Source organism: Bacteroidia bacterium (genome assembly GCA_033391075.1).
Classification (GTDB): Bacteria; Bacteroidota; Bacteroidia; order J057; family J057; genus JAWPMV01.
Map to the genome: position 1 here is coordinate 1 of JAWPMV010000001.1, position 57,671 is coordinate 57,671.

The 57,671-nt window shown below is 43.1% G+C and carries 45 protein-coding genes (1 of these 45 running past the window's edge); 19 read left to right on the forward strand and 26 right to left on the reverse strand.

The features are described 5' to 3' along the window. Nucleotides 1–217 precede the first annotated feature (217 nt). The 3 genes from R8P61_00005 to R8P61_00015 all read left to right on the forward strand — a co-directional run bounded on the left by R8P61_00005 (nt 218) and on the right by R8P61_00015 (nt 3,097). Nucleotides 218–1,003, forward strand: a complete 786-nt coding sequence (locus tag R8P61_00005) for a hypothetical protein (protein ID MDW3645425.1) — start codon at nt 218–220, stop codon at nt 1,001–1,003. 91 nt (nt 1,004–1,094) lie between these two features. Next, nucleotides 1,095–1,661, forward strand: coding sequence for a hypothetical protein (locus tag R8P61_00010; GenBank protein ID MDW3645426.1), 567 nt, complete (start codon nt 1,095–1,097; stop codon nt 1,659–1,661). A 14-nt stretch (nt 1,662–1,675) separates the two neighbouring features. Continuing rightward, entirely contained in the window at nt 1,676–3,097 is a 1,422-nt protein-coding gene (locus tag R8P61_00015; protein MDW3645427.1) for a C1 family peptidase, read from the forward strand. A 12-nt stretch (nt 3,098–3,109) separates the two neighbouring features. Here R8P61_00015 and R8P61_00020 read toward each other — a convergent pair whose 3' ends face one another. Both R8P61_00020 and R8P61_00025 read right to left on the reverse strand, forming a co-directional pair. Then, the gene (locus R8P61_00020; protein ID MDW3645428.1) at nt 3,110–3,865 is read right to left on the reverse strand and encodes a response regulator; all 756 of its coding nucleotides are present in this window, start codon (nt 3,863–3,865) and stop codon (nt 3,110–3,112) included. Between the two features lie 65 nt (nt 3,866–3,930). Then, nucleotides 3,931–5,796 (reverse strand): sensor histidine kinase, encoded by a 1,866-nt coding sequence (locus R8P61_00025; GenBank protein ID MDW3645429.1) that lies wholly within the window; start codon nt 5,794–5,796, stop codon nt 3,931–3,933. Nucleotides 5,797–6,024: 228 nt separating this feature from the next. Here R8P61_00025 and R8P61_00030 point away from each other — a divergent pair, with 228 nt between their 5' ends. From R8P61_00030 to R8P61_00040, 3 genes are all read left to right on the forward strand, one after another. After that, nucleotides 6,025–7,023 carry a DUF2306 domain-containing protein gene (locus tag R8P61_00030; protein ID MDW3645430.1) on the forward strand — a complete coding sequence of 333 codons (999 nt, stop codon included), beginning with the start codon at nt 6,025–6,027 and terminating at the stop codon, nt 7,021–7,023. Between the two features lie 314 nt (nt 7,024–7,337). Then, on the forward strand, nt 7,338–10,793 hold the full coding sequence (locus tag R8P61_00035) for a hypothetical protein (protein MDW3645431.1): 3,456 nt from the start codon (nt 7,338–7,340) through the stop codon (nt 10,791–10,793). A gap of 183 nt (nt 10,794–10,976) precedes the next feature. Beyond that, nucleotides 10,977–11,930, forward strand: a complete 954-nt coding sequence (locus R8P61_00040) for a hypothetical protein (GenBank protein ID MDW3645432.1) — start codon at nt 10,977–10,979, stop codon at nt 11,928–11,930. 76 nt (nt 11,931–12,006) lie between these two features. Here R8P61_00040 and R8P61_00045 read toward each other — a convergent pair whose 3' ends face one another. The 5 genes from R8P61_00045 to R8P61_00065 all read right to left on the reverse strand — a co-directional run bounded on the left by R8P61_00045 (nt 12,007) and on the right by R8P61_00065 (nt 19,617). Further along, entirely contained in the window at nt 12,007–12,381 is a 375-nt protein-coding gene (locus R8P61_00045; GenBank protein MDW3645433.1) for a heavy metal-binding domain-containing protein, read from the reverse strand. Nucleotides 12,382–12,412: 31 nt separating this feature from the next. Next, nucleotides 12,413–14,161: an efflux RND transporter periplasmic adaptor subunit gene (locus tag R8P61_00050; protein ID MDW3645434.1), complete on the reverse strand. Its 1,749-nt coding sequence runs from the start codon at nt 14,159–14,161 to the stop codon at nt 12,413–12,415. Between the two features lie 8 nt (nt 14,162–14,169). Then, nucleotides 14,170–15,423 carry a TolC family protein gene (locus R8P61_00055; GenBank protein ID MDW3645435.1) on the reverse strand — a complete coding sequence of 418 codons (1,254 nt, stop codon included), beginning with the start codon at nt 15,421–15,423 and terminating at the stop codon, nt 14,170–14,172. Then, nucleotides 15,416–19,084 (reverse strand): efflux RND transporter permease subunit, encoded by a 3,669-nt coding sequence (locus R8P61_00060; protein ID MDW3645436.1) that lies wholly within the window; start codon nt 19,082–19,084, stop codon nt 15,416–15,418. The genes R8P61_00055 and R8P61_00060 overlap by 8 nt, the downstream gene beginning before the upstream one ends. Nucleotides 19,085–19,191: 107 nt before the next feature. Then, a complete protein-coding gene (locus R8P61_00065) occupies nt 19,192–19,617 on the reverse strand; it encodes a hypothetical protein (protein MDW3645437.1) in 426 nt (141 codons plus the stop codon). Nucleotides 19,618–20,361: 744 nt separating this feature from the next. Here R8P61_00065 and R8P61_00070 point away from each other — a divergent pair. Continuing rightward, complete coding sequence (locus R8P61_00070) at nt 20,362–21,105, forward strand: hypothetical protein (GenBank protein ID MDW3645438.1); 744 nt, start codon at nt 20,362–20,364, stop codon at nt 21,103–21,105. Here R8P61_00070 and R8P61_00075 read toward each other — a convergent pair. Then, nucleotides 21,099–22,640, reverse strand: coding sequence for a sulfatase-like hydrolase/transferase (locus R8P61_00075; GenBank protein MDW3645439.1), 1,542 nt, complete (start codon nt 22,638–22,640; stop codon nt 21,099–21,101). The genes R8P61_00070 and R8P61_00075 overlap by 7 nt on opposite strands. 155 nt (nt 22,641–22,795) lie before the next feature. Here R8P61_00075 and R8P61_00080 point away from each other — a divergent pair, with 155 nt between their 5' ends. Then, a complete protein-coding gene (locus tag R8P61_00080; protein ID MDW3645440.1) occupies nt 22,796–23,944 on the forward strand; it encodes a PQQ-dependent sugar dehydrogenase in 1,149 nt (382 codons plus the stop codon). A gap of 35 nt (nt 23,945–23,979) precedes the next feature. Beyond that, nucleotides 23,980–24,420, forward strand: coding sequence for an SRPBCC domain-containing protein (locus R8P61_00085; GenBank protein MDW3645441.1), 441 nt, complete (start codon nt 23,980–23,982; stop codon nt 24,418–24,420). Nucleotides 24,421–24,573: 153 nt separating this feature from the next. On the opposite strand, the gene R8P61_00090 is transcribed toward R8P61_00085, so the two are convergent. After that, nucleotides 24,574–25,494 carry a LysR substrate-binding domain-containing protein gene (locus R8P61_00090; protein MDW3645442.1) on the reverse strand — a complete coding sequence of 307 codons (921 nt, stop codon included), beginning with the start codon at nt 25,492–25,494 and terminating at the stop codon, nt 24,574–24,576. Nucleotides 25,495–25,595: 101 nt separating this feature from the next. Here R8P61_00090 and R8P61_00095 point away from each other — a divergent pair, with 101 nt between their 5' ends. The 3 genes from R8P61_00095 (at nt 25,596) to R8P61_00105 (ending at nt 26,766) form a co-directional block, all read left to right on the forward strand. Beyond that, complete coding sequence (locus R8P61_00095) at nt 25,596–26,072, forward strand: Dps family protein (protein ID MDW3645443.1); 477 nt, start codon at nt 25,596–25,598, stop codon at nt 26,070–26,072. Nucleotides 26,073–26,147: 75 nt separating this feature from the next. After that, nucleotides 26,148–26,609 (forward strand): ankyrin repeat domain-containing protein, encoded by a 462-nt coding sequence (locus R8P61_00100; GenBank protein ID MDW3645444.1) that lies wholly within the window; start codon nt 26,148–26,150, stop codon nt 26,607–26,609. Between the two features lies 1 nt (nt 26,610). Further along, entirely contained in the window at nt 26,611–26,766 is a 156-nt protein-coding gene (locus R8P61_00105; GenBank protein ID MDW3645445.1) for a hypothetical protein, read from the forward strand. Between the two features lie 176 nt (nt 26,767–26,942). On the opposite strand, the gene R8P61_00110 is transcribed toward R8P61_00105, so the two are convergent. Further along, on the reverse strand, nt 26,943–27,635 hold the full coding sequence (locus tag R8P61_00110) for a TIGR04283 family arsenosugar biosynthesis glycosyltransferase (GenBank protein ID MDW3645446.1): 693 nt from the start codon (nt 27,633–27,635) through the stop codon (nt 26,943–26,945). 137 nt (nt 27,636–27,772) lie between these two features. On the opposite strand from R8P61_00110, the gene R8P61_00115 reads away from it, so the two are divergent. Both R8P61_00115 and R8P61_00120 read left to right on the forward strand, forming a co-directional pair. Beyond that, complete coding sequence (locus R8P61_00115) at nt 27,773–28,888, forward strand: energy transducer TonB (protein MDW3645447.1); 1,116 nt, start codon at nt 27,773–27,775, stop codon at nt 28,886–28,888. A 95-nt stretch (nt 28,889–28,983) separates the two neighbouring features. Further along, a complete protein-coding gene (locus R8P61_00120) occupies nt 28,984–30,099 on the forward strand; it encodes an energy transducer TonB (GenBank protein ID MDW3645448.1) in 1,116 nt (371 codons plus the stop codon). On the opposite strand, the gene R8P61_00125 is transcribed toward R8P61_00120, so the two are convergent. Then, nucleotides 30,096–30,680: a tRNA-(ms[2]io[6]A)-hydroxylase gene (locus tag R8P61_00125; GenBank protein ID MDW3645449.1), complete on the reverse strand. Its 585-nt coding sequence runs from the start codon at nt 30,678–30,680 to the stop codon at nt 30,096–30,098. The genes R8P61_00120 and R8P61_00125 overlap by 4 nt on opposite strands. 284 nt (nt 30,681–30,964) lie before the next feature. Between R8P61_00125 and R8P61_00130 the strand changes: the two genes are divergently transcribed. The 4 genes from R8P61_00130 to R8P61_00145 all read left to right on the forward strand — a co-directional run bounded on the left by R8P61_00130 (nt 30,965) and on the right by R8P61_00145 (nt 37,370). Next, a complete protein-coding gene (locus tag R8P61_00130) occupies nt 30,965–31,834 on the forward strand; it encodes an RNA polymerase sigma factor (GenBank protein ID MDW3645450.1) in 870 nt (289 codons plus the stop codon). Between the two features lie 157 nt (nt 31,835–31,991). Next, complete coding sequence (locus R8P61_00135; GenBank protein MDW3645451.1) at nt 31,992–32,597, forward strand: SRPBCC family protein; 606 nt, start codon at nt 31,992–31,994, stop codon at nt 32,595–32,597. Between the two features lie 231 nt (nt 32,598–32,828). Continuing rightward, nucleotides 32,829–36,527, forward strand: coding sequence for a methionine synthase (metH, locus tag R8P61_00140; GenBank protein MDW3645452.1), 3,699 nt, complete (start codon nt 32,829–32,831; stop codon nt 36,525–36,527). Nucleotides 36,528–36,722: 195 nt separating this feature from the next. After that, complete coding sequence (locus tag R8P61_00145; GenBank protein ID MDW3645453.1) at nt 36,723–37,370, forward strand: outer membrane beta-barrel protein; 648 nt, start codon at nt 36,723–36,725, stop codon at nt 37,368–37,370. Between the two features lie 498 nt (nt 37,371–37,868). On the opposite strand, the gene R8P61_00150 is transcribed toward R8P61_00145, so the two are convergent. The 13 genes from R8P61_00150 to R8P61_00210 all read right to left on the reverse strand — a co-directional run bounded on the left by R8P61_00150 (nt 37,869) and on the right by R8P61_00210 (nt 53,726). After that, nucleotides 37,869–40,874 (reverse strand): AAA family ATPase, encoded by a 3,006-nt coding sequence (locus tag R8P61_00150; GenBank protein MDW3645454.1) that lies wholly within the window; start codon nt 40,872–40,874, stop codon nt 37,869–37,871. 5 nt (nt 40,875–40,879) lie between these two features. After that, on the reverse strand, nt 40,880–42,028 hold the full coding sequence (locus tag R8P61_00155) for a hypothetical protein (GenBank protein ID MDW3645455.1): 1,149 nt from the start codon (nt 42,026–42,028) through the stop codon (nt 40,880–40,882). Beyond that, nucleotides 42,028–43,146, reverse strand: coding sequence for a trypsin-like peptidase domain-containing protein (locus R8P61_00160; protein MDW3645456.1), 1,119 nt, complete (start codon nt 43,144–43,146; stop codon nt 42,028–42,030). Before R8P61_00160 ends, R8P61_00155 begins: the two co-directional genes overlap by 1 nt. A gap of 265 nt (nt 43,147–43,411) precedes the next feature. Continuing rightward, nucleotides 43,412–44,149 carry an SDR family NAD(P)-dependent oxidoreductase gene (locus tag R8P61_00165; protein MDW3645457.1) on the reverse strand — a complete coding sequence of 246 codons (738 nt, stop codon included), beginning with the start codon at nt 44,147–44,149 and terminating at the stop codon, nt 43,412–43,414. 203 nt (nt 44,150–44,352) lie between these two features. Further along, a complete protein-coding gene (locus tag R8P61_00170) occupies nt 44,353–44,928 on the reverse strand; it encodes a Crp/Fnr family transcriptional regulator (protein ID MDW3645458.1) in 576 nt (191 codons plus the stop codon). 10 nt (nt 44,929–44,938) lie between these two features. Continuing rightward, nucleotides 44,939–46,222, reverse strand: a complete 1,284-nt coding sequence (locus R8P61_00175; protein MDW3645459.1) for a glycosyltransferase — start codon at nt 46,220–46,222, stop codon at nt 44,939–44,941. 60 nt (nt 46,223–46,282) lie between these two features. Beyond that, nucleotides 46,283–47,755, reverse strand: coding sequence for a sulfatase-like hydrolase/transferase (locus tag R8P61_00180; GenBank protein ID MDW3645460.1), 1,473 nt, complete (start codon nt 47,753–47,755; stop codon nt 46,283–46,285). After that, nucleotides 47,752–48,297, reverse strand: coding sequence for a DinB family protein (locus R8P61_00185; GenBank protein ID MDW3645461.1), 546 nt, complete (start codon nt 48,295–48,297; stop codon nt 47,752–47,754). Before R8P61_00185 ends, R8P61_00180 begins: the two co-directional genes overlap by 4 nt. Nucleotides 48,298–48,755: 458 nt before the next feature. Then, a complete protein-coding gene (locus R8P61_00190; GenBank protein MDW3645462.1) occupies nt 48,756–49,937 on the reverse strand; it encodes a hypothetical protein in 1,182 nt (393 codons plus the stop codon). Between the two features lie 74 nt (nt 49,938–50,011). Then, on the reverse strand, nt 50,012–50,776 hold the full coding sequence (locus R8P61_00195) for a collagenase (GenBank protein MDW3645463.1): 765 nt from the start codon (nt 50,774–50,776) through the stop codon (nt 50,012–50,014). A gap of 50 nt (nt 50,777–50,826) precedes the next feature. Beyond that, nucleotides 50,827–52,323, reverse strand: a complete 1,497-nt coding sequence (locus R8P61_00200) for a TlpA disulfide reductase family protein (protein MDW3645464.1) — start codon at nt 52,321–52,323, stop codon at nt 50,827–50,829. A gap of 50 nt (nt 52,324–52,373) precedes the next feature. Next, nucleotides 52,374–52,781: a hypothetical protein gene (locus tag R8P61_00205; protein ID MDW3645465.1), complete on the reverse strand. Its 408-nt coding sequence runs from the start codon at nt 52,779–52,781 to the stop codon at nt 52,374–52,376. A gap of 63 nt (nt 52,782–52,844) precedes the next feature. Continuing rightward, on the reverse strand, nt 52,845–53,726 hold the full coding sequence (locus tag R8P61_00210; protein MDW3645466.1) for a DUF2911 domain-containing protein: 882 nt from the start codon (nt 53,724–53,726) through the stop codon (nt 52,845–52,847). A gap of 261 nt (nt 53,727–53,987) precedes the next feature. On the opposite strand from R8P61_00210, the gene R8P61_00215 reads away from it, so the two are divergent. Continuing rightward, nucleotides 53,988–55,517 carry a SulP family inorganic anion transporter gene (locus R8P61_00215; protein MDW3645467.1) on the forward strand — a complete coding sequence of 510 codons (1,530 nt, stop codon included), beginning with the start codon at nt 53,988–53,990 and terminating at the stop codon, nt 55,515–55,517. Nucleotides 55,518–55,538: 21 nt separating this feature from the next. Here R8P61_00215 and R8P61_00220 read toward each other — a convergent pair whose 3' ends face one another. Both R8P61_00220 and R8P61_00225 read right to left on the reverse strand, forming a co-directional pair. Continuing rightward, nucleotides 55,539–56,747, reverse strand: coding sequence for an alpha/beta hydrolase-fold protein (locus R8P61_00220; protein ID MDW3645468.1), 1,209 nt, complete (start codon nt 56,745–56,747; stop codon nt 55,539–55,541). Between the two features lie 94 nt (nt 56,748–56,841). Continuing rightward, nucleotides 56,842–57,671: the 3' portion of an alkene reductase gene (locus R8P61_00225; protein ID MDW3645469.1), read on the reverse strand. 259 nt of this gene lie beyond the right edge of the window; 830 of the gene's 1,089 nt are visible here — the last part of the coding sequence; its start codon lies beyond the right edge, outside the window — the gene reads right to left on this strand; the stop codon is at nt 56,842–56,844.

The window sequence follows — 57,671 nt, forward strand, 5'->3', positions numbered from 1 at the left end:
TAAATGAACTCTGGTTGTACCTGCAGGAACGGGTTCCGGCTTTGGTATCCAGTGTAAAAAAGAAGGCGCAACATCCCAGCCTGAAAAAAAATGACCTGGGGGATGTAGCCATTTATTATGTGAATTAAGGCTCAAAAGCCCATTTCATCCATTTAAAAACAAGATAACATCTAATAAAATGAAAGCTTTATTTTCTTCAATCCTATTCACTGTGCTTATGTTCAGCTTTACCCAAGCACAGGTTTCTGAAATTTCAGCCAAGCTGAATGAGACCCAGGATAAATTCATCATCACCTACAAACTCGAAAAGGGAAAAACCGGATTCTGGAATGTACAATTGATCGCCTTTATAGACGGGGTTCAGATTGATCCCAGCCGTTCGGCTCTCTTTGGAGACGTAGGTCAGCAAATCCGCTATGGTAAGAATAAGCGCATTGTTTGGGATGCTTATATCGACGTAGAAAGCATAGACGGAGAAGTTCGTTTTGAAATCAGTGCAAAGCTTCCTCCCATGGCAGCGCCTCCTACTCCCAAGATGGATTATATAAGTGGCGGTGTATTGGCTGCGGGTGGAGTCGGTCTATTGGCGGCTAACCTTCCCAACGCATTGAAGAAAGGGAATATTGATCTAAGTGCAACTCCTTCCAACGATCCCATTTCATACTACTATACCTTCTGTGATCCCAGCTCCTCAGCATTTGATGCAGAACAGGTCATTGTAGAACAAACGGGACAAAATTCGCTCTGTGATCAGCACCTGGAAACTGCCAACTCCAAATACAAATCTGCTACAACGGGAGTAGGAATAGGAGGAGCGCTAATAGTTATAGGTGGTATTCTGATTTTGACAAAACCCATCCATAAATACATTCAGATGCCTAAATACCTCAAGGCAAATGGGCTTTCTTTCGAGCCAACGGTGGATTTCAATTCCTACTATGCAGGGCAAACTCCCCAGGTAAATGTAGGACTGAGTTTGACCTATACCCTGGGGCGTAAGTAAGTCTTGCTCCAACAGTTAATGACGAATGCTTTGATCTGCCACTATGTATCATTCCATAAGCTCAATCGCTTATTCCTTAACAAAATTTAACATGAAACAGATACTTTTTTTCAGCATACTTCTGGGCCTTTTCAGCTTTCAAAGCCAGGCCCAGGGCCCCCTCAACAAGATTACCGAGTCTCGCTTCATGCAGGAACTGGATTCGATCAAGATACGTGCAGAAAAGTCCGTGAGAGACTTCAAAGCCATTCAGCATTTGTATACCGAAGAAGATGTAAAGCTGGTCTCTGACTCTTATGACGCTTCTGCTGGCCTGTTTAACAATATGCTGCTCATCGTCAAAGAGGACTTACTCGATAAGAAAAAGCGAAAATTTATTCGGGAATATCCGGAAGATTATTCCAAGCAAATGATGGCCGATCTCTACCAGGCCAAGATCTTCTACGAAACCAATTATATGGCAGATGTCACCATGGTGACTAACGGACAGGTAACTGGTTTTGCCTGGTTAGGAACGGCGATCATGGTATTTGAATTGGCGAAAGAGGGATGGGCTGTTTTGCAGCAAGTGAAAGAAGGCTGGGACGACCTGAAAGAAAGTGCCATAGACAATAGATTGATTGAAAGATATAGGTTCAGACTTTGGGAAGAATTGTAATAGCATCTTTTCGTATGAAAACGTGTGTTTCACTTTTATTACTTTTCTTCCCGAGTCTGGTTATTTGCCAGGGCCTGATTATGGACGACGATCGTTACGACGAAGTCCCGATTCAGTCTGCCTACAATGACGGAAGTAAATCTGAGGAAAATGCCCTTAGTGGGAAATCAACCTACAGCCTAAAAGCCTATTGCCCGAAGGTAGAAGATCAGGGTAAGATTGCCACTTGTGTGGGTTGGGCAGTTGGTTATGCAGCTCTTTCCATCCAACAAGCCGTGAAAAATGAATGGAAGGGGCAGCAGGATGTCATAACTGAAAATGCCTTTTCCTCCATGTTCATCTTCAATCAAATCAAGATAACAGATTGCAACAATGGGTCCTTCATTGATTCAGCGATGTCTTTGTTGCAAAGGAAGGGAAACATCAGATCTGCTGACTTTGATACAGATAAATCGGATTGTTTGCGTATGCCTTCCAATCGGCAAATGGAAGAAGCCGCGGAGCATAAGATTGTGGATTATATGGCTTTGTTTCGCCGAAATGCTCCTGACAGGATCAAGATCAACAAAGTCAAATTGAGCTTACTCGAAAATAAACCGGTAATCTTTGGACTCATGGCTCCCAAAAGCTTTTCTGCCTCATCTATGGCTGGCAAAGCTATGTGGTTTCCCTCGCCGGGTGAAAGAGGTATCTTCGGCCATGCCCTAACGGTAATTGGATACGACGATGCACAGGGAGCTTTCGAGGTCATGAATAGTTGGGGGGAAGCCTGGGGAGAAGGAGGCTTTACCTGGATTCGCTACCAGGATTTTGCCAAATATGCCAGCTATGCCTTTCAGATGAGTTTGGATGAAAAAATAGAGAAGCAAAAAGTCTATAGCGGTAAATGCGCAATTCGGCAATTTGTGACTTTAATGAGTGATGGAGAGGCGGTTTTTAAAGATGTTTCGCTTGCTTTGAATGCCCGAAGAAAAGTGTATCAGCCCAAGAATCAGGCAGAAGGCATTTTGCGTGGGAAAGTCTTTCAGCTCATCATATCCCAGGTAAGTGCAGGCATGTATTTATATGCTTTTGGAATGGAAGCAGATGGCGAAATGAAAAGCTATTTCCCCAAGGAAAATGAAAGCCCGAAAATCACTGTTCCGGAAGTAGAACTGTTTATTCCCGGACCTGAATCGGGCATACAGTTTACGAAAGTCGGCAGGGAATACCTCATTCTACTTTTTTCTACCAAACCTATAGAAAATATAGAGGAAAAGCTGGCAGCAATCAGAGCAAAAGGAGGAAGCCTGGTACAAAGAATTTATGACGTATTTGGAGAAGCGGTCATACCTCAGGATTATATGGGATATTCTCAACGCTATATGCAGTTTCAAAATGAAATGCCTGAAGGAGAAATTATTCCTATGGTGCTGGAATTGAATATCAGTAAATAGAGCTTTTGAAGCCTAAATCAGTTTCAGGCGTTTCAGTAAATCCTTTTTATAACTGGGGCCTACCGGAATCTTATGAGATCCAACGGTCACTATATCCTCATGTAAGCCATCGATTTCTGTAATGTTGATGATGAAAGATCGATGCGTACGGATAAAGTCTTTAGAATTTAGCTTGCTTTCGAAGGTTTTGAGTGGAAAACTCATGAGGTATTCATTCTCCTGGGTAAAGACTTTGCAATAGCTTCGGTCAGCCTCTGCATAAAGGATATCTTTAATGAAGATCCGGATCATCTGATCCTTCTGCCTAACAAATATGCGATCCTCCAGGAGGTAGCTGTCATCTGCGTCTGAAAAAGAAACTTCCGTTTTTTCGGGAATCTGTTCTTCCTGATTACTCATCCTCAAAATGGCCAACTCAATTGCCCTTTCCAGGTCCAAACGCTTAAAAGGTTTAGAGATAAATGCATGAGGGCGGGTCGTTTTTGCACGATCGTAAGTTAATCTATCGGAATTTGCAGTCAGGAAGATGATCCCGATATTTTCTTCTCTTTGTTGGATTTCCTTAACTGTTTGTATCCCATCCAGTTCTCCTTTTAAATTGATATCTACCAGCATGATATCAATGTTATGGTCTTGTACTTGTTCTATCGCTTCTTCTCCGGAAGGAACTATATCAACCACTTCATAGCCCATTTTGCTTAGATTGAGGGAAATATCTGAGGCGATGATCATATCATCTTCCAGAATCAATATTTGAGGTCTCTGCATATAAAACGCTTCTTTTGGAGAAATGATTTAACATCAATGCTCCGTTTAGATAGATCTTGAATTACTTAGGCAACTTTGAATTGAATTTCAGTACTTATTCCTGCTTCACTACTGATATCCATTTTTGCTTGCATTTGTCTAACCAAAAGTTTTACCAGCTGACTTCCAAAGCCGGATCTGTTTTCCTGAGGGTCGAGGCCAACTCCATTATCGGATACTTTGAAATTGATAACTTTCCCTTCCTGTTTTTCCAGGCTGATCTGTATTTTACCCGACCTATTGTCCGGGAATGCATATTTCAGGGAATTGGTCAATAATTCATTGGCGATCAAGCCCAGAGGAATAGCCGTATCAACATCCATTTCAACTTCTTCTACCTGGTAGTCAATTTCTATTTGTTGAGTATCTATATTGAAGGTGTCAATAATGGTTTCACTTAGAACTTGCAGGTATTCCTTAATTTCAATGGCAGCCAGGTTCTCACCCTGGTATAATTTCTGATGGATCAATGCCATCGATCCTACTCTGCTTTGGCTATTTTTTACTGCTTCCTGTATTTGCGTATCCTCGATATGACTGGATTGCAAGCTCAATAAACTGGAAATGGTCTGTAGGTTATTTTTTACTCTATGGTGAATCTCTTTTAACAGGAGTTCATTGGTTGCATTGGTTTTTTGCAATTGGGTGTTAAGGCGATTCTGGCGACGGTAGGCCCATACACTCAGGAGAATCAATCCCGCCAATATCCCTATGACCAGAATCCCGTAAACTCGCTCTCGACTTTGCTGTTCAATGATTTGCTCCTTTTTCTCGGTATCGTATTTGATCTGCAATTCCGCTTTCAAGGATGCATAACGTTTACCCGCAAGGGAATCATTTAAGGTTCTGGATTCATGGGCAAAAGAGAGGGCATTCTGGTAATCCCCCAAATTCTCATAACAGGTAGAAACGTGGCTGTATATCTCCACAAAACGCTTGTCTATTCCATCCCTCCGATGTGCATGCGCAATAAAATCTTCGTAATAAGGGAGTGCCTCTTCGTATTTATTCTGAGCATAGAGTACATCTGCGATGCTTTCTTTAAATCCATCAGCATCTCTTACATCCTCGACCTGAGTTTTACATATTTCCCATCCCAATAGGGCATCCTCTAGCGCACGATCATATTGGCCATTGGCTCGAAGTGCTTCTGCACGCCAGGAATACGCACGCATCAACATGGTAGGGATTTCTTCTGAATAGGCCTCCATGAGCGCAACCGATTTCTCTCCATGCTCAAGGGCTTTTTCCAGATTTCCCAACTGAATATGGGGTTGAACCGAATGAAAATAGGCCATAGCGAGGTCGGTGGTATCTTGCAACTCCAGCAATAATTCAAGCGCCTTTTCTGAATTTGATACAGAAAGTTCATACTCTTCCAAAGATCGATTGAGCCCCGCAAGGCTATAATATGAATTAGCAATCCCTGCCTTATCGCCCATTTTTTCGCTTACCTCAAGGCTTTTCATGGTGTATTCCTGAGCAATCTGCGGATTTTCAGCCATATAGCTCGAAGCCAGATTACGGTAAGTCTTCGCTATTCGAGCAAGTTCATCGGTTTTGAGGAGTTGTTCTAAGGCTTTCAGATCATGATAGATCATCGAATCATTTCTCGCTGGCATTTCTTTTTTTAGATGCCAATAGGCCAAATTATCATGTGCCTCAGCTATTTGAAGTGGACTGCCCTCTTTATAGGTCCGCTGCAATAGTTTCTGTGAAGCCTCAAAAAGCTCTTCATAATTGTGGGTCTCATATAAATTTACAATCTCACCAAAGAGTTGTGAAGTGATACTATCTATTGAGATTGTATCGGAGGGAGGAGTTTGAGGAAATACTCGAAGATTAACTCCAAAAATGAACAATAGAGAGAGGAGAAATAGGGGGATTCTCATGACAAGGCTTTATCTGTAAACGAAAGAATAGATAAATGATTTCAATATATCGTAATATTTTTGTTGAATTTAATACTAGTTTTATCTATTTCATACATGGGTTTTCTCATACTTTGAAAAGCACTTGCATGCAATTCCCCTGAAAATGAATTTCATCCTACCTTCCCGCAATATGATTTAAAAAGATAAATAGATATTTTATCTGCTCACTCATTTTCATCCCAACCCATGCTCCCCAACATTGACCCCAATTGGATTATCGTAGACGGCTTTCCGTTGATTTTTAGCCTCCTCTCCTGGACGATGCTCCTGCTTTTGGGTGTATGGATGTGGTTGAGAAAAAAACAGGAAGAACTACAGACGGGTGAGAAAGAAACAAGCAGCTTGAGCAAAGCTGCTTTAAACCGGAAACAAAATCAGATTTACAAAAGAGCAGGAACGATCTTACTGGTTTTGGGTGCTCTTGGGGGATTTCTCCCTTCTATCCTAAAGCTCCTGACGACTGGACATGTATGGTCAGTCAATGAACAAGGGCCCCATCCATCAGTAGATGCTTCTTTATATTTCCATATTCCCCTGGCGGTGATATGGGTGAGTCTTGCCGCTGTCCAACTCTGGTCCGGACAAGTGGCAAAGAGACGAAAAATTCATAGAAGAGTGGGCTATTTGGCAGCAGGAGCAGGCATCCTTGGAATTGGCATTGTCGGCGCCTGGATCTGGCCTTTGCTCAATGATTTTTCGCAAGGCCTTGAAAGTCCTACAGCCGGCGCAGGAATCTATACCATTCTGCTCGGTTTCGGGGTCATTATAAACGGAAGCCTGACGATTTATCATGCCAAAAAGCAAAACCTTCAGCTTCATAAGGATTTCGCCTTGATGACTTTATTCTGGACCCTGGAACCCGGCATTCATCGATTGTATATGTGGCTGATGAGACTCATCTGCTGGGATTGCTGGTCTCCCGAAAATACCCAGGATATGGGCATCGCTATTGCCAAATTACCTGCAAATATCAGCCTCATTTTTTGGGCCCTGCTTATGGCCTATTTCGCCCGAAGACTCAACAAAGTCATTCTCTTCAATATCCTGGGGCAATATATGCTCTGGATACTGGGAAGCTTTGCACTAATCAGCCTGTATCAGGGAACAGAAATTGCCTGGGGCATGGTCCTGATCTCTCTATTGATTGCTTTTGCAGTGGGAAAATTGTCTCAAAATTCCCAATGATTTGCCAGCCGTAGGCCTAAACAATTGGGCTATTCTTTCAATTCATCTAAGGAAGTAAATTTCCCGGGCTCTGCCTTGCTGGCACGAGGCCTTTACTACAAAACTACTCAGTTCCCCTTTTTGCCTATAAATTAGCTACACATAGAAAAGTAAAAGCCCCTTAAGTTTCTCATATAGCTTAATTTAGTATAAATATGCATCCGTCAATACTACACGCGATTTCTTAGTGAATACTCATATATGTTTTTTTCTATTTATTGGGATGCACTAACTTATGACTCGCGCTAACTCAACAGCAAAATATCATTAGAAAAATGACAAAACCCCCAATCTTTCATGGCTTAAATCCAGACCAGGCACTGGAAGCTCAGGTAGATGGTTCCTTCGTAAAAATTGGAGGCGAGGATTACTATAAAATTTCCCATTTCGACAAGATGCGCCCCTTCTTTATGAGCATCGTTAGCTCCGGAGATTTGTGGATGTTTGTCTCAAGTAAAGGAGGACTGACGGCAGGTCGAAAAAATCCTCAATTCGCACTTTTCCCTTACTATACTGATGATAAAATTCATGATTCAGGAGAACTGACTGGGAGTAAGTCCATATTTTTTATTCATAAGGAAGGGAGAAAGTATCTCTGGGAACCTTTTTCTGTAAGAGGAGAAGGAATATATAAGGTGCAAAGAAATATCTATAAGCATACCTATGGCAATAAGTTGATTTTTGAAGAAATCAATGAAAGCTTACAAGTATCCTTTCGCTATGCCTGGGAAAGCAGTGAGAAATTTGGCTGGGTAAGAAGAGCTGTTCTCAAAAACCTGAGTCAGGAAGAGCAAAAAATAGAGCTGCTGGACGGTATGCAAAACCTCCTGCCTTATGGAGTAAATCTGGATATGCAGACGGAATTGAGTACCCTGGTAGATGCCTACAAGAAAAATGAATTGGATGCAGGAAGTGGAATGGGCATTTATTCGCTTAGCTCTATCCTGGTAGATAAACCCGAACCCAGTGAGTCCTTAAAAGCAACTAGTGTTTGGTCCATGGGATTGACGGATAGCCAGCATCTCCTTTCCTCTGTCCAATTGGATGATTTTCGAAAAGGAAGGACACTCAGAGAAGAAAAAGATGTGCGGGCCGAAAGAGGCGCTTATTTTTTGCATAGCCAACTCGATTTAAAAGGAGGTGAAGCCAAAGAATGGTATATGGTTGCCGAGCTAAACCAGAGCCATGCTGATTTGACGACATTGATTGGCCGACTAAAGAAAGAAGATTCACTTCTGACGGAATTGAAGCAAGACATTGCAAATGGAACAGAAAAGCTGGCCCTGATTGTAGCTAATGCTGATGCTTTTCAGCAAACCGCAGATCAGCTATCAATGACTCGACATTTCTCCAATGTGCTTTTCAATGTGATGCGGGGAGGAATTTTTGACCAGGGCTATCAAATTTCTCGTTCAGATGTTGGAGAATTTATCCAAAAGTGGAACCAGAAAGTCTATGATCGATCCAAAGCTTTGCTGGATACGTTGGATGAAAAAACTTCAATAGGACAACTTAAGCAACTGGCAGAGGAAAGTGGAGATCCTCAATTCATTCGCATGGCTAATGAATATTTGCCTCTGACCTTTAGTAGAAGACATGGAGATCCCAGTAGACCCTGGAATTTTTTCTCCATTGAAACCCAGGACGAACATGGATCTCCGATTCTCAATTTTCAGGGAAACTGGAGAGATATTTTTCAAAATTGGGAGGCCCTTTGTGTTTCCTATCCGGAATACACAGAGAGTATCATTTACAAATTCCTCAATGCATCTACCGCAGATGGATACAATCCCTATCGAATTACCCGTGATGGTATAGACTGGGAAGTGATTGATCCGCATGATCCCTGGTCCTTTATTGGCTACTGGGGAGATCATCAGATCATATATCTTCTGAAATTGATGGAGCTTTCGAAAAAGCATCATCCAGACGTATTGGAAAATTCCCTGCAGAAAGAAATTTTTGTCTACGCCAATGTGCCTTATAAGATCAAAGCTTTTGAGCAACTTCTGGCTGACCCACGGGATACAATCATTTTTGATGAAGCCCTGCACTCAAAGATAGATGAGCTCCAAAAGGAAATAGGAGCGGATGGGAAGTTGATTCTGGGAGCAAATGCAGAACCCTTTTGTGTAAATCTGGCAGAAAAATTATTGCTCACCGCTTTGACCAAACTTAGCAACTTCGTTCCCGAAGGAGGAATCTGGATGAATACCCAACGCCCCGAATGGAATGATGCAAATAATGCCCTGGTAGGTTATGGAATTTCTATGGTTACCCTCTGCTATTTGAGAAGGTATTTAAAATTCCTCAAAGATCTGTTCCAGAACGATCGTTCGGAAAATATTGAATTGACAGGAGAACTAACTTCTTTGTTTCAATCCATCCATGAGGTTTTTCAGCATCATCACCAAGCCCTTGAGGGTCCCATCAATCCAAAAGAACGGATGGATATTCTAAAAGGCCTGGGCTTGGCTGGAGAACGCTATAGACAGCAAGTTTATGAAGGCGGATTTTCTGCTTCCAAAGGGGAATTGAGTAAGAAAGAGCTGCAGGAATTTTTTGACCTAAGTCTGGAATTCCTGGATCATAGCATACGCGCTAATAAGCGCGAGGATCACCTCTATCATTCTTATAATTTACTAGAAGCGGATGGAGATGAGTTGGAAATCAGGTATTTATATGAAATGCTGGAGGGGCAGGTAGCCGTTTTAAGTACAGGATTGCTTTCTGTAGATGAAAGTCTGGAACTTTTGACGGCCTTGAAAAAGAGCAAATTGTATCGGGAAGATCAGTATAGTTATCTGCTATATCCGGATCGACAGCTTCCACGTTTCAGACAAAAGAATCGTATTCCTAAAGCAGAGCTGAACAAGTTAGAAATACTAACGTCCTGGATCGAAAAAGGAGACACAAGAATCCTGGAACAGGATGAGGAAGGTATCTCCCATTTTTCCGGAAACTTTAGAAATGCAGTTGACCTCAAAGAAGCTTTGGATCAGCTTAAGTCTGAACAGGAGATTAGTGCGAAAGAAGAGGAAGTCATTCTAGATATTTTCGAGTTGGTTTTTGATCACAAATCCTTTACCGGTCGTTCGGGAACATTTTACGGCTATGAAGGCCTGGGCAGTATTTACTGGCACATGGTTTCAAAATTGGTATTGGCAGTCAATGAAATTTTCTTCCGCTTTCCCAAAGAAGAAATGAGTTCTGCTCAGTTTGGGCAATTGGTCGAATTCTATTATGAAATTCGAGCAGGTTTAGGATTAAATAAAAATCCAGAGTTGTATGGCTCCTTCCCAACGGACCCGTATTCTCATACTCCGGGAAATGCAGGAGCTCAGCAGCCGGGTATGACTGGACAGGTGAAAGAAGACATACTTTCAAGAATGGGAGAACTGGGTATGATTGTTGAAAATGGTCAAATCCATTTCAATCCGATCTTTTTACGAAAAGCCGAGTTCCAGACTGAGTCTTCAACTTTTAACTTCTATTCTGAAAAGGGAGAAATCCAAAAACTCGATCTGCCCCCCAATTCTTTGGCTTTTACCTACTGCCAGACTCCGATCATTTATAAGGTCTCAGAACAAAAAGAAATTAGGGTTCATAAAAAAGGCGGGCAGACTGAAAAAATTGAAGGTTTGAGTCTTGGTGAAAAGATTAGTGAATCTTTATTTAAGCGGGATGGAAGCATCCATTATCTGGAGGTGAGTTTGGAAGCGCTTCTCTAGGAAGGGCGCCGGAATGAAATAAAAAATTCCAAGCCTCCTGGCCTTAAGATCCCGAAATGCAGAAAAGCAATCTCCTTTCCTATAGAGTAAGGAGATTGCTTCGCTTTTTTCATTGGACCTGTGATATCCCTAATTTATGTAGATCATTCATAAGCCATTCATTCAGGCCTCCAAAGAAATCAAATGAATAAATACCCTTGCTTCCTCCTATTTAGCCTGAGCTTAGTACTTTCCTGCTCACAAAGAGTCCCCTCTAAAGGAAATTCTTCTTTATTCGACTTTCATCCTGAAAAATCTTCTTTCATTTCCCTTAGGAATGAACAGGATATTCCTAACAAAGGAGGCCATATACAGGGAGTACAGCTTTACCAAAAAGGAGATGAGTCCTATTATTTCCTTACGGGGAGTTCTGCGAATCAATCCTATTTGGCTATTGCAGATGTGCAAACTCTGAAAGTCATTTCCGTTCAAAAACTGCTGGATGATCCATATCGGCATGCGGGAGGCTTTCAAATCATAGATGATCTTTTATTTGTGGGGATTGAGGACAATGTTGAAAAGGACAAATCCTTGGTGTTGGGCTATCGTATTCTTGATCCTGCCAAAGGAGAATTAGCTTTACTCACCAAAATAAAAAGAGAGGGGATTTACAAGAAGGCTACTGCAGGTTCTGTAGCTGCTACCAAAACGAAACACCATCTTTGGATATGTGTCGGGAACTGGGATAATCATGACCTGGATGTTTACCAATTAGCCCTGGATCAACTGGGTAATTCGGAAACAATACCTGAATTACGGTTTAGCATCAATTCTGAAAAACTGGATAGGAGTGCCTGGGTAGAAAAATCCTGGTTTTCTTACCAGAATATCAATTTCTTCAGGAAGAATGAAAGCCTTTTTCTGGCAGCTATGGCAGAAGAGAGGCTGGGAGGCAAGCAGCTCCTGGATATATTTGTATGTGATGTGGAAAAGGATGACCTGGGCTTAAAAAAAGTCTTTCACCAAAAGTTCCCTAAAAATGGAGAGGCTGGATTTCGCTGGGGTGGGGGAGTGTATGTGGATGAAACGGCTAAACTGAAGCTGATGGCCTGCGGAGAGCAAATCTTAAATGAAATTGAAGTTCGCATCTGGGAGTAAGCCGAGCAGTTTGATATTTTTAAAAAAAAGGCTGACCCATCTGGACCAGCCTTTTTTATGCTAAGAAAGTACATTCCTAGTGCTCATGATCCTCCCCATGCTCATGATCGTGATCTGCTCCTTCCTTTTCCATATGATTGTGTCCATCAGCTACATGATCCGCCTGCGCGACATAAGTCATACCGCAAACGGGACATTCCCCTGCTTCCTCGCTACCACTACCTTCACAATGCATAGGACATACATAGGCAGATGTATAAGCGACTCCTTCTCCATGTGCGGCATGACCCTCATCTGAATCATGACCAGCTTCATGATCATGTCCTTCTTCTGCATGTGTTTCATGGCTGTGTTCGCCTTCAGCTGAATGACCTTTCTCTCCACAAGCGGAGAAAAATAACATCACACCCAGTCCAAGAACAAGTATTTGAATGATCTTGATAACTTTCATTTTATTTAAAGATTATTGATTGAAAGGATAATTAATTGATTTTTATATGTTCAGAAAGGACAGCCTCAACGCTGCCACATTTCAGCATTTTATCTCCGAAATAAGGATTGAGCACCTGATTTTCTGCACTCAACCAATTTGCTCCTGTATTGTCCATAGCCATAGGACAGTGCTGGACATACAGGGTGTCAGTATAACCAAAAGCCTGAAGCGAATTGATCAGGGCCATCGAGAGAAAGCTGAATTGCTTTCTTTGCTCTTCTACATCCTCGCTCCCTGCAATCTTTTTGCCATGTGTTTCAAGGGCCTTTAATTGAGTCATCCAATAATTATGTGCATCTCCTGTGAGATCGCCCATATTCACAGCAGACAATGAGGCCGAAAATTCCGTGACTCCTTTTTGTGCAGCAACTTGATCGCTTTCCACTAAAGCATCTTTCAAGTTGAGATAGGCCGTAGCTGCTTCGCTCAATTGAGTTACAAAACTGGCGGGAGTGCTGCTGCGATAATTAGGTACAGCCGTCCCATCCATTTCTTCTTCCAACCAGCGATTCATCATGCTATTTTGATTGTTGAGTTGAGCCGCGGCATCTATACTAAAACTTCCCTGGCTGACAATCTCTTCTCCCGCTTTCAGCCCTGATGCTACCACATACTGATTGCCCATTCTTTCTCCAAGCTCCACTTCCCGAAATTCATATGTGGGGACTGCCGTTCCCCCTTTTTGTACATAGACGATCGAACGTTTTCCCGTCCATAGAACAGCCGATTTTGGGATCATCAGGCTTTCTTTGCTATCTCCAGCCGATTGTAACTCCCCATTGATAAACATCTCCGGTTTCAATTTTTGTCCCCGATTGATGATCTCACCGCGTATAGCAGCAGCCCTTGTATTCGGATTGATGACGGGATCGATAAAACTCACACGGGTTTCAAACGTCTTGCCGGGTACAGCTGCAGTCGTAAAGCTGATCTTATCTCCAAGATGAATTTGGCCTAAATCCTCTTCATAGGCATCAAAAATGAGCCAAAGGCGATTGAGGCTTTGTAACTCAAATAATAAATCTCCCGGATCAACATGGTCGCCAAGAGATACTTTTCTCTCCTTAACGATACCAGAAGCATCCGCATACAGGGTAAAGGTTCCCATGACCTCTTTGCTTTTTTCTATCTGGGCAATCTGCTCCGGCGAAATCTTCCAGTATTCCAGCTTTTTTCTGGCAGCTTCCAGCAAATCCGGATTGTCTTTGGCAAACTTCAGAGCCTGCAATAGTTCCTCCTGTGCGGTAAAGAGTTCGGGGGAATAAATATCTGCAAGCTTTTGCCCCCTTCTCACTTGCTCACCTGTAAAACTCACATAGAGTTTTTCGATCCTCCCGGGTACATGAGCAACCTGGCTGACCCCCAGTCTTTCATCTGCCTGGATCTTGCCGGACATGCGGAGGGTCTTTCCGCTACTTCTTCCTGTTCCAATCCTGATAGTTTCTATTTGAGCCAGCTTCACTGCTTCCTCACTCATTTCCAATTCCATAGGATTCGATGAACTACTACTTTCGGCAGGAATTAAATCCATCTCGCATATGGGGCAAAGGCCCGCCTCCGCCTGACGAATATGGGGATGCATACTACAGGTCCAGAAATTTGTGCCTGCTTTTTCGTTTGTATGCTCATGTTGATGAGCCGTTTCTCCCCCGGGTTTGATCACCCAGGCAATGAGAAATCCCAGGGCCAGCATACTGATGGCCGTAAGGAGTATTTGCTTATTTATCTTGAGATTCATCTTCAGTGCTAGTTTAGAATGATCCGCTCCAGAGCGGCTTTTGCATGATGACTTTCAACGATGGCTTCCAGCTTTTTCAATTCATAGCTGAGAAGGTCCTGTTCCAAATTCAGCAGTTCATCGAAGCGTTCGCCATTGTGGCTATAATCAGATTGCAATAATTGGATCACCGAACGAATACTTTCTTCCTGCTTTTCATAGAGGTCGTATTTCAGTTCGGCACTTTCGTGATTGGCAATTGCTTGTTCAATTTGTGCCAGGAATTGATCTTCCATCAGATTTTTGCGGGTTTCCAAGGCTTCAATTCGTAGATTTTCTTCCCGATTTTTAGATTGATAGACTTTGCTTTGCAGGGGAATATTTAGGCTTGCTTTGAAGAGAAGTGCATCCCGGCCATTCGTCTCAAAATCAGCGGTAGGGATATCATCAACAAGCAGGTAATCAATGCCTACCCCCCATCTCGGTTTTGCCATCTTTTCATTGAGTTTGATAGCTGCCCGAGAGCGATCTTGTTCTTTACTTAGTATCTGCAGAGCAGGATGATCGGTTTTTTGCGAATGAAAATTATGCTTGGGTTCCAGGTTCAGTTGGGCAAATTGAAAAGAATCATCTACGCTTATATGGGTCAAGGGATCTCTATTCAGCAATTGATTGATTCGACTTTGGGGTTGAATCCATTGTTTTTCAATGATGGCCAATTGCTGCCGGGATTCTCGAAGTTTGATTTCCAGTCTCAAGACATCGGCCGTACTGGCTTTGCCTCCTTCGACTTTACTCAAACTCAGCTGCCGCAGACTTTCCAAGAGGGTGATGTTTCGATTCAGAATTTCCCGACTCTCCTTTAGTTGAAAGAGGCGGTAATAGGCCAGTTTTATTTGATACTCGACATCTATAGCATGCAAGTCCTTTTTGCTCACTAAAGGAGCCGCTTGCTTCCGGCTAAGTTCTTCTTTAGCGTCAAGCGTACCAAACCAGGGAAACATCTGCATAGTCCCGACTCTAAGCCTTTGGGGACCATTGCGGGTTTCGACTGGTAAAGCAAAGGCTCCCACACTCAGTTGAGTCTCGGGCAGAAGACGGCTCTGTGGAGCTCTTTCCATTGCCGATTGATATTCCTGATCCCAGGCTTTCAGGCCCAGATTCTTTTGAGCCGCTTCTTCTATCAAAGCAGTCAGACTCTGAGCTGAGACTACTCCCCCTGAAATGAGAAGCAGGCAAGCGAGGAGATATCGAACAGATGTATACATATTTCTCTTATTCATTATTCTTGGCGTTAAAACTTGCCTCTTTCCAGATAGAAAAGAGCACAGGTACGGTAAACATGCTCAGCATTTGGAGCAGCATTCCCCCAAAAGATGGAATGGCCATGGGTAACATGATATCAGCTCCACGACCTGTTGAAGTCAGGATGGGAAGCAATGCCAGGATAGTTGTGGCGGTAGTCATGAGTGCAGGTCGAACGCGGCGTTTGCCTCCCGCTATGACTGCTTCCCGGATTTCCTTTATCGAATCAGGTTTCCTTTCCTGGAAACTGTCTCGCAAGAAAGTAGCGATCAACACACCATCATCTGTGGCAATGCCAAATAGCGCAAGGAAGCCTACCCAAACGGCTATACTGAGATTGATACTTTCCACCTGAAAAAGTTCTCGCATGGAAGTACCGAAAAGCTCAAAATTGAGGAACCAGGGCTGTGCATAAAGCCCGATCAGAATAAATCCTCCGGCAAAAGCGATAAAAACTCCGCTAAACACCATAAAGGAGATGACAACTGAGCGAAATTGAAGATAGAGGATGAGGAAAATGAGAAGTAGTGCCAGAGGAAGTACGATCATCAATCGGTCATTGGCCCGGATCTGTTGTTCATAGGTTCCAGCAAAGCGATAAGAAATGCCTGGAGGAACTTTGAGTAGGCCTGCATCTATTTGCGCTTGCAAATGTTTTTCAGCAGCCTTTACTACTTCCACCTCTGCAAAATTATTTTCCCTATCGAAGAGTACATATGAGGTAAGGAAACCATCTTCACTTTTGATAGATTGAGGCCCTTGCTCATAGCGTATGTCGACCAATTCCCCTAGCGGAATTTGAGAAGCATTCTTGCTTGGAATAAAGATCCGACTCAGACTTTCCGGATCTTCTCTCAATTCACGGGGATAGCGAACCCGAATAGAATAGCGTTCGCGTCCTTCGACCGTATTGCTCATAGACATGCCTCCTACTGCGGTTTGGATATATTCCTGAACCTCCATAATAGAGAGTCCATGACGGCTAATTGCCTGTCTGTTTATATCCAGGAGCAAATAAGGCTTACCAATGATCCGGTCTGCAAATACCGCAGCCGCTTTTACTCCTTCCACTTGTTTAAGTTCCTCTTCCAGCTTTCGTCCAAAACTTTCGATGCTATTCAAATCAGGCCCTTTTACTTTGATACCCATAGGGGCTCGCATGCCTGTCTGGAGCATGATCAGTCGGGTTTCTATAGGTTGTAATTTGGGCGCAGAGGTAACACCTGGGAGTCGTGTGCGGTCCAATATCTCTTGCCAGATATCATCTGGAGATTGAATATGATCTCTCCATTGGCGAAAGTATTGCCCCCCATCATCGGGAATCAATTTTCCCGCTTTATCCAGAACATAATTCCCTTCTCCATCCACCTTAAATCGAAGTCTTTTACCCTCCGTATCGGTTTTATACTCTGATTTATATTGAATCACATTTTCATACATGGAAAGAGGAGCCGGATCAAGTGCGCTTTCTACCCTGCCTGCCTTTCCCACTACAGTTTCTACTTCCGGAATAGCAGTTACAGCCATATCCAGGAGACGAAGGTTTTTGATATTTTCTTCCATACCCGCATGAGGCATAGAGGTGGGCATGAGTAAAAAAGAACCTTCGTCAAGAGCAGGCATAAATTCTTCGCCCGTCTGTTGATACATCTGTATGCCCAGATAAATCAAGAGACCAATCGCTCCCAGAAATATCCATTTTGCTTCCAGGAGGAAAGAAAGTATGTGTTCGTAGGAATAAATGAGGAAATAGAAAAAGCCAATCAATATCCCTATGATTCCTGCGAGGAAGAGAAAGTTTATGAACAGACTATGAGAAACCCCCAGAGGCATCCAGCTTTTGCTCAGTTGAAAACAGATTAAAAGAGCATACAGGATATTTTCTGCCCAGCTGATCTCTTTCCTATAAGATTCAAATTGCTCTTTCGCCCAAAAACTCAATGCTCCGGCCAGTCCAATTCCTATCAGGATAATCCCCAAATCAGTCGAAAAACTCAGGAGACTGGCTATTCCTCCTAAGAACAAAGCCAGGTAAAAGAGATAATTGAGACTTTTCTGCTTTAGCTTTAGGGAGAATAGGCTATGTGCCAATGGAGGGAGAATACTGATCGCCAGAAAAACTGCTGCCAGTAAAGCAAAGGTTTTTGTGTAGGCTAAAGGTTTAAATAGCTTGCCTTCGGCAGCCTCCATGCTAAATACAGGCAGAAAGCTGATCACTGTACTAGCGACCGCAGTAATGACGGCTGAGGCTACTTCCTTACTCGCTTCAAAAATACTCGTTAAACTGCTCTCAGAATCCGGTGCCTCTTCCAGTCGTTTGACCATACTTTCAGTCATGACTATTCCCATATCCACCATGGTTCCGATCGCAATCGCTATCCCGGACAGGGCCACGATATTGGCATCTACCCCAAAATACTTCATGGCGATAAAGCACATGAGTACAGCCAATGGGAGCATACCCGAAAGAAGCAAAGAAGAGCGAAGATTAAGCAGCATCAGAACCACCACGATAATGGTAATCAGGATTTCCAGACTCAAGGCTTCCTCAAGTGTACCCAAAGTCTCCTTAATCAATTCGCTTCTGTCATAAAAGGGAACAATGCGAACTTGAGAGAAACTGCCATCAGCCAGGGTTTTGCCCGGAAGACCGGGTTCCAGTTCGGCGATCTTGGTTTTAACGGCTTCGATCACCTCCATAGGATTTGCTCCATAACGAGCAACTACTACTCCGCCCACAGCTTCTGCTCCAGATTTATCCAGAACGCCTCTTCTGTTGGCGGGGCCCAGACTCACTGCTGCCACATCCCTGATTCGAATGGGGACATTATTATTTACCCGAACCACACTTTCTTCAATGTCCTCTATAGCTTTTACATAACCCAAACCCCTCACAAAGTACTCCGCCCGATTGATCTCCAGGGTCTGTGCCCCCACATCCAGATTGCTGCCTTTTACGGCTTTCATGACTTCTGTGAGACTTATCCCATAGGTTTTCATGGCCTCGGGATCTACATCTACCTGATATTCTTTGACAAATCCTCCGATAGAAGAAACTTCAGAAACCCCTTTTGCCGAACTCAGGCCATAGCGAACGTAAAAGTCCTGAATGCTTCTCAGCTCTTCGGGATTCCATCCACCGCTGGGATTTCCGTCCTCATCACGGCCTTCCAGGGTGTACCAGAAAATCTGTCCCAGGCCTGTCGCATCCGGGCCCAAAGTAGGCTGAACATCTGTTGGGAGAATGTTTGATGGCAGGGAATTGAGTTTTTCCAGAATCCGGCTACGGCTCCAATAGAAATCTATCTCTTCTTCAAAGATCAGGTAGATACTGGAGAAGCCGAACATCGAATTGCTGCGAATGCTTTTTATCCCGGGGATACCAAGCAGGGTCGAGCTGAGTGGATAGCTAATCTGATCCTCTACATCCTGGGGCGATCTGCCCGGCCAGGGTGTGAAAACGATTTGCTGATTCTCCCCAATATCCGGAATAGCATCTACCGCAACCGGATCCCAGGGGAGTCTATCAATACCGGGATCGAAAGGTGCAACGATCAGGCCCCATATAAGTAGGACTCCGAGTAGCAGCCAGGCGATCAACTTATTTTCCAGAAAGAATTTTATATATCTCGATAGCATAAATTCTCATTCGAAATTGAATTGTATTCAAATCCTATATCCAAATTTGGATAATGAATAATCAGCCGATATCAATAGATATCCGCTTTCCATGAATGAGAAATGATTCAACAGAGAAAGGTCTGCAATTCGCTTTGGAGATTGCAGTAAAGGAGTGGGGGTTTGTAATTCAGGTAATGACTCGTTCTGATTACCTTCTCTTCAATCAGGAGCTCATTTGTTGGGATAATGGCTAACTGAAGAAAATCCTTGATCAGTTCTACTTGAAAACTTTGGGATTGCTGCTCAATTTCCAGTCTTTCGTAGTGAACCTCATCTTCACAACAATCTTTTTTGTCCGGATTTTTGACCTGCATGCCTTCCGGATGCATAGGACAGGGGACGGTAATGAAGTCAGTTGGGCAGGGATCCGTTTCTACAAAAAAAGAAAACTCTTTTAACTCGTTTTGACAATAATGCATATGTGTCACCAAGCCTGTGGAGCTTAGCAAAATCATACTTGCCAAAAGGATATGTAAAAACTTACGGATCATTAGGAAGACAAAATTACAAAATTTCGGAGGATAAGCACATGTTATTTTAATCCTCCCTTACATTAGCTGCTGAATTTTGCAGCATGCTCAGGATTGCTAACGATTATTTGGAGTATAAAGTTTCATATATAGGTATGCGGAGAATAGTTCGAGAATAGATTTACTACTTGATAAGAATATTATGATAGTAGAACTAAATTAATTGAACGGTTAGTTATTTTACTGTAAATCAGTGAGTTAATGTGACCAAATGCGAAATAATTTTTTCGCTATATGTAAGTTTTTTTACAAAATGCCAGAATTTTCTATCTGTTTACCCCCTCATCTCGTCCGTCAAGGTTCGATTTTCTACCATACTGACATCTATCTCTGATTTAGGATGTCTGAGCCACTACCTTGCTTTAGAAGAATACGCTAAGCTATATTCTTTTGGGGCAATCATCTTGTTTGAAAGATGATATATAGAACCCCGCCAACACCATGGAATTTTTACTTGGGGGTTTAAATCAATGTAAAGAATACTAAAGCATCCTTATTACAGGGAATGCATATGAATGTTAGCCATTCATAGGCAGTAGAGGATGTTACGAAAAATCTTAATACGCATACATCAATCATTTAGGGCCTTTATTTATGATCTATTCATAGATAGGACTTCGTTCAATTTCCTGATGCCCGGATGGAATTTTATTCGGGCTTTTTTTTTCGATTAAACACGTAAAACATACACCTAATCTTTTCATCATGTTCAAGTTTAAAGTAGAATGGATCGTTGCTCTGGTTTTATTCTCACTTTGCCTGCTGATTTTTTCAGGCTTTGGGCACAAGGAGGAAGAGGATTATTCGATTGGAAAAGCTCAGTACTATATGGAAGTACAGAACTGGGATTCTGCCAAAATTCATGCGGTACATGTATTGGCTGCAGTTGAAGACAGAGAAGCAATTTCATTAGCCCAGAACATCATTTCAATCGCAAATGATAATATCTCTACGGAGATGGAAGCTAAAGCAGAAGCCAAGAAAATGGCATATGAAGCTTTGGTGCGTGAATACGATAAGGAAGGACGCATCCTTTGGTATAGAGATGCCAGCAGTCCGCAATACGAAAGTGCTCCCGCCTTCTATCTTTATCTTGGACAAAGAGCGGATGAACTTTGGATGCGCATGAGAATACAATATTCCGGATATGATTACCTCTTTATCAACCAGGTTCTCATAGATACGGATAAAGAAGGCTATGCTTTTACCCCTAAAGAAAAGGTACAAAGAAACCACGGAAGCAAGCTGGTATGGGAATGGATGGATGAAAGCTATAGCGAAGACATGCACGACATGCTCTATGATATGGCCCATTCGGAAAAAGTTACGATCCGCTTCATCGGCGGCAGTGCCTTTGAGGAGCGCGTGTTGAGTGTGGAAGAAAAGCTTGCCTTGAGAAGAGTGCTAAAGGCCTGGGACCTTTCCTTTGATCCACTCCTCGCTTACTGATCCTGCCAACCTCTGGGATTTGTGTCCAGTTCGGATTGCTTTTCCTCGATCATGTTTTTGAAGAATTCAGCCTTATCCGGATAGTTTTTTATGAGGTTGTGGGATTCATTATCCAATTGAATGTTGGTCAATTGCGGGGGCATTTCTTGGACCACTCCGACGGAACCCACTAATGACATAGCTCTTCCCGGTGCTCCTTCCAGGTATTTAAAGCTGCTGTCCCTGACTCCCTGGATATTACCATTTGCAGCAGCATGATAGAAAATATACTCATGAGGCCTATAGCCTTTGTCTTGTAAGATGCCCAGGATATTTCGTCCATCAATCATCCGGTCACTCGGAAGCTCTACCTCCAGCAATTGTAAAATACTCGGGAAGAGGTCCAGATTTGTCGCCATTGCATCAGAAATATAAGGCTCTGGAATAAAGGAAGGCCCATAAATGATCATGGGAACCCTTTGGCCTCCTTCATAGGTCATCTGTTTTCGGCCCCTCAAATTTCCTACGCTGCCTTGTATATCTCCTCCATTATCGCTGGTGATAAATATCAGGGTATTTTCCATTTCGCCCATTTCTACCAAGGCAGACATGAGATTGCCCATACTTCTGTCCAGGTCTTCCACTACATCTCCATATAGTCCACCTTTTGATTTCCCTCTTTGTGCTTTGGAACTGATATGGGGTTCATGGGGAAAGGAATGCGCAAAGTAGAGAAAGAAAGGTTCCTCTTTATGTTCGCGAATAAAACGGATGGCCTCTGTAGTGTAATTGTCGGTCAAAACACTTTGATCCAATGCCTTCCCTTTGATCGGGGTATCCTCGTCAAAATATCCGATGCTACCATCGAGGAGTTCTTTTTGATCTTCTTCTATTATTTCTTCATTTCTGTAGAGGTGCAAAGGGATCATGTCATTGCTGTAGTGGACGCCATAATAGTAGTCGAAACCCAAATCATTAGGCAGATGGCCGGAACGATCCCCTAAATGCCATTTTCCAACGATAGCGTTTGTGTATCCTTTAGCTTTTAATACCTCAGAAAGCATAATTTCATCCCGGGCAATCTCATTTTTTTGCCCCCTCAGTTTCCTCACATTTGCAACAAAACTACCCTCCGGGAAAAATACGTGATCACCCGCATAAGACCGTTTGGGCAATCTTCCAGTAAGTAAACCTGCCCGAGAAGGAGTACATACGGGTGAGCAGGAATAGAATTGAGTCATTTTGATCCCATTTTCTGCCAGGGAATCCAAAACTGGTGTATGAATCAATTGATTTCCATAGCAACTCAGATCTCCATAGCCCAGATCGTCAAAGTTTACAATGATGATATTGGGCAAAGCGTCGGAGCTAGCCTGAATGTTTTGCAGGTATTCCTGTTTTTGCTGCATATGTTCCTCTTCCGGAGGACTGTAGTTAGCAACTTTGATCGGACGATAGATAAACCAAAATCCAATACCAAGGAGAAGAATGAACATCAGGGCATAGCCCAGGGTTTTGATAAGGAAGTTCCAGCCTTTGCGTAGTAGTTTTTTCATAAATAGAGAGCTGAGACTCAATTTGGAAAAAATTAAGATGAGCTACAAAACAGTTGATCAATTAAGCATTGAGGACTATTTGCAAGAAATTATCTGCGAGCGAGTGGAATTTTCTACTTTAGAATGCTGATATTTGAAGACCTTCAATTATACCTATGAAAAGAATATACCTATTCGCGCTGGCAGCAATTGCCCTGTTTGCACTTGCTTTTGTATTTAAAGGCGAAAAAAGTCTTCCTGAAAATGAGGCAATCAAGACAGAAAAGATGTCTGTCAAAATAGAAACCGTTGTCGATGGACTCAGTATCCCCTGGGGAATGGACTGGTTACCCAATGGAGATATGCTGTTTACGGAAAGAGGAGGAGAGTTGCGTCTTATGCAAAATGGCAAACTCCATCCCAAAGCTATCAATGGCCTACCGGAGATTCATGTAAAAGGACAAGGAGGGCTTCTGGATGTGAGAGTTCATCCGAAATATGCCCAAAACGGCTGGATATACCTGTCTTATGCTTCTCCTAAAGCTGCTTCTGAAAATGGCTCAGGAGGAAATACCACTTTTATGCGGGCGAAATTGAAAGATCATACACTCGTAGATCAGGAAGTCCTGATGAAAGCTCAACCCAACTACAATGCAGGTCAGCATTTCGGTGGGAGAATAGAATTTGATAAGGAAGGATATATTTATTTGACCGTGGGAGATCGTGGTGGGAGAGATAAAAATCAAAGCCTGAAGAATTATAGAGGAAAGGTTTTTCGCCTGCACGATGATGGGCGAGTTCCCTCCGACAATCCTTTCGTAAATACACCCGGAGCCAAAGCCGAGACCTTTACCTATGGACATAGAAATCCTCAGGGATTGGCTATGCATCCTCAAACGGGAGATATCTGGGCACATGAACATGGACCCCGTGGAGGAGATGAACTTAATCTGATTAAAAAAGGCAATAACTATGGCTGGCCTACGATTACCTATGGAATCAATTATAGTGGGACAAAGATCACTGACGAAACCCATCGCGAAGGGATGGAACAACCGGTAACCTATTGGGTGCCTTCTATTGCCCCCTGCGGCATGTCTTTCGTCAGTAGTAATAAATATCCGGAATGGAAAAACAATCTCCTGGTAGGTTCTCTCAAATTTCGCTATCTCAAGCGACTGGAAATGAAGGACAACAAAGTTACCCATGAGGAGACCATCCTGGAGGGAATCGGAAGGGTTAGGGCCATCGAACAAGGGCCTGATGGTTTCATTTACGTAGCAGTAGAAGGGCCTGGAAAAATCGTCAGACTTAAGCCAGATTAGTTGCTAAGCACCTACACAAACACATTACAATACATATGGAAAGCACTGTTGAAATCAGCATTGATATTGCTGCCAGCCCTGAGCGAGTATGGGATACGCTCGTGAATCCGGATTTGGTGGAGCAATACATGTACGGAGCCCGCACCGAAAGCGATTGGCAGGAAGGAAGCGAACTCCTGTACACCATGATGATGGAAGGAAATAAACTTACGGTCGTAAATGGTAGTATCCTCAGGTTTGATGCTCCAAAAGTATTCAAGCATACGCTTTTCCCTACCACTGCCGACTATCCCAATGTCCCGGAAAACCATCTTCATATTACCTATACCCTCAACAAAACTGAAACAGGAACCCATCTGCATATTCTGCAAGAAGGCTATGATCGGGTAGAAAATGGAGAGAAACGTTATCAGGATACCCTTGATGGCTGGGAAATGGTGTGGGAGAATTTGAAGGAAGTGGCGGAAGGGGAATAAGTGTTCACGTTTTCGGGTGTCCTAGTGTTCATGAGCTGCTTAAGATGTGTTTTTTGTTCTAGTGCGGCAGTGGATTCTGACTACGGTCAACCACAACACTAAAACACTACAACACCATATTATATTCCTTGAACACGAGAACACGTCTGTTCCTTACAATTCCACCACCAACATCTCTTTTTTCCTCTTCAGGGCCTTCGGCAGATGGCCAAGTATCTCCTCTCCCAAAACTTCAATCAAACGGCTTTTGACGAAATTTCGATGCTTGACCAGGCTAATTTCCCGAACCGGGCTAGGCTTTTGGAATCGGGTCAATTGCTTTTGACGCTCTTTATCGAGGCGAAAGGCTGCGAGTTCCGGCAGGATGGTGATGCCTTGCTGACTATCAACCAGATGAATGAGAGTCTCCAAACTCCCGGATTGATATACCAACTGCTTATCTTCAGCTCTTCTTAGCTCACAAAGATTGATGACCTGTCCCCGCAGGCAATGTCCTTCTTCCAACAATAATAGATCATTGGGATTGATGTCTTCCGGTACGATATAATTTTTTTTCTGAGCTTGAGGGGTATATAGGTAAAATTCTTCATAAAAGAGGGGCTGCTCCAGGATGCTGGATTCATTCAGGGGGGTAGCGAGAATTCCCACATCAAGATTTCCTCTTTTGAGCGATTCGATAATGTTTTGGGTATTGATCTCTTCGACTATCAGTTTGACTAAGGGATATTTCTCCAGAAAATCACTGATGAATAATGGCATCAAATAACTGGCAAGGGTAGGAATGATCCCTACTCGGAGTTCTCCGGAGATGATGTTTTTGGCCGAAGCGCCTATATCCTTAAACTTTCCCACTTCCTGTAAAATGATCCGTGCCTGCTCAATCAATTGAAGACCTTCTGAAGTCGGCATGACCGGCTGTTTACTGCGGTCAAATATCTGTAAGTCCAGTTCCTCCTCCAGTTTTTGAATCATCATACTCAAGGTCGGCTGCGTAACATGACAGGCCTCTGCTGCACGCGCGAAATGTCGTTCATTGTCAACGGCTATGATATAGTTGAGTTGTTGGAGAGTCATGTACAAATATAGATAATATCTATTTAAGTATAGAAATTATCAGTTTGATTTATATATCTGCTCTCCCCAATTTTGTCCTACAACAAAACAAAACAGCTATAATGCTTTTACAAACAAACTACATAGGACTTGATGGACAGAAGGCCATTCAGTTGGCCGAGTCCCTCAATAAACTTCTGGCAAATTATCAGGTCTTCTACATGAATGTAAGGGGCTATCACTGGAACATCAAAGGAGAGAAATTTTTTGAACTTCATGCAAAGTTCGAGGAGCTTTATTCAGATCTCCAGATAAAGATTGATGAGATTGCCGAAAGAATTTTGACTTTGGGGGAAACACCCAGGCATAGTTTCAGTTCCTATTTAGAGCAAGCGGAAGTAAAAGCTCATGAAGAAGTGAGGGAAGGACGTAAAGCGGTAGAAGGAATCCTTGGAGCTTTCCGTATACTTATAGGCTTACAGCGGGATTTGCTTGAACAATCCGATAAGGCAAATGATGAAGGGACCAATGCCTTGATGAGTGACTATATCCGGGAGCAGGAAAAACTGGTCTGGATGTATGCAGCTTACCTGGGATAATTCCCTTAGTTCGTTCTTTTTATTCATGAGAAAATAAAAAATCGGGAGCATTAAGTTCCCAATCATCCTTTTAATATGGATATCAACAACTTTATCAGAAACGGAGAAATAGAAAATCTGCGTTCGGCTATAGAAGCTGAGCCTGCTTTGATCCAGCAAAAAAACTCTATGGGATTTACGCCCCTGATTCTTTCGACTTATTACAATCAAAAAGAAATCGCAGAGTATTTGTTGGATAAAGGGGCCGAAATCAATGCGCAGGATGCAGCTGGGAATACTGCCCTCATGGGGGTATGTTTTAAAGGCTACCAGGAAATCGCAGAGATGTTGATCGAAAAAGGAGCAGAGATCAATATGCTGAATTTTAATGGAGCGACTGCCTTGATCTATGCAGCAACTTTCGGCCAAATTGAAATCGCCAAAATGCTTTTAGCAGCCGGAGCAGATAAAGACATCCATGATACCAAAGGAAAAACAGCCTTGCAACATGCAAAAATGCAAGGGAATCCCAAACTCTTAACCCTATTGGAAGATTGATATGAGCAGCATTGCAAAAGAAAAAACTAGAAACTCCGCTAAGGGAGATCGTATGCAGGAGCTGGAACAAAAGGTGGACCTCCTCCTCAAAAAAGTAGACGAATTACAAGCGACTTTAGGGCAAATCGACAAGCACTATAAGCCGCTTATCAACTAATTTTTTATTTTCTCATTTTTAGACCCCTTGTTCAGCTTCAAGGGGTCTTTTTTTTTGCCATTGGCAAAAAAAAAGTGTTCTAGTTCGCCCGTGTTCTTGTGTTCAAGGGAAGGAGAACGTGTTTTAGTTTTGTTGTGCGGCAGTTAAACCAGAACACGTGAACACAAGAGCACGTCTCATTCCCTCAACATCCCCCGATACGTCCGGACCAATTTTTCCTGCGGAAATCCCAGAAAATACATATTGAAAACCACCACATTGGCCAATTGGACCCGGAGCCAGCTATTCTTGTTGTATTTGCGGGCAGAGACGATGATGTCTTTGGGAATAATTTTGAAGGGGATATGCTTGCGGGCCCGAAGGAGAAATTCATATTCTTCCATAATGATGTGGTCTTCCCGAAAGCCTTCCATTTCGAAAAAAAGCGAACGGGGAATAAACATGCTTTGATCTCCTCCCCGGAATGAAATTTTGTCAAATCGGGTCAACCAGGAATTGAATTTTAGAATAGGGCTATTGGAATCAAATTGGAAACGATAACAACCCATGGGAAAGCCTTCTTGTAATGCCGCTTCTATGTCATCCAGGTAAGTAGAGGGAGGTAGGGTATCTGCATGGACAAAATAGAGGATATCTCCTTTTGCTTGCTCTGCCCCCTGATTCATCTGGCAGGCCCGACTCTTTCTGGAGCAGCTATAGACATGTTTCAGGCCCAGTTTTCGAGCCTTTTCACAAGTCTGATCCTCACTCCCTCCATCTACTACAATGATTTCCAATAAGCGTTCGTCTCGATGATCACATAATTGTTTGATCAATCGAGGTAGATTGGTCTCCTCATTATAAGTAGGGATGATAATGCTGATTAGCATAAAATTGTGTGTAGCAGTATGGGCAATAAAGAGCCTTTATTCTCTTTCTACAAAATATCTTAATGAATTATTTAAACTTTGTCGCCTGGAAGTTATTTTTGACATATTCCCTTGATAAATAGCTATAAACAATCAAAATGAAATACTTCCCACTTCTACTTGGGCTATGTTTTTTTTCCCTGAGTTTGTCCTCCCATGCACAGGATACACTCTATCTCGATGCGAATAAACGGGTAATTCCCTTTTCCGCAGAGGTGGAGTATTATGCTTTCTTTGGGAAAGAAGGGAAAGAATGGATGTTTCGGTCCTATTTCCTCAGCAATAACCAGCTTCAAAGCGAAGGAGCTTTCACCAATAAGAAACGAGAGAAATACAAAGGCGAGTGGAATTACTATTACGAAAATGGGAACAAGAAAAGGACATTCAGCGATTTTGAAGATGGATATGCAAGCGGACCTTATACCGCTTACTACGAAAATGGAGAGGTCCAATTCAAAGGTTTTTATAAAAACGGGGTTTATTCAGGAGATTGGATAGAGTGGTATAAAGATGGTACAAAAAGAGGCGAATTTTCTTATCCAAATAAAGCGACCTGGCCTCTGATTCATAATCTATGGTTACCGGATGGAAGTCAAACGATCAAGGATGGAAATGGAGAGTACGTAAAATTTCGGTTGGGAGATGAGAATCCCATGTTTGTTGGGAATGTCCAGGATAAATTACGAGTAGGAGAGTGGAGGAGCTATTATGAAAGTGGGGAACTTTTAGAGAAAGTAGAATTTGAGAAAGGAGTGGCAGAGGGCGAATTGAATTATTATCATGAAAATGGGGAAATCGAATTTTCAGGTGAATTGAAGCGGGCTGAGTTTATTGGGATGTGGAAGCTGTTTGATGAAAAAGGGAATATACTTCAGGAGATAGATATTAAGGATGCTTATGGAAATCGGGGCAATCCTCCCTACATGTTTGGGCAAAGAAGCGCTTTCGCGCTCAACATAAATGAAATCCGGAAACAAATAGGGTACCCAAAGCTTGCGCAGGATGCAGGCATTCAAGGGCAGGTATTGTTAAGGGTTTTATTTGATGAAGAAGGAGAATACCTGAGACATGAAGTACTCAGCGAAGTTCACCCTATTCTCACAGAAGCTACCCTCAAACATATCCATAAACTGAGATACACCAAAGCTATTCAGGATGCCAAAGCTATTCAGTTCTGGGCCTATGTTCCCTTCAATTTCAAACTGATCAACTAGATTTTTTAGTATACCTAATAACACTTGATTAGCGCAATTTGAATATTTTTGTTAAATAAACGTTTAGCATACACACAAGACTAACATTTACGGCATTGAAAACACATCAACTAATTATCCTGCCTTTTATCCTGTTTTTGATTACTGCTGAACTAGCTGCACAGGATACCCTTTACCTGGACAAATTTGATGACCTTACGGAAGATTTCTCTGAGGCAAGATATTACGGCTTCCTCCAGAAAGAAGGGAAACTATTTGTCCTGACCAGCTTTTTCATGAGCAATGGAAACATACGAAGTAGAGGAGCTTACAGTAGCAGAAAAATGAAGAGCCAGGAAGGCGAGTGGACTTATTTTTTTGAAAATGGAAATAAAGAGGAAGTCTGTAATTACATAGAAGATTCCCGAGAAGGAGACTTCGAAAGCTGGCACAAGAATGGGAATCATGCAAAGAAAGGGCAGTATGAGGACGGTTGGAAAATCGGAGTCTGGGAGCAATGGTATGAAGAAGGAACGAAAAGAGGCGACTTTAGCTATGTAAAAAAGTTCAATTTCCCCCTGGTAAAAAATCTTTGGCTGGAGAATGGAGTACAATCAGTTGCCGAAGGAGAAGGGAAGTACATCAGTTACAAAGATGATTCAGACGAGATGCAGGTTGTGGGGCAAATAAAAAATCAAAAGCGGGAAGGTGAATGGAAATTTTTCCGGGGGCATGGAGACATGTATGAAAATCTATTCTTTAAGAATGGAAAAGCCGAAGGAAAAAACACCCGTTACCATCAGAATGGAGAAATGGCTGCCGTGGGAAACTATGGAAACGGAATCCCTATGGGGCTTTGGCAATACTTTGATTCAACCGGAGAGGTGATTTACGTAAAGAATTTCCAGGGGGAACCAAGTGTGGTCCATGATGGAGAACATGATATGGGTTCCTCAGTACCTATTCCTACAAATATTGGCCTGATCAAACGAGCGATTGGTTACCCCTCCAATGCAGTCCGTAATGGATGGCAGGACGAAGTGATAGTTAGGGTCCTGGTCGGAAAAGATGGGCAATACCTCAAACACAAGGTGGTTAGGTTCAGGAAATCCATCTTCGTTAAAGCCATAGAGGAAAACATTGAACACATCCGCTTTGTCCCTGCATTTCGAAAAGGAAAACGAATCAAATTCTGGGTCAATATCCCCTTCAACTTTAAGTTGTTGAATTAATGCAAGGCTGGCCTGATTTTCAGCCCCATCAAGGTCTCTGCCTCAATGGCTACTAATTCATGCAGCCTTTTCTCCACACTGGCTTCATCAAAATAATTGAGGGTCATCTTTACAAAGATATGTCCATGTTTGGCTTCTGAAGCCCAAAGCTCATGATAGAATTTCTTGAGCTCACCGGGAGGTAAAGCTTCATATACCAATCTAAATCTTTCGGCGCCTCGGCACTCAATCACCGAAGCCCAGAGCATACGATCCATAAAACGTTCCTCCCTGCCCGTTCTGCAGCTTTTCAGCAATTGCTTCACATACAAATCCTGACCCATGGAATCAGGAAGACGCAGACCCCTTTCCTCCATAATCGCATAGACCTGTTGGAAATGTTCCAATTCTTCAACCGCAGTCTCAATCAACTCAGGAATGATCTCCACACGATTGGGATATTTGGCCACAAAACTCATCGCCATGGAAGAAGCCTTACGTTCACAATCTGCATGATCCAGCAAAAAGGAATCAAAGTCATCCATTACAGCTTTGATCCATTCGGAAGGACTATCAGCAATCAGATCGGCAGAGAGTTTCATAAAGAAATGTGTTAGAGTGTTGTAGTGTTAGGGTGTTAAAGTTGATATCGATTATTCTCCTGCACTAAAACACTCCATTTAAGCTTGCTTCTTTTAAAAGGAGAGGCAAAATTAGTAAAAAAAGATAGAAAGTGTTGTAGTGCGTAAGTGTTGTAGTTTTTCCAAAGTCTACCAAACTACAACACCATAACACTACCGTACTAAAACACATTTTTTAAAAAATCTCGATTTTTTTGTCACACCCGCTCAAATGTTCTCTCTAATTCAATAAACAAGGGATATTCATGAATTTATCAGCCGGAGATTTCGAACTATTAAAAGACGAGGAATTGGTTACACAGGCTCGGGAGGGAGAAAGACGAGCCCTGGAAATCCTCCTAAAACGTTATCAGGCCTTTATTTATAATGTAGCCTGGAAAATGGTCGGCAGTCCTCAGGATGCAGAGGATGTCATGCAGGAAGTAATCATTAAGGTGATCACCAATCTCTCCAGATTTGAGGGGAGAAGTGCCTTCCGTACCTGGATTTATCGGATCACGATCAACCACATGCTCAATATGAAAAAGAAGAGCCTGGAAGAAAGGCTCACAGATTTTTCGGACCATCAACAAGCCCTGGCCAATATTCCAGATCGGGAGATGACAGCTGCCGAGGAATTAGAGATGGCTGAATATGTGGAGGAAGTGAAAATTCGCTGTATGTCGGGCGTGCTGCTTTGTTTAAATCGGGAGCAAAGACTGGTATATATCGTCGGCGATTTGCTGAAGCTTAACCACAACACGGGAGCGGAATTATTTGAGATCAGCAAAGACAATTTTCGTCAACGCTTATCCAGAGCCAGAAAAGATCTCTATAGCTATATGAATCGACAATGTGGCCTGGTCAATAAGAGCAATCCCTGTAGATGTAATAAAAAGACCAAGCATATGGTCGAAAACGGACTGGTAGATAAAAATGCTTTGCAGTTTAACCTCAAAACCCGTAGAAAATTCTTTGAAATAGCACAGGAGCGATATTCAGAAGCTTTTGGGCGAATGGAAGAAGAATACGATAAACTCTATGGCGAGCATCCTTATAATGAGGAACTGGACATAAAAGTGATACATGAAATCCTCAAAGATGTCGAAATCCAGCAACTATTCAATCTGAATTGACGATGTGTAACGGATCTCCGAAAGACTGTCTCTTGTAGACATCTTTCGGGCCTCTTTCCAACAATATGTAGAAAATCCTAAAAACAGCAATAACTGCTGAAAGGCGGCCTATTGCCTGAAAAATCATTAAACCTAATTCACATAATATTCAAATCTTATGAAAATCAATGTTGGAATGCTAACAGCCGTTTTGATGATCGGTCTGTTTTTAGGAATGGATCAGGAAGCCTATGCCCAAAGTATGGCAAAAAAGTTTAAGGTGATTGATGTGGAAAGAGTTATGCCATTTTCTGCTGAAAAAGTCTGGGCGGCAGTAGCTACAGATTATGGGAAAATCGCCGAGTCTCACCCACGGATTGTTCACTCAGATTATGAGTCCGGCTCCCTGAAGGGCGAATTGGGAGCGCAGCGTATGTGTGCTTTCAATGAAAAAGGAACTCAAGTGTTGCATGAGAAAATCGTCGATTGGGATGAGGAAAATATGACCTTTGTCAATATAGTGCTGGAAGCCAAAAAATTTCCCCTCAATGAAGACAATACACGAGCCATCTACAAAGTAACTCCCATCGATGCCAATAGCAGCAAATTGAGTATGCATATGGAGTTTCGTACTTCTCCTGCCTTTATGGGAGGAATGATGAAAGGGAGTTTCGAGAAAATATTGAATAACTATTTGATTGCAGTTGAGCATAACCTCAAAACCGGAGAGCCCGTCAACCGGGAAAACTTCAAAGACATTCGCAAACAATATGCGAGTAAATAGCCTAAGATCTCCGTCTAATGTGTGTAAACCGTCCTGTTTTTGGCAGGGCGGTTTTTCTTTGACAGCCTGAATGAAGATAGCTAGAGGATCAAGTAGTCTTAGCTACTGTAACAGACACTCTTAATTGGTGAATTTCTCAATTACTCCTTGTAACATTTTCCCTGCTTTCGCTAAACAGAAACCGCAAAAAAACGTAAATTTGAAGTCTTGTTTAAACGTATAGCAGTTCATATGAACGATACACAAACTCAAAGCAATACCCAGGCTCTCCTTCAAGAATTACTGAAGACTCGTATTTTAGTCCTTGATGGCGCCATGGGTACCATGATCCAACGGCATAAATTAGAGGAAGAGGATTTCAGAGGAGAACGCTTTGCGGATCATCCTTGTCCGGTAAAAGGCAACAATGATATGTTGTCGATTACTCAACCTGAAATTATTAAAGACATCCACCGAGCTTATTTGGAAGCCGGTTCAGATATCATTGAAACCAATACCTTCAGTTCTACTTCCATCGCGATGGCTGACTACCAGATGGAAGAATATGTTTATGAGCTGAATTATGCTTCGGCAAAAATAGCTCGGGAAACGGCCCAGGAATATACCCTGGCAAATCCCGACAAACCGCGTTTCGTTGCAGGATCATTAGGTCCGACCAATGCATCAGCCTCTTTATCTCCGGATGTAAATGATCCGGGATATAGAGCCGTAACTTTTGACGACCTGGTTGAATCCTATAAAGAACAGGCAAGAGGCCTGATCGACGGGGGCGCAGATATCATTCTCATTGAAACTGTATTTGATACCCTCAATTGTAAAGCTGCCATCTTTGCTGTAGAAGCTTTATTTGAGGAAATCGGGATGACTTATCCAGTCATGGTTTCTGGGACCATTACAGATGCCAGTGGACGTACCCTTTCAGGTCAGGTTGTAGAAGCTTTTTGGGCTTCCGTTTCTCATTCAAATCTTCTGAGTGTAGGACTAAACTGTGCCCTGGGTGCCAAACAATTGCGTCAATATGTAAAAGACCTTTCGAGGGTTGCGCCTATTAGAATCAGTGCTCACCCCAATGCTGGTCTTCCTAATGAGTTTGGTGAATATGACCAGACACCTGCAGGTATGGCAGCGGTTCTCAAACCTTTCCTCGAAGACGGTATCGTCAATATTTTGGGAGGATGTTGTGGAAGTACGCCAGAGCATATCGCCGCTATCGCAGAAGTGGCCGCTCAATTTCCCCCTCGGGTAGTTCCCGATCCTACAGATCTACCCACTTTTAGTGGATTAGAACCTTTGGTACTGACAGAACTTACCAATTTTGTCAATGTAGGGGAAAGAACAAACGTTACAGGTTCCCGTCGTTTCGCCCGCCTGATTAAAGAAGAGAACTATGAGGAGGCTTTATCTGTAGCTCGCCAGCAAGTAGAAGGAGGAGCTCAGATCATAGACATCAATATGGACGAAGGCATGCTGGATTCAGAGGCGGCCATGGTCAAATTTTTGAACCTTTTAGCTGCAGAACCAGACATTGCCAGAGTACCCATCATGATCGACTCATCCAAATGGGAGATCATAGAAGCGGGACTCAAGTGTATTCAGGGAAAAGGAATTGTAAACTCCATTTCGCTTAAAGAAGGCAAAGAGAGATTCATCGAGCAAGCCAAACTCATCAAAAGATATGGAGCTGCTACAGTGGTGATGGCATTTGATGAAAAGGGACAGGCCGATACCTTCGAAAGAAAAATTGAAATATGTGGAAATGCCTACAGAATTCTGGTAGAAGAAGTCGGCTTTAATCCGCAGGATATCATATTCGATCCCAATATTTTTGCCATTGCAACCGGAATCGAAGAGCATAACAATTATGCCGTAGATTTCATCAATGCAACGCGTTGGATCAAGGAAAATCTTCCTCATGCGATGGTAAGTGGAGGGGTAAGTAATGTCTCTTTCTCATTCAGAGGAAACAATGTAGTACGTGAAGCCATCCATGCGGTATTTCTTTACCATGCCATCAAAGCAGGTATGGATATGGGGATTGTGAACGCGGGTATGCTACAGGTCTATGAGGATGTCCCCAAAGATTTATTGGAAAGGGTAGAGGATGTTGTATTAAATCGCAGGGATGATGCAACTGAGCGTCTGGTAGAATTTGCCGATACCGTAAAAAGTGAAGGCAAAAAGCGGGTAGTAAATCTGGAGTGGAGGGAGAAGCCGGTAAATGAAAGGCTGGCTCATGCCCTGGTAAATGGAATTGTAGAATACATAGAAGAAGATACCGAACAAGCCCGTATGGAAGCCGAAAGGCCTTTGCATGTAATCGAAGGTCCGCTGATGGATGGGATGAATATCGTGGGGGATCTTTTCGGTTCAGGTAAAATGTTCCTTCCGCAGGTAGTGAAAAGTGCCAGGGTGATGAAAAAGGCAGTAGCTTATTTGTTGCCATATATGGAGTCCGAAAAAGAAGGACAGGAGGCTAGCAATGCAGGTAAAGTGCTGCTGGCAACAGTGAAAGGAGATGTTCACGACATTGGGAAGAACATCGTAGGAGTGGTGCTGGCCTGTAATAACTTTGAGATTTTGGATCTGGGGGTTATGGTTCCTTTGGAAAAGATTCTGGATACAGCTCAGGAAGAAAATGTAGACATCATAGGATTGAGTGGTTTGATCACGCCTTCTTTAGATGAAATGGTCTACATCGCCGAGGAAATGACCAAGCGCAAGATGGATATGCCTTTGTTGATCGGTGGAGCGACTACTTCACGAATTCATACAGCGGTCAAAATTGCACCTAAATTCCGTGGACCTTTGGTTCACGTATTGGATGCGTCCAGAGCCGTACCAGTTGCCAACAACCTCTTGCAGGAGGATGAAGATCGAAGAGGAGCTTATGCAGATGAGTTTCAGGAAGAGTACGACAAACTTCGCGAAGGACATTTAAGCCGTCAAAGTGCCAAGTCTTATCGCAGCCTGGAAGATGCTCGCGCGAATAAGTTTCAGATCGATTGGGATAAAGGAGTCGCACCTTCACCCATCAAGCCCGGTATTACCGTTTTTGAGGATTATGATCTGGCTGAGATTCGCGAACTGATCGACTGGACGCCTTTCTTCTATACCTGGGAACTCAAGGGACGTTATCCCAAGATCCTCAAAGACGAGAAAAAGGGCGAAGAGGCGAGAAAACTCTTTGCAGACGCCAATGAAATGTTGGATAAGATCATCGCGGAAAAATGGCTGCAAGCCAGAGCCGTGATTGGCCTCTTTCCTGCTAATACGATCAATGATGATGACGTGGAGGTTTATGATGAAAGTCGTACAGAGACCATTGCCAACTTCTTCAACCTCCGTCAGCAAGCCGATAAAAAGAATGCTCCGAATATTTCCATCTCAGACTTTCTGGCCCCTAAAGATACGGGCCTCGAAGACCACATGGGAGGCTTTGCAGTTACGGCTGGTTTAGGGATCGAAAAGAAATTGGCTGAATTTGAAGCCGATCATGACGATTACAAAAGCATCATGCTCAAAGCCTTGGCCGATCGTTTGGCAGAAGCCTTCGCAGAGCTTATGCACCGTCGAGTGAGAAAAGAATTCTGGGGCTATGACGCCAGCGAAAACTTCAGCAATGATGACCTGATTCGTGAGGCTTATAAAGGCATTCGTCCCGCTCCCGGTTATCCTGCCAATCCAGACCATACCGAGAAACTCACTTTGTGGGATTTACTGAATGTGGAGGAAAATACGGGCATTACCCTGACCGAAAATCTGGCCATGTATCCAACGGCTTCCGTCAGTGGGCTTTATCTGAGTCATCCGGAAAGCCGCTACTTTGGAATCGGTAAAATCACCAAAGAGCAGGTCGAGGAGTACGCGAAACGCAAAGGAATGAGTGTGGAGAAAATGGAGCGTTGGCTGGGGGCTAATTTGGCTTACTAGAAAAAAGAATTATTCATTAAAGATATAAGAGGGATTGATAGCTCAGGCTATTGATCCCTTATTTTTTTGACAGGGAATCCTTATGGGGTAAGGAGATAAATTTCCCCCTCATGCAGCATTCCTATATCTACTCTCCGTCATAGAGGCAAATCCATTTTTTACTACACGCATTTCGAAATTACATCAAACACAAATATGAAAAGCCTCAAAATTTTATTGCTAACTATCCTGAGTTTCTCTTTTATTCAAACTCAGGCGCAAATCAGAATCGGACTTAAGGGAGGAGTAACACGTGCCTGGCAGGACTATGGCCCTGTCTCTGTTCCAGATGGTGCCGAAACCCATGTCATGGGCATGAATGTAACTGCTACAGCCTATTATTCACTTGGAAAGCACATCAGTATTGGTATTGAACCTGGTTTCGCAGAAAGGGGAGCTGCCTGTATCCCGGGCTTCATCATCTTCGATGGGGATACCAAATTCTTCCTGGATTATGTACAAGCACCTGTAATGGCCATGGGAAGATTGCCGCTGCTCAATGAGCGCATTGAAGTCTTTGGGAAATTAGGATATGGGGCTTCCTTTCTGGTCGGTGGGCAGCAAGAAGATACGCCCAACAATGACGAACCCATTACCCGCACCGACATCGAACTCGGAGAGAACTCCATCCTGAATCGCTGGGACCATGGAGCTTATGGAGGATTGGGGATCGGATTGAATCTGGGTAAGACGCAAATTTTTGTGGAAGGTGATTTGTATGCAGGATTCAGAGATGCTGAACGTGCCAATTTCTCTCAGAATCGAAGTATATCTGTGAATTTGGGAGTGAGTAGGGAGCTTTGACCCTTCCGCTACAGCCCCGTTTCCTCAAGAAGGAAACGACCCACATTTGGCATTCTTACAATTCTAATACTGGCCATCAGTGCACTCCTTTGTTCTGTATGAACAAGTGAGTTTGTGTTTCATAAATTATACTACCGCAGGTCATCTCGAAGTTTGAAGGTGTGAGGGCTTGAGTGCTGAGAGATCATGTATTATTTGATCTATCCAAAATACAAGGTCTCTCGGCGCACGGGAGCCTATCGAAATCCAAGCCTCGAGATGACACGCAAACCGAAGGTGTCACCCTGACCTAAGTGGAAGGGCCTCAAATACTTGCCCACGGCCTTGCCAAATCTTATAATGATAGGATTGTTTGGGCACTTGATTGAGATCCTTCGACAGTGCTCGGGAAGACAAATCTTATCCTCGAGATGACAAGGCTTTTAAATGGCATCGCGCGCACTCCATTGTTCCGAAGGTCAAGGGAGTGTGGGCCTGAGGCGGTGGGTTCTCGGTGGGTCACGCCTCCGGATTCAACCCACTCTCCACTCTATCCAGAAAATCTAATAGAGCTTCCGAATAGCGATTGATTGCCCTGATTTGAGCCTTTTCATCTATCACGCCTTTCTTGGATTGGCTTTGGGTGCGTTGGTAGCGGTTCCAAAGGAGAACAAGATCGGTATCAAAACGAATCTGATCGGTTTTCTCCAGAAGTTCTCGCGTACTGTCAAAGGCTCCATGCAAATCCCCCTCAGCAATCATTTCTCGGATGTAGTTAATCTGATCTTGCATTGCCAGCTGTTCTTCATAGGAGCTTTCGGCTACCTTTTCCATTCCTTCACCCACTAAATCCGCATATTCAGATACGTCCCTTTGTTCCAGAAATTTGGCAAGGTCATGAAGATTCTGCTTTAGACTACCTGCCTCTGAAATGTCAACCAGGGTAAGAGAAAAACGGCTGAATAAAAGTTCTTCTATTTCCTTGACAGAGGTGAGTCTTTGCTCTAATGCTTCCAGAATTCTCCTGTATTGGGTATCTGGCAGAAGCATCTGGTGGATCTGATACAGAAATTCTTCTAAGTCTTTGCTGGACAATTTTTGGGATTGGAGCTCCCGTTGGTTTTTATCAAAATCAATCGCCCTGTAAGGCCTGGGGATAAAATTCCGGGGAATTCCCTGCTCTTCTTCTGAGTCGCTTATATCTAATGGAATTAAAAAATTATTGCCAGATTTAGGATTGGTTCTCGCCCGGCAAATATAAGATTGGATATTGAGTGCAATCCGATCCTTAAGACCGGTCGATTCATATTTTCTGGACCGATCCAGTACATTCTCGGAAAATTCATACTTCCCTTCACACTCATAGAATTGGGCTTCCAATAAAGCTTCTTTGGTCCCATAGACACCTGCCCCCATAATTCTTCCTATTCGGTCCTTATATACATCAAGCTTTTCAAGTCTCAAGGCACTCTTTGCCTCATAATACCAAAGGGAACTAGGATCCAGGCGCTTGGGATAACGCTGGAATATCCGTTCGATTTCCTCTAGTGAATCTCCATGCCCCTCTTTGAATACCTCTTCAACCAGATTTATGAGATAGGGTTCTAATGAAGCCGCAGATGCATTTTTCAAGACCTCATCATCAACCGTAATATTCAATTTATTTGCCAATAGAATATAGGCATTTAGGGGTAATTCAGTCAGAGAGTTTTCGATGAAAGGTCTGATTTTATCTGAATAAAGTTCCTCGATTATAGCCGGATCATCCCCTCTTTTTAGTCGATGGTACAGATACTCTGCTTGATCTTGCGGAGCAGTTTTATCCTGATAAAATGCGATGGCATTCTCATGAATTTCCTGAGATTTGACTTCCTTATCCTGAATGATCAGATCATAGAGTGCGATTCGCAAGTCCTGCCGGAAACTCAGACTGCCATGCGATTCGGTAATGAGGAAAGATTCCTGTTGGAGGTCCTGATAAAGTTGCCAAGCATCGGCTGCATCAATTTTTCCTAAGCCACAAGGTTCTGCCAGGACATGTTGTATGACATCCGAAGATATTTTTCTCACCAATAATCCCGGAACAGCCAATTGTCGTACTCGATCATTATGGATATGGTCGAGGTTTCTCCGGACCAAATGTTCCTGTATTCTACCTTCGTCTATTTTGTCGAATAGTTCCTTTCCATTCAATTTAGCGATGGATTTACCTTGTGCCTTGGCTTCTTGCTTTACTACCTGAGCAGCCAGCTGTATTGTCAGGGGATTGCCTCCGATGCGATCGGCTATTTCCTCTACCAGGTCCCGATTATTTATTTCTAATGCTTCCAGATAGGCCATCGTAGAGGCCTTGTCGAAGGAGGTAAGAACCATACGTTCGAAATTCCCATAAGCGCTAACCATATCCGATCGGCCAATGATTATAGGGCGAAAAGAAGAAATGACCCCGCTTACTTCCCGAAGAAATTCAAAGAGATTATTGAGGTCCGTAATGGTGGCTCTGTACTGAGCTTCTTCAAATGAATCGAGGATCCAAAGTACGGGCCGTGAAATCTTCTCAAGATCATATCGGAATCTATCCAGATATTGACTGGTGATGGAGTCGTAAATGAGATTGCGCGAACCTACATTGGACTTGGACATCTGCTCAATGTCCACGTATTTGCTCTGTCGATCGCTTCTCAAATAGGTCTGGATATCATGCCGCATATCTGTGAAGAGCTCTGACAATTCTGGGAACTGGACTTTCAACTGGCGTAAGCCTTCCGAAACCAGTTGCAGAGGTTCTGAAATGGACAGTCCCGGTCTGTCAAAGTCGAGGTAAATAAAAGGAACTTTATTAGCCTTATCCTCTTCCACAAAATCCAGGATAAATTTGGCTAGCAGAGTCGATTTCCCAATACCACCTATGCCGGAGATCAATAGAGGATCTGTCTGGCCAGTCTTGCTTACGTATGTTCTGATTTGATCCAGTTCTTTTGTTCGGCCTTGAAAATTTTCGGTCAGCGTGCTAAAAGGACGTAGGAGACTGTCTCTTTTGATGAGGGCATTAATTGCTTCTTTATCTGGTAAATCATAGGAAGTTTTGGAAAACCAATCCACAAAACGAAGAGCCAATACCAGTTCTTTTGAAGTCAAGGGAGTCAGATCAAGTGTTTTTTCAGCTAATACCTTCTCATAGAAAATCTGCGATTCCCCTTTCTCAATCCCTTTCATCTTCATCAAATGAACTTTTATCTGATCTTCCTCCTCCATATCCCTCAGGATTTCTTTGCGTTCATAATCCTTTAGGCTATAAAGATCTGCTTGGCCGTGAAAGACGCTATATTCCAGTAGTATTTCCCGATCCTCCTCACTCAGTTTATCTCCCATGACTTGTCCATACATACGGTGGAAATCCTTTAAGCCAAAAGAGATCAAAAGTGCCGCCAGTCGCATGAAGGGATATTCGCTCAATGCCTTTTCTTCCTCATCCAGAATTGACTGGTTGAGCAGATCGAAGTTTATTTTTTTCTTTTCAGACATAAGACTTAAAAATCACCAGCCATTACCAATTGTCTTTTCAATTTTTTGTACCAGCGTTTGGCCTTTTTTCCAATAGGCTCAACATTGGGATTTTCGTTGAAATCCTGGTCCTTAAATATCTCCATGCCTTTGTCGATAAATTGCTCGCTTGCCTTGAGTTCATCTGGAAGCACATCCGCAAATTTAGCAGAGAGAAAAACATGAATCTTTTCGAAAAACTTTTCAATATGCTCTTTTGAGAAGGATTCCATGATGTTTTCAGCATAGGGGATGTCCGAATCGTCGAGTAGATCCAGGCCCCGTTCTGTATAGCCTGCAAAAATGAGGTAGCCCGGTGCATTTTGGAGGGTCAGCAGAGAAGCCAGGCCTGTGAGGAAGTCGTAGGTTTCATCTGCTACGGTATCTTTAAAATGATCGAGGAAAAATAATTGCGCCTGCTCGGATTTCTCCAGATGCACTTTGAGGTTAGTGAGGAAAGACTGGTACTTAAAGTCCTTGCCCAGGCTGGTATCCAGATTTTTGTAGCGATCTTCCATATCCAGGTTAATCGCCAGATGCTTGGCGATATGGACGGATTGCACCAATTCATCTGTCTTGTTTTCGAGATCAAAGCGTAGGTCAATGCCTACGAATCGAAATAGTTTGGTCGAATCTGCCAGTTCGCTGAAGTAATTTTTTAAATAAGAGGTACCTGTCCGGCTCTTTCCATTCACGAGTAGAAGTTTAGGGACGAGTGGATCTCCATGGAACATCAGGTAGAAATACTTTTTAGTTTCCTTTCTACCAATAAAGGGTAGGTTTTTGGCATCTGCAAAGTCAAAAAGTTCCTTATTATATCTCAGCAAACCGGCAGTATCTCTGCTCACCAATTCTTCCAGTTTCTGGTGGAAACTACTCACCTGTACATTCCCTTGAAAAGCCTGGCAATATTGCTCAATGAAGTAAAAGATGCTTCCACGTACATTGAGTTGCTTGATAAAGTTGAAGCGGATGTCATTAAAAACGGCCATATCCGTACTCACATCACCCCAGCCTATTTGCAATTGGGCATTATCCATTTGCCCGATCAGGGCAATGAATTCCGCCGGCAAACTGTGGGTCGCTTCCAGGCAAGATTTCAGTTCGAGGAGTAAATCGTGTGATAAATTTGCCATCAGGAGGAGCTTAGGTCAATATTTTTTGTTTTCAGGTCTGCTATGATCTTCTGGGCAACTATGCCCTGGTTATACACGGGGTTCCAACTGGGATCACCCATATTGTGCAAGGCTACCCATTCGTATTTTTCATTGAAACAAGGAGAACCAGATGAACCTCCCTTGGTATTTACTTTATATCTCAATCTCATTTTATTCTGATCAGTTCCTTCACTTTTGCTGAATCCAAAGGCGATCTTTTGTGGACTCCCTTTAGGATGCTGTACAATGATGACATGCCCACCTTGAGGCAGAGCCGGATCATTAGAAGGAACGGGAATCCACCCTCTTTTTGCAGGACTCATAGGCGTACCTCCGGCCTGAGGTCCAAAAGGCTCATTGCCAATAGGTCTTTCCAATTTCATCAGAGCATAGTCCAGTTCATCCTCCGGCCAGTTCACCTGTAAATTATCCGAACCGCTCACATCCAGTTGCCCATACGGACTGAAGGCTAAAATAGGATCACTGCCAGCTGGATGTACTTCTGTTCCCTGATGAATCGTGGAGCCATCAGGCAGCACTTTATAATCAAAAACACAATTGACACTTTTTACTTTGGCAGGTTCTTCAATGAAGGATTGTAGGACATGATAATTGGTCAGGATAAGATCGGGCCCTACCAAAAAACCCGTACCCCAGGATCGGCCGATTTCCTTTTCTACTTCAATCCGACATACACAGCGTTCTATTCGTCCCAATTCCTTTAGCATGACAGCCAAATCCAGAAAAGGATTATCGTTGACCATCTCCTCCAGGGCATTGAGGTCAGCCACCGCATGCTCTTCTTTCTCCTGATACATCCCACTTCCGATCCCCAGACTAAAAGCAAGCTTTAGTACTTCTTCATGTTCGGGATGCTCAGCCAGGAAAGCATTGATCAATTCTCCCTGCCATCCTCGTTGATTGGCTGCCTTGATAAACTCAAAAAGCTGAACATTGAAGGGGGAAAGAGGAGAAACGAAATTTAGAAATCCCTTGTCAATTCGAATCTCAGTAAAAGGTCGAATCGTCATGATATCATAATGCGCTTCAAGGGCAGTCCGTAGTATGCCTATCTCAGGGCCGGTTAATTGTCTCACGCTGTGTTTTTCTTTAAGTGCGTATTTCCTATCTATTGTTCAAGGATCATTCCATTTGAGTCCCTTTGTCAAGATACAAATGCATCTAGACATGATTGAGACGAATCAAGTATAGGGAAGCTAATGATTTTGAACCCCATAGGGAGGATGGGGATTAGCTTCAATTTGTCATAAAATCAGGAATAAGTCAATATTTGGGTCATCGTATTTATGCAAAAAAGCCGCTTCCCGAACGAGAAGCGACTTTTTAAGTCTAGGCTAAAGGCTACAAACTATTGATCTTTTTAAAGGCAAAAGCTGGTGCCAGGCGAGAAAGCATGTACAAAAGCTTCACACCCGCGATCTTAACTTCGGCTTTATCTTTTTCGAGGCCCTTGATCATTTCTTCAACCGCTTTCTCTACCGAAATTGCAATTTTGGGAGGATTTCCTTTATGCCAGGGGGTATCTACTGCGGGGAAGAGGACTTCATAAACTTTGGTAGGGTGATCTTTCAGATGTTCGCGAAGGACCTGGGTAAAGGCATGCAAGGCCGATTTGGTTGAATTGTAAAAGGGATAATCGACCCGGGGAGTATAAACGAGGCCAGTCGTTTCATTGATGATGGCAGGATCAGGATTTTTCTCAAGAACGGGAAGCAAAAGTTTGATTAGGTGAATGGGACCAAAGAAATTTATCGCAAATTCTTTATCGGCCATTTCGAGTATGTTTTCCTCTTCATAGAAATTTGCCATATGGACGATGGCTGCATTGTTGATGAGGATATTGAGGTCCGGGTGATAGAGTTTTATCCAGTCGCGGAGCTTTTTACAGTCTTCTTTTTGAGAAATGTCGCAGGCGAAATACTGTAAATCAGGAATTTTTACGTTTGCCGCTTTCAATTTTTCTACTGACCGACCGCATATAATGACCTTATTTCCTTTTTCAATTAAACGGCTTGCCAGTTCGAGCCCTATTCCGGAACTTCCGCCTGTGATCAGTATTCTTTGATTATTGAGCTTCATAATTTTCTTGCTAAATATTTGATTTGAGTCAAAGGTATTTAGCCTGGAAGGGAGAGTCATTGATGTATGTTAAGTGAGAGTTTTTCCACTTTTTTACGGAAAAAAGTGGAGCAAAAACCGTCAAAATTCTAAATCCAACTCTCAAATCCACCCCTCTCACCGAATTTTGAGGGCCAGCGCCGCCTGGATGTTGGCTTTTATGTTTAAATCCCGTTCATGTTTTTCCTGATCCGACTAAGAGATTCGGGAGAAATGCCGAGGTAGGAGGCGATGATGCTTTGTTTGATGCGTTTGTCCATGTCTGGGAATTCCTGGAGGAAGATACGGTAGCGTTGCTCAGCATCGAGAAGTAGGAGTTCGCGTTCCCGTTTTTCTTTGACCATAAAGCCTTTTTGCACCAGGGCCAATAGAAACTGCGTCCATGCCGGGTGGCCCTTTTGTAGTCCTTGCCATCCTTCAAAATCGAAACTTAGGATCTCAGATGATTCCAGGGCTTCTATGTAAAAATAGGAAGGGATTTTCTGGATCATGGAGGAATAGGAACTCAGGATGCTATGTTCGGTGAAGAGGCTTTTGGTAAATTCTTTCCCCTCTGCATTGATATAGACATAGCGAAATAGGCCGGATTGGATGAAGGCAATTTTTCTGGGAATCTCTCCGGCTCTGATGAAATATTCCCCCACAGCTAATTCTTGCCGGACTCTCATATCCAGAAATTTTTCGATTTCCTGATCGGGTAGGGGAGCTGCAGATCTTAATATTTGGCTGAAAGCATCCATAAAAACCAGCCTAAAGTTTTTGTAAAAGGAAGTTGTTCATTAAATCTACCGATTTTTTTACCCCATCTATAGCCCTGAGTTTCTCTTGCATGCGTTTTGCCGCTTTTTGATAAGAACTTTCCTTGAGTTTGCTAAGGGCTTTTAGAAGCCTTTTTTCAGTCAGGGAAAATATCGGAATTCGAATAGCCATGCCTTGTTTGGCAATGCCATTGATGTTGGCTTGTTGTTCCGCTTGAAATCCAATTCCTACCACAGGAGTACCCGCCCAGACGGCAGTTTGAATCGTGCCTTGTCCTCCATGGGTAACGGCTATGTCAGCCATTTCATTTACAAGATGGGCCGGGAGAAATTTGCTGGCAAAGAATCGCTCGTTATTGGGACCTAAATCCTCCGGTTTAAGGATAGTTGTAGTTGCACAAACAATATTCAGATCAGGATCTTTTTTCAAACTTGCGATGATCGATTTCAAGCTTTCCGGATAACCCGAACTCCCGAGAGAACAAAAAATATTGGTGCCAGGTCTGCTATAAACTTCTCTTACTTTCGAAGGAATCGGGAGATCCATACGCGAAAAAATGGGCCCGGTATAAAAATATCCATCTGTAAGATGCCTTTCGTCCAATCCACTCATCTCAGGCATATCAGGCAATAAGGTAATATCTCCTCGGACAAGTTCTGTAATATTATATATAGGTTTGAGTCCAAAGTGTTTTCTCGCTTCGTTAAAAGTCGTTAAAGAAGCTTTTGCAGAATCTCCCATCAATACTTTGCGCATGATCTGGCGTTTGATGAAATCAGGAAGTATGTGCCGCATGAAAAAATTTCGCTCCATCGTATTGGGCATATCGTACATGCCTCTTTGGATAAAAGCCGGGCAGTTTACGGTTGGCACCTGGGTAACCATAGGCAATTTTGCATAGGGAACAGAAATCATACAGCTCAAATTCAATCCTGCATAAACACCATTCGGCTGGTATTCTGCAAAAGCTTTGAGGTCGGCCTCTGCCATCTGAATCCACTGCTCTGTACTTACGGGAAGAGGGGTGCCAATTTTAGCTTTATATCGATTGATATCCATGATGATCTGATGCTGTTCCCAGCTCAATTCAGGAAATAGGTTTTCCTCTTCCAGACCAGCTTTGGAGATCATGTGATTGTGTATGCCTCCGTGATTGAAGAATTTGAGTTGGGCACCACTGGCTTGCATACCTTTAGCCGTTTCGAGTGCCCGGGTAAAATCTCCCAAATTATTTCCATATGAGAAAAACGCCCAGCGTAGGTCTTGAACTTGCATCTGTATCGCTCCTTTAGATAAGGGGGCGAAGATACAAAAATCAACAAAAGCTCATGGAGTTTACTGTTTCCATTCCTGGCTCTTTGCTGTAATCTCCACATCCCATTCCTGTGGGGGATTGGGTTTGTATTTGGGATCCTGATCTTGTGGAGGAAAGTTTGGGAGTAAAGCAGCGAGTTTCTCAAAGCTTCGTCTTCTTTGTGCTGTATTCAGGCTATCAATCAAATTGACTTGCTCATCGGGATCGGCCCAAAGGTCTATGAACTTTTCGACTTTCCTGTCCAGACCTATGTATAATTTATAGCGTTTATCCCGTACGACCCTGTCCCGAAAAACGTATTGATTTTCTATTCCCTTTTCTGTCCTTCGGGCATTGTTTCCGCCACCCATCGCAAGTATCCAATCCCGGCCTTTGTAATTTTCTCCTTCTGTGAATACTCCTTTGAAAGAGCGGCCATCGATATCGTATCCTTGCAGCTTACAATCCTTAGATTTGGGATCACAACTCTCAGCTCCTGCGAGCTCAAGAAAAGTCGGAAAGACATCTGAAAAATCAATCAATGCATCAGATTCACTTCCCGCTGGAATTACTTTCGGCCAGCTAGCTATAAAGGGGGAATTGATACCTGACTCTAACATCCGCATTTTTCCTCCGGGAATTTCTCTGCCCTTTATACTTCCTGTGATTCCACGGGTGCTGCCATTGTCTGTGGTCCAGACAAAAAGGGTGTTTTCTCTAACTCCAGCTTTTTCCAAAGCCTTCACTAATTGACCGGTGATTTTATCCGTATATCGAACCATTGCCTTGTGCTTTCCCAGTTTCGTATCTGCAACCTCATCGGGAGTGTTAACCAGAGGGGTATGCGTGAGAACCATAGGGAAATAGACAAAAAAGCTGCTGTCTTTATTTTGCTCGATAAAGTCTATAATGAAATCCCGAAAAACATCCGGACCGAATTTGCCTTCATAGGTTTTGCTACCTTCAGATGTGAAAAGATAGGGCTCCTGATAACGTTCGGCACTGGCGGGAACTCCTGTTTCATAGCCCGTCCACATACACCATTCGTCGAAGCCATTTCTACTCAAAGCATCTGGCTCAACTCGAAAATCATCAATCTGCCATTTTCCCGCTATGCAGGTTTTATAGCCCGCTTGTTTTAAATCTTTGACCAAAGAAGGGTTGACACTTTCATCATAATGGGCAGCTGCTCCCCATCTTGGTACATCCCAATGGTTTACCCAGCCATGCCGAAATGGATATTGCCCCGTCAAGAGGCTTAGGCGACTGGGAGTACATTGTGGCATAGACCAGGCATTGTGGAAGAGCATTCCACTTTTGGCCAGTGCATCAATCTGAGGGGTTTCTATATTATCCGCCCCATAGCAGCTTAGCCATTCTTTTCCCAAATCGTCTACCATAAGGAATATGATATTGGGCTTTTCTGCTTTTTGGGAAATTTGCTTTTCGCTCGGTTTATCTCCGCAAGCGTATAGCAGTATCGCTAGTAGTAGGTATATAGCTGGTTTTTTCATGAGGAAGGGAAATGTATAGCTGATTTTATGTCTTCGATTTGTTTTTGATGTCGATTGAGGTGGAAAGCTAGGAATTCCAGTCTTTGGATTATGTTTAAGGGACCCGAAATAGGATGAGGATAAATGAGTTTTTCTGCCTGCTCACCCTCTAGTGCTTTCCCGAGTTTCTCTAAGGTATGGCTACAGGATTCCAGAGAACTCAACCAAAAAGCCAAAGCCCCTCCCCATCTGGGACGAGCTACATCCGGAACCTCCTCTTTGGGTTTCCAGGTCTTTTCTACCACTTCTTCTATGGATAGGCCTTCATTCGGATTGTCTCCTGACCAATAGTTCGCTCCATGTTTTCTTTCTTCCAAAACTTTCCACATGCCTACGACTCCTGCTCTTTCTGCCCAAACGATATGCTCTGCTACTTCAAGGATAGACCATTTTTCGGCTGCTGACTTGAATTGGTATTGCTGAGGGCTGAGGTTTTTGCAGCTTTGGATAAATGAGTTCCTTGCGTTTTCTACTTCTTTTATTAGTTGGGCTGGCTTTGTCATGCTTTTTTGTTTGATTCTAAGTTAAAGGGACTTTGTGATTAATAAGTAGAATTTTTGATATGTTTTTGAGGGGTTCTTTTCCATCTTTTTTAGAAAAAGTTGGAGTCAAAAATCGCAGCGCCAAGAACCCGCCGCACTTTCCGCCCCATTTCCCGATTGGCGCTGCCGGGCCATCGCGCCTAGGGAGAGCCGCTGATTGCTATCAGCGGCTAGGGCAATTGGGATCATATAAGAATAAGACGATTGAAAATCAACACAAACACCCTAACACTGTCCCCTAGCGCGCCGGGGCCCTGCTGCTGCATCGGGTGCGGGGGCTGGAATGTGTGTTGGCTTTGCAGCAGCTTGATTTTTGCTTCTTTTCATCTAAGGAAAAGAAGAAGAAAACCACCAATAGAATCAAGACTAACATAAACCTACCACCAGGCAGGAAAGCCTAACTTCTTTAGAACACTCATCTACTTATTCTGAATCCTTAGAATAATAAACTCAGCAGGTTTAAGCGGAGCAAACCCAAGCTCAAGAATCATTCGCCCCTGGTTGATATCGACTTGTGTCATGGTTTCTCCTAATCCGATTTTGACATAAAAGCCCTGCTCTGCTTTGTTTCCCTGAAATGCTCCCTTCCGATATAGATCGAAAAGTATGTTTTGGGCCTCTGTTTTTATGTTGGCCCAGGTGGAGCTAGTATTTGGACTGTTTCTATTGATTTTCATGAGGGCATCCATCTCTATTTCCAGTTGTAGAGCCAATCGTCTTACTGGCACATAGCGCCATTCATTGTCATTTCCTGCCAGGCTACGGCTTCCCCATACAAGAATGCCTTTTCCCGGGAGCGTTCTCAGGGGATTGATGCTGATTCCCGTGGAAGGATGGACTTGGAGGCTTTGTATTTCTCCTGTAGAAGGATTTTGTTCTATTGATTCGGCGAAAAGGGCTTCCGTCCCGGCAGGTGCTTTCCATACTCCTCTGCTTGCATCCAATGTCGCTATTTTTCCCGCGACTAAAGCAGAAGGGCCCATCCAGGGGCTACTACTTTGTTTCACATAAGGCCAGTAAACGGCTCCCTCTTTTAAGTGTGGTCCGGCGATTTGAGTCCTGAACTGGCTAGCAGCCGTAGAAGGACTCTCTCCGAAATCGTATTGAAGATCCAAAAGCGCAAAACTACCTGTTTGAGAAGCTTTTAAGAGCATTTCTCGGGAAAGACTTGCATAATCTCCCTCGCTGAGCAAAATGGCATCAGGACTAAGGATAATTGTATTTTCTTTGGCTGTTCCAATTTTTGCCAATGCCTGAAGGAAATGTGATGCTGCTTTATTTTGTCCCTCAGATGTATATTTCCCACAGGAAATGATTCGAGCTTGCTTTCCTCCATTTTTCCAAAAACTCTCCATTGCATGGGCCAGGAGGAATTCAGGATTTTGAGGATCGCTAGCTGCAGTACTAAAGTCGGGTGGAAGACCCAGCTTAGCCGAGAATTCTCTGAAATTATTGAGGCTTTCTTCCTTTCCTATGGCTTGATTGGTATAGCCGATGAAAATGACTTGAGTTCCACTTGCTGAAGTAGAACTTTCGGGCGTAGCTGTACAGGAGAAAAGCAGGGAAAAAAAGAATGAGAGGAAAAGGAAGGTGCGAAACATAGCGATTTAGTTAGCTTATTTACCTCTTTGGTATCCTTAAGCTATAAAATGTAATCGAAATATCTGTTTTTGACTTAAAGATTCAGCATTCGCTTTTCTATTTCTTCTCTGCTTTCTGTCGTGTTTAGAATTTCTTTATAGGTCATGCCTTCTCCTTCCATGAGAAACTGGATAAGGAGCCTATATTGGAAATAGGATTGCGGCACTCCAGTCTTGTCTTCAAATCTAATCCAGGGCAAGCCTTTAGCTGGCTTATCCCGGGATTGTTTTAAGATATTTATGTTTTCCCTGATGTTTAAAAGTTCGCTTCTTTTAGATCGGGCAATATATTCTGCATAGCCTTCTATCTTCCAGGCAGGGTATTGGATAGGGCCAAGGCGATTGTGATAGGATTGTAGGACATGCACAAATTCATGGGCCAATAATTCTGTCAAGTCCCAGGACCGACTTTCGCCCGCATTTTCATCCCAACTAAAGAAGGCCCGATTCTGCTGAAATTCTGGTCTAGAGCGATAGATGATGGCTTTGTTCCAATAGCTATAGGCTATTCCACCTTTGAGCGGGAATCTGTTAGGAAAGTTGGAGCCATCATTGAAGCACAATTGGAGCTGGATTGCTTCCTGAAACAACTCAGCGTTTTTCAGCAGCTTATAGGCATTTTGTATCAGGGCTTCACTTCCTTCTGGCAATTGCTGATCATGGAAAACCGTGACGTTTCCCACTTCTGTTTGATGGGCATACGAAAGGCCTGGATTCATCAGAATGATTATCCAAAAAAGGACACTCACACTCAATAATGAACCCAGGCTGATGAGGAGTTTTTTTAGGCTTTTTAGCATAGTGTTTTGAATAGAGGCTTTGGGAATAGGTCTATTCAACACTCATTTTCTTACAATTTCTTCTTCAAGTCTTCCAGATCAATGCGTGAGATCCCAGAGATATAATCCAGGTATACTTTCCCCTCCTTATCTATGAAAGCATAACTCGGATAGCCTTGAAATTTGAAATGAGACATGAGCTCCCCAGACAATTTCCGATTGAGAAAAATGTGATTTCCTTTCAATTCAAGTTCGGCGACTTTCTTTTTCCATTTCTCTTCAGATGAGCCATCTGCTACACATAAGTATACTACCTCAACGGGCAAATTCTTGAGATCGGCTTTGATCTGTTTGCTTTGCTTCATATCCGAAATACAGGGCCCACACCAGGTCGCCCATACATCCAGAATTATGGCTTTCCCTTCAAATGCCCCTCTGATATTTTGGATAAGGTCCGTAGTGTTTTCTGATGTCGAAAAATAAAGCCGTGTATCTTCTCCAAAATTAATCTTGTTAATACCCAGATTGCTTTTCCCTTCTTCAGGTGGAGTGTTTTTTAAGCTTTCCTCGATTTTTACGATGTGTTTGATATCCGCTTCATAGGTGTTTTGCATTTGGGTTTTTACCCAACCATCCTCCATTCCAGGCAGAACTTTTTCCAGAAATGCCTTGCGGCGATATAGGTCTTCGGGTTGAGCCATCATCTTGATCAAAGAAGCTTTGACCGAAGGGAAATTTTCAATTTTCTTGAGAAATTCATCCGTTTTAAAAGCTTGAAGCATCATGCCCATGTAGTTGTAATAGGCATGTCCTGCATTGCTTACGAGTGCCGGATGATGAGTGAAAACTTCATCTAACAGGCTTTGGTCCATTTCCTTTCCGAAATGCATAATGGATATTTGACCATAAAACTCAGATAAACGCTCGTTTTCGAGCAGCCATGCATAGGCTGAACCTTCCTTTTCGATAAACTTGGCTTCAATTTTTACATATTCCTCATTGATTTCCCTACGTCTGGCGATCTTTTCCGCTAATTCCATTTCTCTATTCATAGAGAGCTGTTGTTCTTCCATTTGGAGATCTTTCACTCGTTCATTTCTGAATGAAATGTATTTGTTTACATAGCGATTGACTGCTGCATCATTACCGGAGAATTCTACTCCTTCTGCAATCCAATTGATGTCCTTGCCTCGAAGCTTATCAAGATTTGCCTTTATAATAAGATCCGTATTGGCAAGAATTTCAGCATAGTAGTACTCACCTATGGAGAACCAGAGTTGTTGGTATGGAAGACCATTTTCCAATTGCAACTCAAAGCTTCCATCTGAATTGATTTCTGCCATATGGGTAACTTGCATTTCCGGGCCGAGCTGAACTTGTACATATTTGATAAAGAGATCTTTGTCTTTTTCTGCATCATAATTGAGAAGCTGTCCGCTAACTTTCGGCTTGTGGGCCTCATCAAAAATTCTGTCAGCTATTTCTGCTGACTCCAGGGAAATGGGCGCTTGTGCAAAAGAGATTAGGGTGGAAAGGAAAAAGCAGAGGAATAAAATGAGATTTCTCATGAGTTAAGTGTTTATGGTTTGGTACAGGCAATATTGGATAAATGGGGGGCTTATAATCTTTTCTTTAGCTTTTCCAGATCAAGGTCCGAAATCCGTTTGATGAATTTTTTATCCAACTTCCCTTCTCGATCAATAAATATATAGCTTGGATAATAGCTGAATTCAAAGTGGTCCATAAATTTTCGTGCAAAGCTACGGGGAAGAAAAATATGGTCTCCATTGCTAGCTTTACTTGCTACAGTTTCCTTCCAGTTTGCAAGATTTGAACCCGCATTATCTTCCATACAAAGGTAAATCACGTTTACCGGAAGACCTTTCATTTGTTCTTTGATCTCAGGGATTTGTGCAGGATCAAAGGCACGTTCCAGACTTTCTACTGATTCAAGGGAAATGGAAGCCTGAGCCAACAGACCTGATAAAATACAGATGAGGCTTGTAGTCAGAATCGTGTGTTTCATGATGTTAATTTCGGCTAAACTTTATGGGCGAAAGTAAATTAAGGCTTTCTGAAATAAATTGCCTTAATTTTTGAGTTTAGCTGAAATCCTGTCGATATGTGCTTGCCATTGATCCAGTTCTGGCTGCCGCCATTTTTCATCATCCAGCTCCCGAACTTTGGCGAACTCAAGTCCATTTTTAGCAGCTGTCAAGGCATCCTCATGCAACATGAATTTTTCGGAAAGTTCCATTTGCATGCGAAAGGCATAACCCGAGCCCTTAATTTTGGCAGATTTATTAGCGAGGAACAAAGCATCTCTAAGATTGGTGCCCTGGTACATCAGGTAGCCAGCGGCATCGGCATATTCATCCGCATTCTGACTTTTTTCGGAGAGGAGATGTTCCTGAATGTAAGTCAGTTGTTGTTCATCAGTATCCGTTTTGAGCTCGAAATTCAGGCTTGTATTTGCCCAGGAAACATAGATCCGGGCATTATTGGGAACCACATCTATATCAATTGTAAAAGTCTCGTAAAATCGAGCGGATTCTTGTACGGGAACGCTAAATCGAGCCACATCTTTTTTGACATCATAATCATAACTTCCGTACAGAGTCGTGTCAGCATTGATGATGATGGTCCATTCAGTGGGATTGGGAATAGAATGGATGGAATAGCTTCCGGTTGGAACTCTTTGCTTTCCAATTTGAACTTCCTGGCTCAGCCGAATTCGTGTACAATATCCAGCCCCCATTCTCCAGACTTCGTTCCAGGGTACCAGACCTCCGAAAATCTTTCTTCCTCTTGCTGAAGGCCTTTCGTATTCGATCTCCACCTGGGCAAAACCCACTTGGGTCGATAGTTTTGATTTAGAACTTGGGGGTGGAAATTTGAACTGGGCATGGGCGGGCGAAATCAAGCAGATACTTAGGAGGAAAAATGCAAAGGAATAGCAGAAATTTTTCATTGTAGTAGCGGATTTGTGTTGGAATATGCTAAGCTTTTTATAAGCATACAGATAATCAAAGAAAGAGGTTGGGGTTTTTTTCAGAAAAGCTAACAGAAAGCATGGATATTCTATAAAAAGTACTAGCTTCGCAAGCTGTTTTCACAATGGGAAAATCAGACCCAATTTTTCTCAGTATTTAGTCTCCTACTTCATCGCAACAAATTGAACTAGAATTGCAGATTTTGAATCTGTGATCGTCAAATTTATGTCTAAAATTGCATGAAAAAATATCTCAATCTCTTTGATCTTTCTCAGAAAGTCGATTATAAAATCGAGATTCTTTCCGGCTTAACAGTCGCTTTGGCATTGATTCCTGAAGCGGTGGCTTTTGCCTTCATTGCAGGACTTTCCCCTTTGACAGGGCTATATGCTGCCTTCATGATGGGGCTGGTTACTTCGATTTTAGGAGGCCGTCCGGGAATGATCTCTGGTGCCACGGGTGCAGTAGCTGTTGTGATTGCTTCTTTGGCGCTGATGCATGGAGTAGAATATGTATTTGCTACCGTGATCCTTGCGGGTATTCTCCAAATGGCTGCAGGCTTTTTGCGTTTAGGGAAGCTGATGCGTCTGGTACCTCATCCGGTGATCTTTGGCTTTGTGAATGGATTGGCCATTATCATTTTCATGTCTCAGCTCGATCAATTTAAAGATGAGAGCGGTGCCTGGTTGAGCGGTACGCCTCTTTATATACTATTGGGATTGGTATTGTTAACGATGTTGATTATCTGGGGGCTTCCCAAGCTCAGCAAGGCAATTCCTGCTTCTTTGGTAGCAATATTATCCATTTTTGGAATCGTTGTAGCATTTGGCATCGATACAAAAACGGTGGGGGATATGGCTTCCATCCAAGGGGGATTTCCTCCCTTTCATTTTCCGAGCGTTCCTTTTACCCTGGAAACCTTTATTCTGATAGTACCCTATGCAGGAATTATGGCTGGGGTAGGTTTGATTGAAAGTCTGTTGACCTTGAATATCATTGACGAGATTACAGAAACGAGGGGTAGGGGAAATAAGGAGGCAGTTGCTCAGGGTGCAGCGAATATACTTTCCGGATTGTTTTCAGGTATGGGAGGTTGTGCAATGATCGGTCAAAGCCTGATCAATATCTCTTCTGGTGCCAGAGCTCGTCTTTCCGGAATTGTAGCTTCTGTGATGCTACTGGTTTTCATCATGTTTGGGGCGAATCTCATCGAGCAATTGCCGATGGCGGCATTGACAGGCCTGATGATCATGGTTGCTATCGGAACCTTTGAGTGGGCCAGTTTGCGTACGATCAAGCGCATGCCCAAATCTGATATTTTCGTTATGATTCTGGTAACCCTGGTTACTGCAGTGCTTCACAATTTGGCGCTTGCTGTTTTGATCGGGGTGATAATTGCAGCTCTTGTATTCGCATGGGACAATGCAAAAAGGATACGTGCAAGAAAGCGTTTTGATGAAAATGGGGTAAAGTACTACGAGATCTACGGGCCCCTCTTTTTTGCCTCTGTAAGCGTTTTCAATTCTAAATTTGATGTGCTCAATGATCCCGATGAGATCGTCATAGATTTCGAAGAAAGCCGGGTCGTGGATATGTCAGCCATCGAAGCCCTCAATAAAATCACCGAGCGTTATCACAAAGTAGGAAAGAAGGTTCATCTCAAGCATTTGAGTGCGGATTGTAGAAAGCTGCTCAAAAATGCAGAAGAGATTATAGATGTAAACGTACTGGAAGATCCGACTTATAAAATTGTCGTTGACGCGGTTTAGGGGAATTGGGCAAGGATGAGTCTACTCCTGGCCCAATTCTTCCAACTTTTTCTCCAGTGCTTTATTTTCAGGATTGAGGGAAAGGGCTTTTTCGTAGGCGGAAATGGCCTTTTCTTTTTCCTCTTTCATTTCATAAGCCCTCCCTAATTTCTCATGCAAAAAAGGAGATTCCGGATGGTGCTTTAATCCCATTTCTATGATGTAAAGGGCTGCATCTGCATCCGGAAAACGATTAGGAGCAGTTCTGTAGTGGCTGATGATTTCGAATATACTCTGGGGAGGGGGCATGTCCAATCCCGTATTTTTTTTGAGTTGCTGAAAGTGGCTGCTGATCCCATCCGGATTTTGCATAAAGCCATAGTGATTGAGGTCATAGCCCTCAAAGATGAAGTTTAGGCCATGATACCAACTCAACAAGGGAATGGAAGAATGATCGGTGCCCGGCATATGATCCACTTTCCATTGAACATGATTTGGGGCATAATTGGCCAATTGATCCTTTAGCTTAAAAATACTTTTGGCGTGTAAAGACTTAGCCGTAAATCCGCTGGTGTCAATCACGCTCATGTAAAATCTCTGGACCTTTTCGCTTTTAAAATCTTCAAGATCAGGCTGAGCTTCCGAAGGATACTTTCCACCATCCCACCAAAGACTGGGATCTATAGCCATGTAACCGTCAAAAATTCCGGGATGCTTGAGTAACGTATAGCTGGAAGTCAGGCCTCCTAAGGAATGCCCTACGTAGACCCGATAGGGAAGGGTACGATAGTCTGATTCGATTTTGGGAAAAAGTTCATCTGTGAGAAAACGCAAGAAATTTTCGCCACCCCCACTTCTGGCAAACATCAATTTTTGAGCTTCTGTCTGAGCTTCTCTTCCATCCGGCATTTTTGTAGTAGGATTGGGGGTAAGGTCGCGATCCCGCTTTTCAGTATTTATTCCTACTACTATCACTTCCGGAATCTGAAAGTTCACGCTTTCCCTGCCTCCCATAAAATCAACCACTCCGCATAAAGGAAAGAAGGCTGATTTTCCATCCAGTACATATATGACTGGATAGGATTCCTTTCCCCAATTGGGATCATTGTAGGAGCCAGGTAAATAAACCCAATAGGTCCTATCCTCTCCCAAAATTTCAGAGCTGAGCTGATATTGGGTCCCATAAGTCATTTCTTGGGAAAAAAGAGAGAAACTGTATAGGCTTAAAAGGATGCAGAGTAGTTTTTTCATAGATAGGATTTGCTTTCAAGAGCCATAAATTACGGAATAAAAAATCCGGATAGAACATATCGTTCTATCCGGCATATATAAATGGGGCAATCAATTAGGCCGAAATGTTCTCCTCAGCAAAGGGATAATCTGTATATCCTTTTTCGCCAGGAGTGTAAAAAGTATTCATGTCAGGCTCATTGGGGGCAAGTCCTTTTTCCAGTCTATAAACCAGGTCCGGAGTTGTGAGGAAAGGTCGCCCGAATGCAATCAGGTCTCCATCCTCAGCATTCAAATCCGCTTCTGCACGCGCTCTTTCGTAGCCACCGCTCAGGATCAATGTTCCTCCAAAGGCATTTCTGATTTTACTTTTTATAGATGCGGGAACTTCAGGAGCGCCCATAGCTGAATGGTCAACCAGGTGCACGTATACAAGATTAAGTTTGCTCAATTCTTTCGCCAGGTATTCAAAGCTGTCTTCGATTCCTTCATAAATCTCCATGCCGTTGAATACACCATAAGGAGAAAGACGGATAGCTGTTTTTTCTGCGCCGATAGCTTCTGCAATTCCTTTAGCTACTTCCAATGCAAAGCGGCTTCTATTCTCTATACTTCCTCCGTATTCATCCGTTCTTTTGTTTGTTGCGGTATTGAGGAACTGATCCACGAGGTATCCATTTGCTCCGTGAATTTCTACGCCATCAAAGCCTGCTTCAATCGCATTTTTTGCTGCTGAAATGTAGGAGTCTCTTTCTTGCGCAATTTCCTCCAGGCTCATCGCTTTGGGCACGGGATAGGCTTTGGGGCCTTCCTGATCTGTGTACATTTCTCCTTCGAAAGCGACTGCAGAAGGAGCGAGGACTTCCGTTCCATCTTCCATATTCAGGGGATGAGAAATGCGTCCGGTATGCATGATTTGCAGGAAGATTTTACTTCCTTTTGCAT

Bases quoted from the DNA above. Each gene is read 5' to 3' on its own strand.
- R8P61_00005 (MDW3645425.1), top strand. From the start codon at position 218: ATGTTCAGCTTTACCCAAGCACAGGTTTCTGAAATTTCAGCCAAGCTG.
- R8P61_00010 (MDW3645426.1), top strand. From the start codon at position 1,095: ATGAAACAGATACTTTTTTTCAGCATACTTCTGGGCCTTTTCAGCTTT.
- R8P61_00015 (MDW3645427.1), top strand. From the start codon at position 1,676: ATGAAAACGTGTGTTTCACTTTTATTACTTTTCTTCCCGAGTCTGGTT.
- R8P61_00020 (MDW3645428.1), bottom strand. From the start codon at position 3,865: ATGCAGAGACCTCAAATATTGATTCTGGAAGATGATATGATCATCGCC.
- R8P61_00025 (MDW3645429.1), bottom strand. From the start codon at position 5,796: ATGAGAATCCCCCTATTTCTCCTCTCTCTATTGTTCATTTTTGGAGTT.
- R8P61_00030 (MDW3645430.1), top strand. From the start codon at position 6,025: ATGCTCCCCAACATTGACCCCAATTGGATTATCGTAGACGGCTTTCCG.
- R8P61_00035 (MDW3645431.1), top strand. From the start codon at position 7,338: ATGACAAAACCCCCAATCTTTCATGGCTTAAATCCAGACCAGGCACTG.
- R8P61_00040 (MDW3645432.1), top strand. From the start codon at position 10,977: ATGAATAAATACCCTTGCTTCCTCCTATTTAGCCTGAGCTTAGTACTT.
- R8P61_00045 (MDW3645433.1), bottom strand. From the start codon at position 12,381: ATGAAAGTTATCAAGATCATTCAAATACTTGTTCTTGGACTGGGTGTG.
- R8P61_00050 (MDW3645434.1), bottom strand. From the start codon at position 14,161: ATGAATCTCAAGATAAATAAGCAAATACTCCTTACGGCCATCAGTATG.
- R8P61_00055 (MDW3645435.1), bottom strand. From the start codon at position 15,423: ATGAATAAGAGAAATATGTATACATCTGTTCGATATCTCCTCGCTTGC.
- R8P61_00060 (MDW3645436.1), bottom strand. From the start codon at position 19,084: ATGCTATCGAGATATATAAAATTCTTTCTGGAAAATAAGTTGATCGCC.
- R8P61_00065 (MDW3645437.1), bottom strand. From the start codon at position 19,617: ATGATCCGTAAGTTTTTACATATCCTTTTGGCAAGTATGATTTTGCTA.
- R8P61_00070 (MDW3645438.1), top strand. From the start codon at position 20,362: ATGTTCAAGTTTAAAGTAGAATGGATCGTTGCTCTGGTTTTATTCTCA.
- R8P61_00075 (MDW3645439.1), bottom strand. From the start codon at position 22,640: ATGAAAAAACTACTACGCAAAGGCTGGAACTTCCTTATCAAAACCCTG.
- R8P61_00080 (MDW3645440.1), top strand. From the start codon at position 22,796: ATGAAAAGAATATACCTATTCGCGCTGGCAGCAATTGCCCTGTTTGCA.
- R8P61_00085 (MDW3645441.1), top strand. From the start codon at position 23,980: ATGGAAAGCACTGTTGAAATCAGCATTGATATTGCTGCCAGCCCTGAG.
- R8P61_00090 (MDW3645442.1), bottom strand. From the start codon at position 25,494: ATGACTCTCCAACAACTCAACTATATCATAGCCGTTGACAATGAACGA.
- R8P61_00095 (MDW3645443.1), top strand. From the start codon at position 25,596: ATGCTTTTACAAACAAACTACATAGGACTTGATGGACAGAAGGCCATT.
- R8P61_00100 (MDW3645444.1), top strand. From the start codon at position 26,148: ATGGATATCAACAACTTTATCAGAAACGGAGAAATAGAAAATCTGCGT.
- R8P61_00105 (MDW3645445.1), top strand. From the start codon at position 26,611: ATGAGCAGCATTGCAAAAGAAAAAACTAGAAACTCCGCTAAGGGAGAT.
- R8P61_00110 (MDW3645446.1), bottom strand. From the start codon at position 27,635: ATGCTAATCAGCATTATCATCCCTACTTATAATGAGGAGACCAATCTA.
- R8P61_00115 (MDW3645447.1), top strand. From the start codon at position 27,773: ATGAAATACTTCCCACTTCTACTTGGGCTATGTTTTTTTTCCCTGAGT.
- R8P61_00125 (MDW3645449.1), bottom strand. From the start codon at position 30,680: ATGAAACTCTCTGCCGATCTGATTGCTGATAGTCCTTCCGAATGGATC.
- R8P61_00130 (MDW3645450.1), top strand. From the start codon at position 30,965: ATGAATTTATCAGCCGGAGATTTCGAACTATTAAAAGACGAGGAATTG.
- R8P61_00135 (MDW3645451.1), top strand. From the start codon at position 31,992: ATGAAAATCAATGTTGGAATGCTAACAGCCGTTTTGATGATCGGTCTG.
- metH (MDW3645452.1), top strand. From the start codon at position 32,829: ATGAACGATACACAAACTCAAAGCAATACCCAGGCTCTCCTTCAAGAA.
- R8P61_00145 (MDW3645453.1), top strand. From the start codon at position 36,723: ATGAAAAGCCTCAAAATTTTATTGCTAACTATCCTGAGTTTCTCTTTT.
- R8P61_00150 (MDW3645454.1), bottom strand. From the start codon at position 40,874: ATGTCTGAAAAGAAAAAAATAAACTTCGATCTGCTCAACCAGTCAATT.
- R8P61_00155 (MDW3645455.1), bottom strand. From the start codon at position 42,028: ATGGCAAATTTATCACACGATTTACTCCTCGAACTGAAATCTTGCCTG.
- R8P61_00165 (MDW3645457.1), bottom strand. From the start codon at position 44,149: ATGAAGCTCAATAATCAAAGAATACTGATCACAGGCGGAAGTTCCGGA.
- R8P61_00170 (MDW3645458.1), bottom strand. From the start codon at position 44,928: ATGGATGCTTTCAGCCAAATATTAAGATCTGCAGCTCCCCTACCCGAT.
- R8P61_00175 (MDW3645459.1), bottom strand. From the start codon at position 46,222: ATGCAAGTTCAAGACCTACGCTGGGCGTTTTTCTCATATGGAAATAAT.
- R8P61_00180 (MDW3645460.1), bottom strand. From the start codon at position 47,755: ATGAAAAAACCAGCTATATACCTACTACTAGCGATACTGCTATACGCT.
- R8P61_00185 (MDW3645461.1), bottom strand. From the start codon at position 48,297: ATGACAAAGCCAGCCCAACTAATAAAAGAAGTAGAAAACGCAAGGAAC.
- R8P61_00190 (MDW3645462.1), bottom strand. From the start codon at position 49,937: ATGTTTCGCACCTTCCTTTTCCTCTCATTCTTTTTTTCCCTGCTTTTC.
- R8P61_00195 (MDW3645463.1), bottom strand. From the start codon at position 50,776: ATGCTAAAAAGCCTAAAAAAACTCCTCATCAGCCTGGGTTCATTATTG.
- R8P61_00200 (MDW3645464.1), bottom strand. From the start codon at position 52,323: ATGAGAAATCTCATTTTATTCCTCTGCTTTTTCCTTTCCACCCTAATC.
- R8P61_00205 (MDW3645465.1), bottom strand. From the start codon at position 52,781: ATGAAACACACGATTCTGACTACAAGCCTCATCTGTATTTTATCAGGT.
- R8P61_00210 (MDW3645466.1), bottom strand. From the start codon at position 53,726: ATGAAAAATTTCTGCTATTCCTTTGCATTTTTCCTCCTAAGTATCTGC.
- R8P61_00215 (MDW3645467.1), top strand. From the start codon at position 53,988: ATGAAAAAATATCTCAATCTCTTTGATCTTTCTCAGAAAGTCGATTAT.
- R8P61_00220 (MDW3645468.1), bottom strand. From the start codon at position 56,747: ATGAAAAAACTACTCTGCATCCTTTTAAGCCTATACAGTTTCTCTCTT.